Source organism: Geodermatophilus sp. SYSU D00815, assembly GCF_054050035.1.
In genome coordinates this window covers 1-57,671 of sequence record NZ_JBJGYO010000024.1, presented here as the reverse complement: position 1 = coordinate 57,671, position 57,671 = coordinate 1, and the positions used below count along the sequence as shown (strand labels likewise).

The 57,671-nt window shown below is 74.1% G+C and carries 47 protein-coding genes (1 of these 47 running past the window's edge); 29 read left to right on the top strand and 18 right to left on the bottom strand.

Features of this window, described 5'->3' with window-relative positions:
• The 7 genes from atpA to ACI78S_RS20485 all read left to right on the top strand — a co-directional run.
• Positions 1 to 1,413: the 3' portion of a F0F1 ATP synthase subunit alpha gene (gene atpA / locus ACI78S_RS20515; protein WP_456976799.1), read on the top strand. The gene continues 225 nt to the left of window position 1, outside the view; 1,413 of the gene's 1,638 nt are visible here — the last part of the coding sequence; the start codon falls outside the window, past its left edge; the stop codon is at positions 1,411 to 1,413.
• 1 nt (position 1,414) lies between these two features.
• On the top strand, positions 1,415 to 2,386 hold the full coding sequence (locus ACI78S_RS20510; RefSeq protein ID WP_456976797.1) for a F0F1 ATP synthase subunit gamma: 972 nt from the start codon (positions 1,415 to 1,417) through the stop codon (positions 2,384 to 2,386).
• A gap of 48 nt (positions 2,387 to 2,434) precedes the next feature.
• Positions 2,435 to 3,883: a F0F1 ATP synthase subunit beta gene (gene atpD, locus ACI78S_RS20505; protein WP_456976795.1), complete on the top strand. Its 1,449-nt coding sequence runs from the start codon at positions 2,435 to 2,437 to the stop codon at positions 3,881 to 3,883.
• 157 nt (positions 3,884 to 4,040) lie between these two features.
• Positions 4,041 to 4,811: a hypothetical protein gene (locus ACI78S_RS20500; protein ID WP_456976794.1), complete on the top strand. Its 771-nt coding sequence runs from the start codon at positions 4,041 to 4,043 to the stop codon at positions 4,809 to 4,811.
• Between the two features lie 123 nt (positions 4,812 to 4,934).
• Complete coding sequence (locus ACI78S_RS20495) at positions 4,935 to 5,117, top strand: hypothetical protein (protein ID WP_456976792.1); 183 nt, start codon at positions 4,935 to 4,937, stop codon at positions 5,115 to 5,117.
• 136 nt (positions 5,118 to 5,253) lie between these two features.
• The gene (locus ACI78S_RS20490; RefSeq protein ID WP_456976790.1) at positions 5,254 to 5,640 is read left to right on the top strand and encodes a F0F1 ATP synthase subunit epsilon; all 387 of its coding nucleotides are present in this window, start codon (positions 5,254 to 5,256) and stop codon (positions 5,638 to 5,640) included.
• Positions 5,641 to 5,682: 42 nt separating this feature from the next.
• Positions 5,683 to 6,084, top strand: coding sequence for a DUF2550 domain-containing protein (locus ACI78S_RS20485; RefSeq protein ID WP_456976788.1), 402 nt, complete (start codon positions 5,683 to 5,685; stop codon positions 6,082 to 6,084).
• Positions 6,085 to 6,111: 27 nt separating this feature from the next.
• On the opposite strand, the gene ACI78S_RS20480 is transcribed toward ACI78S_RS20485, so the two are convergent.
• The gene (locus ACI78S_RS20480; protein WP_456976786.1) at positions 6,112 to 6,720 is read right to left on the bottom strand and encodes a cob(I)yrinic acid a,c-diamide adenosyltransferase; all 609 of its coding nucleotides are present in this window, start codon (positions 6,718 to 6,720) and stop codon (positions 6,112 to 6,114) included.
• A 44-nt stretch (positions 6,721 to 6,764) separates the two neighbouring features.
• On the opposite strand from ACI78S_RS20480, the gene murA reads away from it, so the two are divergent.
• Entirely contained in the window at positions 6,765 to 8,045 is a 1,281-nt protein-coding gene (murA, locus tag ACI78S_RS20475; RefSeq protein ID WP_456976784.1) for a UDP-N-acetylglucosamine 1-carboxyvinyltransferase, read from the top strand.
• Between the two features lie 57 nt (positions 8,046 to 8,102).
• Here murA and ACI78S_RS20470 read toward each other — a convergent pair whose 3' ends face one another.
• The gene (locus ACI78S_RS20470) at positions 8,103 to 8,423 is read right to left on the bottom strand and encodes a hypothetical protein (RefSeq protein WP_456976782.1); all 321 of its coding nucleotides are present in this window, start codon (positions 8,421 to 8,423) and stop codon (positions 8,103 to 8,105) included.
• 102 nt (positions 8,424 to 8,525) lie between these two features.
• Between ACI78S_RS20470 and ACI78S_RS20465 the strand changes: the two genes are divergently transcribed.
• Positions 8,526 to 10,538 (top strand): protein meaA, encoded by a 2,013-nt coding sequence (locus tag ACI78S_RS20465; RefSeq protein ID WP_456976780.1) that lies wholly within the window; start codon positions 8,526 to 8,528, stop codon positions 10,536 to 10,538.
• A gap of 32 nt (positions 10,539 to 10,570) precedes the next feature.
• Here the strand turns inward: ACI78S_RS20465 and ACI78S_RS20460 are convergent, their stop codons facing one another.
• Both ACI78S_RS20460 and ACI78S_RS20455 read right to left on the bottom strand, forming a co-directional pair.
• The gene (locus ACI78S_RS20460; RefSeq protein WP_456976778.1) at positions 10,571 to 11,233 is read right to left on the bottom strand and encodes a YqjF family protein; all 663 of its coding nucleotides are present in this window, start codon (positions 11,231 to 11,233) and stop codon (positions 10,571 to 10,573) included.
• 53 nt (positions 11,234 to 11,286) lie between these two features.
• Complete coding sequence (locus tag ACI78S_RS20455; protein WP_456976776.1) at positions 11,287 to 12,312, bottom strand: Gfo/Idh/MocA family protein; 1,026 nt, start codon at positions 12,310 to 12,312, stop codon at positions 11,287 to 11,289.
• A 44-nt stretch (positions 12,313 to 12,356) separates the two neighbouring features.
• Between ACI78S_RS20455 and ACI78S_RS20450 the strand changes: the two genes are divergently transcribed.
• A complete protein-coding gene (locus tag ACI78S_RS20450) occupies positions 12,357 to 13,130 on the top strand; it encodes an enoyl-CoA hydratase-related protein (protein ID WP_456976774.1) in 774 nt (257 codons plus the stop codon).
• Positions 13,131 to 13,365: 235 nt separating this feature from the next.
• Positions 13,366 to 14,724, top strand: a complete 1,359-nt coding sequence (locus ACI78S_RS20445) for a dicarboxylate/amino acid:cation symporter (protein ID WP_456976772.1) — start codon at positions 13,366 to 13,368, stop codon at positions 14,722 to 14,724.
• Positions 14,725 to 14,777: 53 nt separating this feature from the next.
• On the opposite strand, the gene ACI78S_RS20440 is transcribed toward ACI78S_RS20445, so the two are convergent.
• A complete protein-coding gene (locus ACI78S_RS20440; RefSeq protein WP_456976770.1) occupies positions 14,778 to 15,611 on the bottom strand; it encodes a hypothetical protein in 834 nt (277 codons plus the stop codon).
• 170 nt (positions 15,612 to 15,781) lie between these two features.
• Between ACI78S_RS20440 and nucS the strand changes: the two genes are divergently transcribed.
• The 3 genes from nucS to ACI78S_RS20425 all read left to right on the top strand — a co-directional run bounded on the left by nucS (position 15,782) and on the right by ACI78S_RS20425 (position 18,689).
• Complete coding sequence (gene nucS, locus ACI78S_RS20435) at positions 15,782 to 16,453, top strand: endonuclease NucS (protein ID WP_456976768.1); 672 nt, start codon at positions 15,782 to 15,784, stop codon at positions 16,451 to 16,453.
• 136 nt (positions 16,454 to 16,589) lie between these two features.
• Positions 16,590 to 18,371: a 3-hydroxyacyl-CoA dehydrogenase family protein gene (locus ACI78S_RS20430; RefSeq protein WP_456976766.1), complete on the top strand. Its 1,782-nt coding sequence runs from the start codon at positions 16,590 to 16,592 to the stop codon at positions 18,369 to 18,371.
• 6 nt (positions 18,372 to 18,377) lie between these two features.
• Positions 18,378 to 18,689: a hypothetical protein gene (locus ACI78S_RS20425; RefSeq protein ID WP_456976764.1), complete on the top strand. Its 312-nt coding sequence runs from the start codon at positions 18,378 to 18,380 to the stop codon at positions 18,687 to 18,689.
• Between the two features lie 31 nt (positions 18,690 to 18,720).
• Here ACI78S_RS20425 and ACI78S_RS20420 read toward each other — a convergent pair whose 3' ends face one another.
• The 4 genes from ACI78S_RS20420 to mce form a co-directional block, all read right to left on the bottom strand.
• Positions 18,721 to 20,001, bottom strand: a complete 1,281-nt coding sequence (locus ACI78S_RS20420) for a class F sortase (protein ID WP_456976762.1) — start codon at positions 19,999 to 20,001, stop codon at positions 18,721 to 18,723.
• A 38-nt stretch (positions 20,002 to 20,039) separates the two neighbouring features.
• Positions 20,040 to 21,251 carry a DivIVA domain-containing protein gene (locus tag ACI78S_RS20415; RefSeq protein ID WP_456976760.1) on the bottom strand — a complete coding sequence of 404 codons (1,212 nt, stop codon included), beginning with the start codon at positions 21,249 to 21,251 and terminating at the stop codon, positions 20,040 to 20,042.
• Between the two features lie 106 nt (positions 21,252 to 21,357).
• Positions 21,358 to 22,689: a crotonyl-CoA carboxylase/reductase gene (ccrA, locus tag ACI78S_RS20410; RefSeq protein WP_456976758.1), complete on the bottom strand. Its 1,332-nt coding sequence runs from the start codon at positions 22,687 to 22,689 to the stop codon at positions 21,358 to 21,360.
• 110 nt (positions 22,690 to 22,799) lie between these two features.
• On the bottom strand, positions 22,800 to 23,255 hold the full coding sequence (gene mce / locus ACI78S_RS20405) for a methylmalonyl-CoA epimerase (protein WP_456976756.1): 456 nt from the start codon (positions 23,253 to 23,255) through the stop codon (positions 22,800 to 22,802).
• A 184-nt stretch (positions 23,256 to 23,439) separates the two neighbouring features.
• On the opposite strand from mce, the gene ACI78S_RS20400 reads away from it, so the two are divergent.
• From ACI78S_RS20400 to ACI78S_RS20390, 3 genes are read left to right on the top strand one after another with little or no spacing between them, the layout of a single operon-like run.
• A complete protein-coding gene (locus ACI78S_RS20400) occupies positions 23,440 to 24,630 on the top strand; it encodes an acetyl-CoA C-acetyltransferase (RefSeq protein ID WP_456976754.1) in 1,191 nt (396 codons plus the stop codon).
• Entirely contained in the window at positions 24,627 to 25,658 is a 1,032-nt protein-coding gene (gene meaB / locus ACI78S_RS20395) for a methylmalonyl Co-A mutase-associated GTPase MeaB (RefSeq protein ID WP_456976752.1), read from the top strand. Before ACI78S_RS20400 ends, meaB begins: the two co-directional genes overlap by 4 nt.
• A 37-nt stretch (positions 25,659 to 25,695) precedes the next feature.
• Complete coding sequence (locus ACI78S_RS20390) at positions 25,696 to 27,165, top strand: phytoene desaturase family protein (protein ID WP_456976750.1); 1,470 nt, start codon at positions 25,696 to 25,698, stop codon at positions 27,163 to 27,165.
• A 47-nt stretch (positions 27,166 to 27,212) separates the two neighbouring features.
• Here the strand turns inward: ACI78S_RS20390 and ACI78S_RS20385 are convergent, their stop codons facing one another.
• Complete coding sequence (locus tag ACI78S_RS20385) at positions 27,213 to 27,557, bottom strand: DUF559 domain-containing protein (RefSeq protein ID WP_456976748.1); 345 nt, start codon at positions 27,555 to 27,557, stop codon at positions 27,213 to 27,215.
• Between the two features lie 694 nt (positions 27,558 to 28,251).
• On the opposite strand from ACI78S_RS20385, the gene ACI78S_RS20380 reads away from it, so the two are divergent.
• Genes ACI78S_RS20380 through ACI78S_RS20370 form a run of 3 tightly spaced genes read left to right on the top strand, consistent with a single transcriptional unit; the run spans position 28,252 to position 31,512 of the window.
• The gene (locus tag ACI78S_RS20380) at positions 28,252 to 28,785 is read left to right on the top strand and encodes a MarR family winged helix-turn-helix transcriptional regulator (RefSeq protein ID WP_456976746.1); all 534 of its coding nucleotides are present in this window, start codon (positions 28,252 to 28,254) and stop codon (positions 28,783 to 28,785) included.
• A gap of 32 nt (positions 28,786 to 28,817) precedes the next feature.
• On the top strand, positions 28,818 to 30,497 hold the full coding sequence (locus tag ACI78S_RS20375; protein WP_456976744.1) for an acyl-CoA mutase large subunit family protein: 1,680 nt from the start codon (positions 28,818 to 28,820) through the stop codon (positions 30,495 to 30,497).
• A gap of 46 nt (positions 30,498 to 30,543) precedes the next feature.
• Complete coding sequence (locus tag ACI78S_RS20370) at positions 30,544 to 31,512, top strand: tetratricopeptide repeat protein (RefSeq protein WP_456976742.1); 969 nt, start codon at positions 30,544 to 30,546, stop codon at positions 31,510 to 31,512.
• Positions 31,513 to 31,539: 27 nt separating this feature from the next.
• Here the strand turns inward: ACI78S_RS20370 and ACI78S_RS20365 are convergent, their stop codons facing one another.
• The 7 genes from ACI78S_RS20365 to ACI78S_RS20335 form a co-directional block, all read right to left on the bottom strand.
• Complete coding sequence (locus ACI78S_RS20365; protein ID WP_456976740.1) at positions 31,540 to 32,928, bottom strand: neutral zinc metallopeptidase; 1,389 nt, start codon at positions 32,926 to 32,928, stop codon at positions 31,540 to 31,542.
• 43 nt (positions 32,929 to 32,971) lie between these two features.
• Positions 32,972 to 34,372: a neutral zinc metallopeptidase gene (locus ACI78S_RS20360; RefSeq protein WP_456976738.1), complete on the bottom strand. Its 1,401-nt coding sequence runs from the start codon at positions 34,370 to 34,372 to the stop codon at positions 32,972 to 32,974.
• 108 nt (positions 34,373 to 34,480) lie between these two features.
• Positions 34,481 to 35,863 (bottom strand): neutral zinc metallopeptidase, encoded by a 1,383-nt coding sequence (locus ACI78S_RS20355; protein ID WP_456976736.1) that lies wholly within the window; start codon positions 35,861 to 35,863, stop codon positions 34,481 to 34,483.
• 171 nt (positions 35,864 to 36,034) lie between these two features.
• Positions 36,035 to 38,908 carry a 1,4-alpha-glucan branching protein GlgB gene (gene glgB / locus ACI78S_RS20350; RefSeq protein ID WP_456976734.1) on the bottom strand — a complete coding sequence of 958 codons (2,874 nt, stop codon included), beginning with the start codon at positions 38,906 to 38,908 and terminating at the stop codon, positions 36,035 to 36,037.
• Between the two features lie 49 nt (positions 38,909 to 38,957).
• Positions 38,958 to 40,328, bottom strand: coding sequence for a maltokinase N-terminal cap-like domain-containing protein (locus ACI78S_RS20345; RefSeq protein WP_456976732.1), 1,371 nt, complete (start codon positions 40,326 to 40,328; stop codon positions 38,958 to 38,960).
• A complete protein-coding gene (gene treS, locus ACI78S_RS20340; protein ID WP_456976730.1) occupies positions 40,325 to 42,130 on the bottom strand; it encodes a maltose alpha-D-glucosyltransferase in 1,806 nt (601 codons plus the stop codon). The genes ACI78S_RS20345 and treS overlap by 4 nt, the downstream gene beginning before the upstream one ends.
• Positions 42,131 to 42,185: 55 nt before the next feature.
• On the bottom strand, positions 42,186 to 44,195 hold the full coding sequence (locus tag ACI78S_RS20335; protein WP_456976728.1) for an alpha-1,4-glucan--maltose-1-phosphate maltosyltransferase: 2,010 nt from the start codon (positions 44,193 to 44,195) through the stop codon (positions 42,186 to 42,188).
• A 125-nt stretch (positions 44,196 to 44,320) separates the two neighbouring features.
• Here ACI78S_RS20335 and glgP point away from each other — a divergent pair, with 125 nt between their 5' ends.
• Entirely contained in the window at positions 44,321 to 46,873 is a 2,553-nt protein-coding gene (gene glgP / locus ACI78S_RS20330) for an alpha-glucan family phosphorylase (protein ID WP_456976726.1), read from the top strand.
• 155 nt (positions 46,874 to 47,028) lie between these two features.
• Positions 47,029 to 48,003, top strand: a complete 975-nt coding sequence (locus ACI78S_RS20325) for an FHA domain-containing protein (protein WP_456976724.1) — start codon at positions 47,029 to 47,031, stop codon at positions 48,001 to 48,003.
• A 174-nt stretch (positions 48,004 to 48,177) separates the two neighbouring features.
• On the opposite strand, the gene glgX is transcribed toward ACI78S_RS20325, so the two are convergent.
• Positions 48,178 to 50,325: a glycogen debranching protein GlgX gene (gene glgX / locus ACI78S_RS20320; RefSeq protein WP_456976722.1), complete on the bottom strand. Its 2,148-nt coding sequence runs from the start codon at positions 50,323 to 50,325 to the stop codon at positions 48,178 to 48,180.
• A 119-nt stretch (positions 50,326 to 50,444) separates the two neighbouring features.
• Between glgX and ACI78S_RS20315 the strand changes: the two genes are divergently transcribed.
• From ACI78S_RS20315 to mnmA, 7 genes are all read left to right on the top strand, one after another.
• Positions 50,445 to 51,209, top strand: coding sequence for an ABC transporter ATP-binding protein (locus ACI78S_RS20315; RefSeq protein WP_456976720.1), 765 nt, complete (start codon positions 50,445 to 50,447; stop codon positions 51,207 to 51,209).
• 69 nt (positions 51,210 to 51,278) lie between these two features.
• Complete coding sequence (locus ACI78S_RS20310; RefSeq protein WP_456976718.1) at positions 51,279 to 52,064, top strand: enoyl-CoA hydratase/isomerase family protein; 786 nt, start codon at positions 51,279 to 51,281, stop codon at positions 52,062 to 52,064.
• Between the two features lie 149 nt (positions 52,065 to 52,213).
• Entirely contained in the window at positions 52,214 to 52,993 is a 780-nt protein-coding gene (locus ACI78S_RS20305; protein WP_456976716.1) for an electron transfer flavoprotein subunit beta/FixA family protein, read from the top strand.
• 38 nt (positions 52,994 to 53,031) lie between these two features.
• Positions 53,032 to 53,994 carry an electron transfer flavoprotein subunit alpha/FixB family protein gene (locus ACI78S_RS20300; RefSeq protein WP_456976714.1) on the top strand — a complete coding sequence of 321 codons (963 nt, stop codon included), beginning with the start codon at positions 53,032 to 53,034 and terminating at the stop codon, positions 53,992 to 53,994.
• 144 nt (positions 53,995 to 54,138) lie between these two features.
• On the top strand, positions 54,139 to 55,551 hold the full coding sequence (locus ACI78S_RS20295; RefSeq protein ID WP_456976712.1) for an MFS transporter: 1,413 nt from the start codon (positions 54,139 to 54,141) through the stop codon (positions 55,549 to 55,551).
• A complete protein-coding gene (locus tag ACI78S_RS20290; protein WP_456976710.1) occupies positions 55,548 to 56,738 on the top strand; it encodes a cysteine desulfurase family protein in 1,191 nt (396 codons plus the stop codon). The genes ACI78S_RS20295 and ACI78S_RS20290 overlap by 4 nt, the downstream gene beginning before the upstream one ends.
• 26 nt (positions 56,739 to 56,764) lie before the next feature.
• On the top strand, positions 56,765 to 57,671 hold a 907-nt coding region (mnmA, locus tag ACI78S_RS20285), incomplete at its 3' end, for a tRNA 2-thiouridine(34) synthase MnmA (protein WP_456976708.1).

Here is a 57,671-nt window from a genome sequence, read left to right as displayed (position 1 = left end):
GTCGTCGTCCTCGGCGACTTCGCCGGCATCGAGGAGGGCCAGCAGGTCCGCCGCACCGGCGAGGTGCTCTCGGTACCGGTCGGCGAGGGGTACCTGGGCCGGGTCGTCGACCCGCTCGGCAACCCGATCGACGGCGGCGGCCCGATCCAGACCAGCGGCCGCCGCGCCCTGGAGCTGCAGGCGCCCACCGTCGTCCAGCGCCAGTCGGTCAAGGAGCCGCTGCAGACCGGCATCAAGGCCATCGACGCCATGACGCCGATCGGCCGCGGCCAGCGCCAGCTGGTCATCGGCGACCGCCAGACCGGCAAGACGGCGATCGTCGTGGACACGATCATCAACCAGAAGGAGGCCTGGGCCACCGGCGACCCGAAGCAGCAGGTCCGCTGCATCTACGTCGCGGTCGGCCAGAAGGGCTCCACGATCGCCGGCATCCGCGCCGCGCTCGAGGACGCCGGGGCGATGGAGTACACGACCATCGTCGCCGCCCCCGCCTCCGAGGCCGCCGGCTTCAAGTACATCGCCCCCTACACCGGCTCGGCCATCGGCCAGCACTGGATGTACGAGGGCAAGCACGTCCTGATCGTCTTCGACGACCTGTCCAAGCAGGCCGAGGCCTACCGCGCGGTGTCGCTGCTGCTGCGCCGCCCGCCGGGCCGCGAGGCCTACCCGGGCGACGTCTTCTACCTCCACTCCCGGCTGCTGGAGCGCTGCGCGAAGCTCTCCGACGAGCTGGGCGCGGGCTCGATGACCGGCCTGCCGCTGATCGAGACCAAGGGCAACGACGTGTCGGCCTACATCCCGACCAACGTCATCTCGATCACCGACGGCCAGATCTTCCTCGAGACCGGTCTGTTCAACTCCGGCGTCCGCCCGGCCATCAACGTCGGCATCTCGGTGTCGCGGGTCGGCGGCTCGGCGCAGATCAAGGCGATGCGCTCGGTCGCCGGCCGCCTGCGGCTGGACCTGGCGCAGTACCGCGAGCTCGAGGCGTTCGCCTCGTTCTCCTCCGACCTCGACGCCGCCAGCCGGGCCACCCTGGAGCGCGGCCAGCGGCTGGTGGAGCTGCTCAAGCAGGGCCAGTACCAGCCGTACCCGGTCGAGCGCGAGGTCGTCTCCATCTGGCTGGGCACGACCGGCAAGCTGGACAAGGTGCCGGTCAGCGAGGTGCGCCGGTTCGAGAACGAGTTCCTCGACTTCGTGGCCCGCAGCCACGCGGGGGTCTACGACGAGATCCGCACCTCCAAGGTGCTCGGCGACGACGCCGTCTCGACCCTGGAGCGCGCCGTCGAGCAGTTTTACGGCCAGTTCCAGACCGCCGAGGGCGGCACGCTGCAGATCAACGAGCCCGAGGCCGAGGCCATGGACGCGTCGCAGCGGGGCCAGGAGACCGTCCAGGTCAAGCGGAGCGCCTGACGTGGCCGGTTCCCTCCGCGCGCTGCGGCGCCGCATCCGCTCCACGCAGTCGACGAAGAAGATCTTCTCGGCGCAGGAGCTGATCGCCGGTGCCCGTATCGTGCGCGCCCAGGCGCGGGTGGAGGCGTCCAAGCCGTACGCCCGGGAGATCACCCGGGTGCTCTCGGCGCTGGCGTCGTCCGCCTCGCTGGACCACCCGCTGCTCACCGAGCGGCAGAACCCGCGCCGCGCGGCGGTCCTGGTGATCACCTCCGACCGCGGGTTCGCCGGCTCGTACAACGTCAACGTCCTGCGCCGCACCGAGGAGCTGCTCTCCCTGCTGCGGCAGGAGGGCAAGGAGCCGGTGCTCTACGTCGTCGGCCGGAAGGGGGAGACCTACTACTCCTTCCGCAACCGGCCGTTCGAGCAGTCGTTCACCGGCTTCTCCGAGCAGCCCGGCTACGTCAACGCCCAGGACGTCGGCCGCGTCCTCATCGACGCCTTCACCGCCGGTGAGGACGACGAGGACGGCGGCCCCGGGGCCGACAACGTGCTCGGCGTCGACGAGCTGCACATCGTCTACACCGAGTTCCGGTCGCTGCTGTCCCAGGTCCCGGTCGCCAAGCGGATGGCCCCGCTGGAGGTCGAGGAGGTCGAGGAGTTCGACTACGAGCGCGAGGACCGGGAGGCCGGGCGCACGGGCGACTCCGGCGTCCCGACGTCCTACGAGTTCGAGCCCTCGGCCGAGGCGCTGCTCGACGCGCTGCTGCCGAAGTACATCACCACCCGGATCTACGCGGCGATGCTCGAGGCGGCCGCCTCGGAGTCCGCGTCGCGGCGCCGGGCGATGAAGTCGGCGTCCGACAACGCCGAGGAGCTGGCGAAGAACCTCTCGCGGCAGGCCAACCAGGCCCGCCAGGCCGAGATCACCCAGGAGATCAGCGAGATCGTCGGCGGTGCCGACGCGCTCGTGTCGGCCGGCGCCGACGACTGACCCCATCCGAACCGCACCACACAGCCGCAGGGCAGGAGAGCAGTACAGATGACCGTCACCGAGGACCGCTCGACCACCTCGCAGACCCGGGGCGCCACCGGCCGGGTCGTGCGGGTCACCGGGCCGGTCGTCGACGTCGAGTTCCCGCGCGACGCGATGCCCGACCTGTTCAACGCCCTGAAGGTCGACGTCACCCTGGCCGACCTGGGCAAGACGCTGACCCTCGAGGTCGCCCAGCACCTGGGCGACAACGTCGTCCGCACCATCTCCATGCAGCCGACCGACGGCCTGGTGCGCGGCGCGCCGGTCAGCGACACCGGCTCGGCGATCTCGGTGCCGGTCGGCGACGTCACCAAGGGGCACGTGTTCAACGCCCTGGGCGACTGCCTCGACCAGCCCGGCTGGGGCACCGACGCCCCGCACTGGGAGATCCACCGGCACGCGCCGCGCTTCGACCAGCTCGAGGGCCGCACCGAGATGCTGGAGACCGGCATCAAGGTCATCGACCTGCTGACGCCGTACGTGGCCGGCGGCAAGATCGGCCTGTTCGGCGGCGCCGGCGTGGGCAAGACCGTGCTGATCCAGGAGATGATCCGCCGGGTCGCCCAGGAGTTCGGTGGCGTGTCGGTGTTCGCCGGCGTCGGTGAGCGCACCCGCGAGGGCAACGACCTCATCACCGAGATGACCGAGTCGGGCGTCATCGAGTCCACCGCGCTGGTGTTCGGCCAGATGGACGAGCCGCCGGGCACCCGCCTGCGGGTGGCGCTGTCGGCGCTGACGATGGCGGAGTACTTCCGCGACGAGCAGAACCAGGACGTGCTGCTCTTCATCGACAACATCTTCCGGTTCACCCAGGCCGGGTCCGAGGTGTCGACGCTGCTCGGCCGCATGCCCTCGGCCGTGGGCTACCAGCCCACCCTCGCCGACGAGATGGGCGAGCTGCAGGAGCGGATCACCTCGACCCGCGGTCACTCCATCACCTCGATGCAGGCGATCTACGTGCCCGCCGACGACATCACCGACCCGGCGCCGCACACCACGTTCGCCCACCTCGACGCGACGACCGTGCTCTCCCGGCCGATCTCGGAGAAGGGCATCTACCCGGCCGTGGACCCGCTGGACTCCTCCAGCCGGATCCTCGACCCGCAGTACATCGGGCAGGAGCACTACAACGTCGCCCGCGAGGTGCAGCGCATCCTGCAGCGCTACGTCGAGCTGCAGGACATCATCGCCATCCTCGGCATCGACGAGCTCGGTGAGGAGGACAAGGTCACCGTCCAGCGGGCGCGGCGCATCGAGCGCTTCCTCTCGCAGAACATGTTCGTGGCCGAGGCCTTCACCGGGCAGCCGGGCTCCTTCGTGCCGCTGTCGGAGACCCTCGAGGCGTTCAAGGCGCTCACCGAGGGCCAGTACGACCACGTGCCGGAGCAGGCCTTCTTCATGTGCGGTGGCCTCGAGGACCTCGAGCGCAACGCGGAGAAGCTCAAGCGCGGCTGAACGCCGACCCCGCCGCCGCGCGCGGCCGGGGCCTCCCGGTGGCCGGACTCCCTCGAAGGGGTCCGGCCACCGGCGTTTCCGGGTCCCGCCCGTCCGTCCGTGCGGCACGATCGCCAGCGCCGGCCGCCGGAGCCGGCCGGGACGACGGGGAGCGGGCGTGGACGGGGTCGTGGGCGACGGGGGAACGCGGTCCGGGCCGGAGCCGCAGGTCGGCGCGATGCCGCCGCAGCACGCGGGTCCGCCCCCCACCGCGTGGGCGGCGCCGGCCGCCGACCCGCGGGTGACGGTCTCCTGGACCGCGCCCGCCGTTCCGGCGGCGCCGTCGCCCGGCGCGCGGCGGACGCGGGCGCGGCTCGTGGCGCTCGTCGCCGCAGCGCTGCTCGCGGGCCTCGTGCTCGGCGCCGCCGGCGGTGTCGTGGGTGCCGACGACCAGGACCGGGTGGACGCGCTCGACGGCCAGGTCGCGGGGCTCGAGCAGCAGGTCGCCGACCTGCGGCAGGAGGTCGACGACACCCGGGACGCCGCGGCGGCGGACGTCGCCGCGGCGCGCGACGAGGCGGAGGCGGAGGTGGCGGCCGACAACGCCGCCCGGCAGGCGGAGCTCGACGCCCGCGCGGCCGAGCTGGACCAGCGCGAGGCGGCGGTGGCCGGGCGGGAGTCGGCGGTGACGGTGCTCGAGCAGCAGGCCGCCGACGGCAGCATCCCCGGCGACGGGCTCTACCTCGTCCCCGACGAGGTCGCTCCGGGGACGTACCGGGCCCGCAACCCCGGCGAGCACTGCTACTGGGAGCGCCTGTCGGGCCTGTCCGGCACCTTCGAGGACCTCATCGTCAACGGCCTCGGCCCGGCCGACGCCACGGTGGCGATCCCCGCGTCGGACGCCGCCTTCTCCACCGAGGGCTGCGGGACCTGGCAGCGCATCGGCTGAGCCGCCACCCGCACGAGTCACCCCGATCGGGTGATTCCCCGCGGCAGGGCTTCTTCCACCGTGGACCTCTGCCGAGCATCCTCAGTGGAGGCGCCCAGCCCGTGGGCGCCGTGGGAGACGATCGTGGAACCGCAGGACACGAGGACCGCCACCGCCGAGCCGGGCTGGAGCTGGCCCGCCTACGCGCCGTGGGAGTCACTCGACGAGGCCCGGTACGCGCTCGACGAGTGGGCTCCGGCCTCCACCGTGCGGCACCCGTGGGTGCGGGTCGGTCGCTGGACCCTGCTCTACCGCCGCGCGGCCTGAAGCCCCCCAGGGTCTCCTCGCGGGCCTGCGGGCAGAGGGCGGCGGGGGCTCCTTATAGAGTGGGCAGGACTCGTCGTCGCGCTCGCCCGAGCCGGCGACCCCGTACCGCCATCGTCGGTGGACCCCGAGGAGTGTCGTGGCGACCCTGCAGGTCGAGTTGGTGGCCGTCGAGCGCAGGCTCTGGTCGGGCGAGGCCCGCATGGTCATCGCCCGCACCACCGAGGGCGAGCTCGGCATCCTGCCCGGGCACGCCCCCCTGCTCGGGCAGCTGGCGGAGGGTGGCGTGGTCACCATCCGCACCGAGAACGGCGACGACGTCGTCGTCGCCGCGCACGGCGGCTTCCTGTCGGTGACCGACAAGGGGGTCTCCATCCTCGCCGAGACCGCGGAGCTCTCCGGCGACATCGACGTCGAGCGCGCCCGCGAGGCGCTGCGGCGGGCCCAGGCCGAGGACGACCCCGAGTCGACCGCCGCCGCCCGGCGGGCGATCGGCCGGCTGCGGGCCGCCGGTCAGGACGTCTGACCCGATCCGACCCGGCTCCCCCCGCCTACCGTCGGACGCGCGATGACGACCGTCCTGCTGGTGCTCCTGGGGGTGCTGCTCGTCGCGGTCGTCGTGGCGTTCCTGCTCCGCCGCCGCTTCCTGCTCACCGGCCTGGGCGCGGTCACCATGTGGCTGCGCCCCGCGCACTCCGCGCGCTGGTCGGTCGGCGTCGCCTGGTTCGGCGACGACAGCCTGCTCTGGTACCGCGCCCTGTCGCTGGCCGTGCGCCCGCAGCGCCGGCTGCCCCGGGCCACGCTCAGCGTCGAGGGCCGCCGGGGGGTGACCGCCGAGGACGTCGCGCTGCCCGGCGACGTCGTGGTGCTCACCTGCCGCAGCGACGACGGGCCGCAGGAGCTGGCCATGGAGCCCTCGACGCTGACCGGCTTCCTCTCCTGGGTGGAGTCCGCCCCCGGGGTCCGCTGACCGGCCCCGCTGCGGGCGGCCGTTCCCTCAGGTGTCCCGACGGGCGGCGCGCTGGGCGTGGACGCCGCTGTGCGCGCCCGGCTCCCACAGCACGTCGCCGCCGGGGTTGGCGACCCGCGCGAGGATGAACAGCAGGTCCGAGAGCCGGTTGAGGTAGCGCGCCGTCTCGGGGTTGGTGCGCACGGCGTCCACGGCCAGCAGCGCCCACACGCTGCGCTCGGCCCGCCGCACCACCACCCGCGCCTGGTGCAGCAGCGCGGCCGCCGGGGTGCCGCCGGGCAGGACGAAGCTGGCGAGCTTGGGCAGGTCGGCGTTCCAGGTGTCGCAGGCCGTCTCGAGCCGCTCGGTGTAGGCGGCGGTGACCCGCAGGGGCGGGTGCTGCGGGTCCGGGGTGATCGGGGTGGAGAGGTCGGCGCCGACGTCGAACAGGTCGTTCTGGATGCTGCGCAGCAGCTCGGCGACCGCCTCGGGCGGAGCGCCGAGCGCCAGCGCGACCCCCAGCACGCTGTTGGCCTCGTCGACGTCGGCGTAGGCGATCAGCCGCGGGTCGGTCTTGGCCACCCGGCTCATGTCGCCCAGGTGGGTCTGGCCGGCGTCGCCGGTCTTCGTGTAGATGCGGGTGAGCCGGACCGTCACGGCCGCGAGCGTAGCCGTGCGTGCGCTCGCCGTAGGGTGGACCGGTGGAGTGCTTCCAGGTGACCGGGGGGACGGCCCTGCGCGGGCGGGTCCGGGTCACGGGCGCGAAGAACAGCGCCCTCAAGCTCATGGCCGCGGCGCTGCTCGCCCCGGGCACGACGACCCTCGACGAGGTCCCCGACATCCTCGACGTCGCGATCATGAGCGAGGTGCTGCGCCGGCTCGGCTGCGGGGTGACCTACGAGCGCACGCCGGGCAGCGGCGGGGGCGGCCGGGTCACCATCGACGTGCCGGAGGCGCCGTCGACCGAGACCGACTACGACCTGGTGCGCCGGATGCGCGCCTCGATCAGCGTCCTGGGCCCGCTGGTGGCCCGGTGCGGCAGCGCGCGGGTGGCCCTGCCCGGCGGCGACGCGATCGGCTCCCGCGGCCTCGACATGCACATCTCCGGCCTGGAGAAGCTCGGCGCCACGATCACCAGCGAGCACGGCTTCCTGGTGGCCAGCGCGCCGTCGCTGACCGGCACGTCGATCTGGCTCGACTTCCCCTCGGTCGGGGCCACCGAGAACCTCGTCATGGCCGCCGTGCTGGCCGAGGGGACGACGGTGATCGACAACGCCGCCCGCGAACCCGAGATCGTCGACCTCTGCTCGATGCTCGCGCTCATGGGCGCCAAGCTCGACGGCGCGGGCACCTCCACGATCACCGTCGAGGGCGTGGCCTCGCTGTCGCCGGTGACGTACTCGACGGTGCCCGACCGGATCGTCGCCGGCACGTGGGCCATCGGCGCGGTCATGAGCCGCGGCGACGTCGTCATCGAGCGGGCGGTGGCCGACCACCTCACCGTCGCGCTGGACAAGCTGCGCGCCGCGGGCGCGGTCGTCGAGCCGCGGCCCGACGGCATCCGGGTGGCCATGGACGAGCGGCCGCGAGGCGTCGACGTCGTCACGCTGCCCTACCCGGGGTTCCCCACCGACCTGCAGCCGATGGCGGTCGCGCTCGCCGCGGTGTCCACCGGCACGGCGCTGATCACCGAGAACGTGTTCGAGGGCCGGTTCATGTTCGTCAACGAGCTGGTCCGGCTGGGGGCCTCGGTGCGCACCGACGGCCACCACGCCGTCGTCCGCGGCCGCGAGCGGCTCTCCAGCGCGCCGGTCGTGGCCACCGACATCCGGGCCGGCGCCGGGCTGGTCCTCGCCGGCCTGGTCTCCGACGGCGTCACCGAGGTGCAGGAGGTGCACCACGTCGACCGCGGCTACCCCGACTTCGTCCAGCAGCTGCGCGGCCTGGGCGCCGAGATCGAGCGCGTGCAGCGGGAGTTCTGAAGAAGAGCTTCCCGCCCCGCCGCTCGCGAGCTCGCGGCGGGGCCCCGCGAGGGGGCCTCAGGTGTCGAACGAGGCCGCCAGCGCGCGGGCGCGCTCGGCGTCCTCGGGGAACACGAGGACCACCGCGCGGTGGGCCTCGGGGAAGCGGATCGTCGAGCGGATGCCGGCGTCGGACAGCACGGCCCGCAGGGCCAGGGCCGACTCCCGCCGCGACAGCGTCGCCACCTTGGTGAGCAGGCCGTCGTCGGTCGGGCTCGGCCGCGAGCGCTGCGGGGCCGAGCCGAAGGCCCAGCGCAGGAACAGGCCGATGGCCAGCACGACCGCGATCGCGATGACCGGGCCCACCAGGAAGTGCAGGCTGCCCGCCTCGATCGGCACGCAGGACCTCCTCCGGTCGCCGTCCTCCCGCCGAGTGTGCCACCCGTCACGGTGCCCCGTCCGGGGCTGCTACTGGCCGGTAACCACCCCTAGACTCCCGCCATGCCGTTCCCTTCAACGCCGAAGGATCGCGACCGCCCCTGGGTGATGCGCACCTACGCGGGCCACTCCTCGCCGGAGGAGTCCAACGCGCTGTACCGGCGCAACCTGGCCAAGGGCCAGACCGGGCTGTCGGTGGCCTTCGACCTGCCCACGCAGACCGGCTACGACCCCGACGACGAGCTCGCCGCCGGCGAGGTGGGCAAGGTCGGCGTCCCGGTCACCTCGCTGGCCGACATGCGGCAGCTCTTCGACGGCATCCCGCTCGACGGGATGAACACGTCGATGACGATCAACGCCACGGCGATGTGGCTGCTCGCGCTCTACCAGGTGGTCGCCGAGGAGCAGGGGTGCGACGTGGCCGCGCTGAGCGGCACGACGCAGAACGACATCATCAAGGAGTACCTGTCGCGCGGGACGTACGTGTTCCCGCCCGGGCCCTCGATGCGGCTGATCACCGACATGGTCGCCTACACGGTGACGGCCATGCCGAGGTGGAACCCCATCAACATCTGCAGCTACCACCTGCAGGAGGCCGGCGCGACGCCGGTCCAGGAGATCGCCTACGCGCTGTCGACGGCGATCGCCGTCCTCGACGCCGTCCGCGACGCCGGGCAGGTGCCCCAGGAGCGCTTCGGCGAGGTGGTCGCGCGCATCTCCTTCTTCGTCAACGCGGGCGTGCGCTTCGTCGAGGAGATGTGCAAGATGCGCGCCTTCACCCGGCTCTGGGACGAGCTGACGAGGGAGCGCTACGGCGTCGAGGACCCCCGGCACCGCCGGTTCCGCTACGGCGTGCAGGTCAACTCGCTCGGCCTGACCGAGGCGCAGCCGGAGAACAACGTCCAGCGGATCGTGCTGGAGATGCTCGCGGTCACGCTGTCGAGGGACGCCCGCGCCCGAGCCGTGCAGCTGCCGGCGTGGAACGAGGCGCTGGGCCTGCCGCGCCCCTGGGACCAGCAGTGGTCGCTGCGGCTGCAGCAGGTGCTGGCGTACGAGACCGACCTGCTCGAGTACGACGACCTGTTCACCGGCTCCGTCGTGGTGGAGCGGAAGGTCGCCGAGCTGGTCGACGGGGCCCGCGCGGAGATCGCCCGGGTGCAGGAGCTGGGCGGCGCGGTCGCCGCGGTCGAGAGCGGCTACATGAAGGGTCGGCTGGTCGCCTCGCTGGCCGAACGGCGGCGGCGCATCGAGAGCGGCGAGGACGTCGTCGTCGGCGTCAACCGGTTCGAGACCACCGAGCCCAACCCGCTGCTGGCCGACCTCGACACCGCCATCCAGACCGTGGACCCGGCCGTGGAGGCCGCGGCCTGCGAGTCGGTGCAGAGGTGGCGCGCCGAGCGCGACCCCGCGCCGGTGCGGGGGGCGCTGGACCGGCTGCGCGAGGCGGCCGGGACGTCGGAGAACCTCATGGCCGCCACCCTCGAGTGCGCCCGCGCCGGCGTGACGACGGGGGAGTGGGCCGGGGTGCTGCGCGAGGCGTTCGGGGAGTACCGGGCGCCCACCGGCGTCGCGGCCGCCACCGGTGGCGGCGAGGCCGACGAGTCGCTGGCGGCGGTGCGCGAGCGGGTGCGGGCCACCGGCGAGGAGCTGGGCGGCCGGCTGCGCTTCCTGGTCGGCAAGCCGGGCCTCGACGGGCACTCCAACGGCGCCGAGCAGATCGCCGTCCGCGCCCGCGACGCCGGCTTCGAGGTGGTCTACCAGGGCATCCGGCTGACCCCGGCGCAGATCGTGTCGGCCGCGGTCGAGGAGGACGTCGACGTCGTCGGGCTGTCGGTGCTCTCGGGCTCGCACCTGCAGGTGGTCCCCGCGGTGCTGCGGGGACTGCGAGAGGCCGGGCTGGACGACGTCCCGGTGGTGGTCGGCGGGATCATCCCCGACAGCGACGCCCGCCGGCTGCGCGAGCAGGGCGTGGCCCGGGTGTTCACGCCCAAGGACTTCGGGCTGACCGACATCATGGGCCAGGTCGTCGACGTGGTCCGCGAGGCCCACGGCCTCGGCGCGCCGGTCCCGGCGTGAGCGGAGGCTGAGCGCCCAGGAATCCTGCGCTCTCAGCCTCCGCTCGGCGGGCCGAAGCGGGCGTCGTCGACGCCGGGGGAGAACAGCACGCTCACCGGCGGCCCCTGCGCCGCGGGGAGGCCGGCGGGCGCCAGCGGATCGCCCTCCACGGTGGTGAGCTCCGCGGCGCGCAGCGGCCAGGGCCGGTGCGCCAGGGGCAGGTGCACCGTCCGCCCCGCGACCCGGGTGTGCAGCCCCCACCGGGCGGTGAGGAACCGCTCCAGCGGGCCGGCGTCCACCGGCTCGCCGATCCGCAGCCCGATCCGCCGCGCACCGGCCACGGCCTCGTAGCGGTCGCCGTCGCGGCGCACCCGGGTGCGCGACCAGACGTAGGGCAGCCGCAGGACCGCCCGGGCGGCGAGGGCGGGCACCAGGCGGCCGGCGTCCATGCGCAGGAAGACGACGGCCCGCCGACCCTCCGCGTCCACCGAGTAGAGCCGCACGTTGACCTCGTCGAACCGGCCCAGGTACGGCACCCGCGGCACCGGCGCCGACCCGGGCGCGGTGCGGGCGATGCGCAGCGCGACCACGCCGGCGTAGGTGGTGCCGTCCAGGACGTCGGGCCGGGTGCCCGGCGGCAGGTGCGGCGCCGCCAGGGCCGGGTCCAGCGGCCAGTGCAGGAACGCCACGTCGCGCAGCGCCTGCCGCAGCAGCACCGGCCGGACCTCCTCCGGCGGCGTCGCTCGCGGCAGCCCGGTGTCCACGCCGGTCAGAGCCCGACGACGACGCCCTCGGTGGCGCTGCGCCGGGCCGCGTCGAGCACCGCGGCGGTGGCGACGGCGTCGCGGGCGGGCACCGGCACGTCGCCGTCCCCGCGGACCGCCGCGGCGAAGGCGGGGTAGAAGGTGTCCCAGGCCCCGTTCGACGTGGGCACCACCTCGCCGCCGTCGCCGCGGCGCAGCCGGCCCCACCGCTCCTCGGGCTCGGCGCCCCAGCCGGCGCCCTCGGTGGCGGGCGTGCGGCCGGCGAGCAGGGCCGCCTCCTGGCCGTCCATCGGCCCGCCCACGGTGTAGGCGCCCTCGGTGCCGCTCACCCGGAACCGGTCGCCGGGCGCGCCCTGGCTCCAGCTGCCCCACAGGTGCGAGCGGGCGCCGTTCTCGTGGCTGAGCGCCACGAAGACGTCGTCGTCCAGGCCGCTGTCGCGCAGCCGCCACTCGGCGTAGACCGAGCGCACCGGGCCGAGCAGCACCAGCGCCTGGTCCACCAGGTGGCTGTGGAAGTCGCGCAGCGTGCCGCCGCCCGCGGCCGGGGGGCCCGGCTCGGGCTCGAAGCGCTCGAACCGCGACTCGAACCGCGTCACGGTGCCCAGCCGGCCGGCGTCGACCAGCGCGCGGACGGTCAGGAAGTCGGAGTCCCAGCGCCGGTTCTGGTACGGCGCCAGCGGGAGGCCGAGCCGTTCGGCGCGCTCGACCGAGCCGCGCGCGGCCTCGGCGTCCAGGGCGAACGGCTTGTCGCAGACGACGGCGAGGCCGAGGTCGAGGGCGCGGTCGGTGAGGGCGGTGTGGGTGTCGGCGGGCGTGGAGATCGCCACCGCCTCCGCGCCGGCCTCGGCCAGCGCCTCGAGCGAGTCGAACGCCCTCGCCCCGGGGTGCTCCCGGCCCACCAGCTCCCGGCGCTGCGGGGAGGTGGTGACCACGCCGAGGAAGTCGCACTCGGGCGCGGCGGCGAGCAGCGGCGCGTGGAAGTACCGGCCGCCGAAGCCGTACCCCACCAGGCCGAACCGGACGGGCTCCATGGGGCGATCTTGCCCGGTCGGCCACGCGGTGGTGGAGTCGGCCCATGACCGAGGACGGCGCCCCGAGGGTCGAGCGCGACGGCGGCACGATCTGCATCACGATGACCCGTGGCGCGCGGCGCAACGCGCTCTCCCGCGACCACCTCGAGCAGCTGCTCGCCGCGTTCACGCGGGCCGGCGGCACCGACGCCACGGGCATCGTCCTGGCGGGGGAGGGGCCGGTGTTCAGCGCCGGGCACGACTTCCGCGACGTCGCCGGCCGCCCGGTGACCGAGGTGCGCAGCCTGCTGGCCCTGTGCACCGAGCTGATGCAGACCATCCAGGAGGTGCCGCAGGTCGTCCTCGCCCGGGTGCACGCGCTGGCGACGGCGGCCGGCTGCCAGCTGGTGGCCTCGTGCGACCTCGCCGTGGCGGCGGAGTCGGCCGGGTTCGCCGCGCCCGGCGGCAAGGCCGGCTGGTTCTGCCACACGCCGATGGTCGCGATCGCCCGCAACGTCGGCCGGAAGCGGGCGATGGAGCTCGCGCTCACCGGCGACGTCATCGACGCCCGGACGGCGCTGGACTGGGGGCTGGTCAACCGGGTCGTGCCCGACGACGGGCTCGACGCCGCCGTCCGCGACCTGCTGGGCCGGGCCACCCGGGGCTCGCGGGCCAGCAAGGCCTGGGGCAAGCAGACGATGTACGCCCAGCTCGACCGGCCGGAGCGGGACGCCTACGCGGTCGCCGTCGAGGTCATGGCCTCGGCCAGCCAGCTGCCGGGCGCCCGCGAGGGCATGGCGTCCTTCCTCGAGAAGCGCCCGCCGGTCTGGCCGGACTGAGCCGGCGCTCCGGCCGCCGCCGCCGGGTCGGGAACCGGCGGGGTGGCAGGGCGGGGCGTGAGCGTGCCCACACCCGGGATGGTTGCGCGGCGGTACGGCATTGACCCTCCCGTGCAGAACCTCTGGGGGCTCACGCGGCGGCGTGCGCTCGACTTCGGCCGGGTGACGACCGCCGGCTGTTGACGCCGAGCGACGTCCCCCTCCCCGAAGCTCCTCCCCGAAAGGCCCTCCTCTCGTGCTCGCACGTCTCCGTCGCGTCCCGTTCGCGGCGCAGGTCCTCCTCGCGCTCGTCGTCGGCGTCGCCCTCGGCCTGGTCGCCCGGGACCTCGGTCCGGTCGCCGACGGCACCCCCAACTGGCTGACCAGCACCCTGCAGACCATGGGCAGCACCTTCGTCACGCTGCTCAAGGCGCTCGTCCCGCCGCTCATCGTCACCGCGGTGATCGTCAGCATCGCCAACCTCAAGCAGGTCTCCAACGCCGCCCGGCTGGCCGGCCAGACCCTGCTCTGGTTCGCGATCACCGCGCTCATCGCCGTCTCGATCGGCATCGGCCTCGGCCTGCTCACCGAGCCCGGCCGCAACAGCTCCGTGGACGCCGCCGCGCAGCAGGCGCCCGAGAGCACCGGCTCGTGGTGGGACTTCCTCACCGGCCTGGTGCCCGGCAACGTCCTCGGCCTGCAGGGCTCGGCGGGCGACGACGGGTCCATCGGCCTGTCGTTCAACGTCCTGCAGCTGATCGTGATCGCCGCCGCGATCGGCGTCGCGGTGCTCAAGGTCGGCGAGCCGGCCGAGCCCTTCCTGGCCGTCGTCCGCTCGGCGCTGGCGATCGTGCAGAAGGTGCTGTGGTGGGTCATCCTGCTGGCGCCCATCGGCACCGTCGGCCTGATCGGCAACGCCGTGGCCAGCTACGGCTGGGAGTCCCTCGGCTCGCTCGGCGTCTTCGCCGGCTCGGTCTACGCCGGCCTGGCGCTGGTGCTCCTCGTGGTCTACCCGGTGCTGCTGCGGCTGCACGGACTGTCGCCGCTGCGGTACTTCGCCGGGGCCTGGCCGGCCATCCAGCTCGCGTTCGTCTCCCGCTCCTCGATCGGCACCCTGCCCGTGACCGAGCGGGTGACCGAGCAGAACCTGGGCGTGCCGCGCTCCTACGCCTCCTTCGCCGTCCCGCTCGGCGCGACGACCAAGATGGACGGCTGCGCCGCGATCTACCCGGCGCTGGCGGCGATCTTCGTGGCCCAGTTCTTCGGCGTCGACCTGTCGGTCACCGACTACCTGCTCATCGCGCTGGTCTCGGTGGTCGGCTCCGCGGCCACGGCCGGCGTCACCGGCGCCGTCGTCATGCTGACGCTGACCCTGTCCACCCTCGGGCTGCCGCTGGCCGGCGTCGGCCTGCTGCTGGCGATCGACCCGATCCTCGACATGGGCCGGACGGCGGTGAACGTCGCGGGCCAGGCCCTCGTGCCCACGATCGTGGCGAAGCGCGAGGGCATCCTCGACGTCGAGCGCTACCGGTCGACCTCCACGGTCGACCCGCTCGCCCGGGTCGAGGAGCGCGGTGGCGTGGACGCCGACCTGCGCGCGCCCGTCCCCGCCTGAGCCGCTGCGGCGACGGGCCCGGTCCTCCCAGGAGGGCCGGGCCCGTCGCCGTGTCAGCCGTCGCGCAGGTCGGCGCAGCCGGCCTCGTGCGGCAGGAGCGGCCGGAACGTCACCGACCACCGTGCCCCGTCGGGCGACAGCCACGGGGTGAGCTGGTCGGCGGCGCGGGCGGCCTCGAGCACCGGCGCCGCCTGATCGCCCTCGGCGACCACGCAGGTCATCTGGAACACCGCCTCGAAGGGCTCGCCCGGCAGCGCCGGGCCCGGCCAGGCGACCTCCGGCCGGGGGAACTCCGGCTCGGCCGCGTACGGGGTGACGAGCGCGGCCACGCCTGCCGGCCGGTACGGCTCGGTGGCGCGCGCCCCCAGCCCGGTCAGCTCGTCGAGGAACGCGCGCAGCTCCGCCCGGGCGGCCACCTGCTCCTCGGTGAGGCCGTCGTCGACGCCCTCCACCAGCGCGTAGACCTCGCGGACGATGGTCTCGAGCCCGGTCGAGACGGTGAAGCGGGTGCTGGGCACGTCCGCGATCGGCGGCATGCCCAGGTCGGTGGTCTCGCCGACGCCGGCGTCGAGCGCGGCGTCGACCAGCTCCTGCACCCGCTCCCGGTCGATGCGCGCCTCCAGCACGTTGGGCAGGGCCGGGCCGGGGTAGATCGCCGGCACGGGGCCGTCGGTGAGCACCCGGCCGTCGCCGTACACGCTGACGAGCGGCAGCCGGCCCGCGGCCGCCTCCGGCGCCACGAACCCGCCGGTCCACGCCACCTGCAGCACGAGGTCGTCCGCGGCGTAGGGGTAGGGGTCGTCCCCGGCGTCGTCGCCGCCCCCGGGCGCGGCGCACGCCGTCAGCGCGAGCAGCAGCGCCGCCGCCGTCGCCGTCCTGGTGGTCACGGACCTACGACGCCCGGCGCCGCGCGCCGGTTCCGACCCGTGCCGGCGACGAGGAAGAAGGTCGCCGGCACGACGGCGGCTGCGCTCCACACCGGCGACCTTGGCCGACGGCCGGCGACACGGGCCCGCGACACGCTGCGACGGAACCTGGAGAGGTAGCGTCGGGCACCGTGCGCCTGGTCATCGCCCGCTGCTCCGTCGACTACATCGGGCGGCTGACCGCCCACCTCCCCATGGCGACCCGGCTGCTGCTGGTCAAGGCCGACGGCTCGGTCTCGATCCACGCCGACGACCGCGCGTACAAGCCGCTCAACTGGATGAGCCCGCCCTGCACCCTCAAGGACGAGCTGGTCGACGGCGCCGGCACGTGGACGGTCACCAACAAGGCCGGCGAGCAGCTGATCATCACCGTCGAGGCCGTCGAGCACGACTCCTCGCACGACCTGGGCGTCGACCCCGGCCTGCAGAAGGACGGCGTCGAGGCGGAGCTGCAGCGGCTGCTCGCCCTGCACGTGGAGACCTTCGGCGCCGGGTGGTCGCTGGTCCGGCGGGAGTACCCCACCGCGATCGGGCCGGTGGACCTCCTCTGCCGCGACGCCGGCGGGACCACGGTGGCCGTCGAGGTGAAGCGGCGCGGCGAGATCGACGGCGTGGAGCAGCTCACCCGCTACTTGGAGCTGCTCAACCGCGACCCGCTGCTGGCGCCGGTCAAGGGCGTGTTCGCCGCGCAGGAGATCAGGCCGCAGGCGCGGGTGCTCGCGCAGGACCGCGGCATCGACTGCGTCACCGTCGACTACGCCGTCCTCAAGGGCACCGACGACCCCACCCAGCGCCTCTTCTGACGCCGGCGGGGCTCGCCCGAGCGCGGGAACCGCGCACGGGGGAGCCCGGTTACCCGCGAGTAGCCCAGGGCGCGGCGCGGTTCGCGCGGGTGAGAGACTTCCCTGCGTTCTTCCGACGGCAGGAGGGGTTGGCAGCGTGGCCAGAGAACTGACCGAGGTCGGCGTCGTCGGGCTGGGCACCATGGGTGCCGGCATCACCGAGGTGCTCGCCCGCGCGGGCCTGCACGTCACCGCCGTCGAGGTGGGCGAGGAGGCGCTGGCCCGCGGCCGCGGACACCTGGAGAACTCCACGGACCGCGCCGTCCGCCGCGGCAAGCTCGACCCGGCCGAGCGCGACGCCATCTTCGAGCGGATCCGGTTCAGCACCTCGCTGGAGGACCTCGCGCAGGCGGAGCTGGTCATCGAGGCCGTGCCGGAGCGCATGGAGCTGAAGACCGAGATCTTCGCCGCGCTGGACAAGATCTGCCCGCCGGACACGATCCTGGCGACCAACACCTCCAGCCTGTCGGTCACCCAGATCTCCGTCGCCACGGGCCGCCCGAGCAAGGTCATCGGGATGCACTTCTTCAACCCGGCGCCGGTCATGAAGCTGGTCGAGGTGGTGCGCACCGTCGTCACCGAACCGTCGGTCGTCGAGGACGTCGAGGCGCTGGCCGAGCGGCTGGGCAAGGTCGACGTGACCATCGGCGACAAGGCGGGCTTCATCGCCAACGCGCTGCTGTTCGGCTACCTCAACCACGCGGTCTCGATGTACGAGAACAGGTACGCCAGCCGCGAGGACATCGACGCGGCGATGCGGCTGGGCTGCGGCCTGCCGATGGGCCCGCTGGCGCTGATGGACCTCATCGGCATCGACACCGCCTACGAGATCCTCGACACGATGTACAAGCAGTCGCGCGACCGGCTGCACGCACCGAGCCCGATCATCAAGCAGATGATGACCGCCGGCCTGCTCGGCCGGAAGTCGGGGCGCGGCTTCTACACCTACGCCGGGCGCGACTCCGCCGAGGTGGTCCCCGACGCCCTGACCCCCGCCGCCGGGGGCGCCGCCGAGGGCGCCCGCCCGGTGGCGGAGGTCGGCGTCGTCGGGTCGGGCACCATGGCCACCGGGATCATCGAGGTCGTCGCCCGGGGCGGCTACGAGGTCACCTACGTCGCCCGCACCCTCGACAAGGTCGAGGCGGTGCACGGCGCGCTGACCAGGTCGCTGGACAAGCAGGTCGCGCGCGGCCGGCTGGCGGAGTCGGAGCGCGACGAGGTGCTCGGCCGGATCCGCGGGACGACGTCGCTGGACGACCTCGCCGACGTCGACCTGGTCATCGAGGCGGTCGTCGAGCACCTGGCCACCAAGCAGGCCCTGTTCGCCAACCTCGGCGAGATCTGCAAGCCCGGCGCGGTGCTGGCCACCACCACCTCCAGCCTGCCGGTCATCGAGTGCGCCAAGGCCAGCGAGCGGCCCGCCGACGTCGTCGGCATGCACTTCTTCAACCCGGCCCAGGTCATGAAGCTCGTCGAGGTGGTCTCGACCATCGCGACCGCCCCCGACGTCGCGGCGACCGCGCACGCGGTCAGCGCGCAGCTGGGCAAGCACGCGGTCTCCTGCACCGACCGCGCCGGGTTCATCGTCAACGCGCTGCTGTTCCCGTACCTCAACGACGCGGTGAAGATGCTCGAGGCCCACTACGCGACCGCCGACGACATCGACGCCGCGATGAAGGTCGGCTGCGGCTACCCGATGGGCCCGTTCGAGCTGCTCGACGTCGTCGGCCTGGACGTCTCCCTGGCCATCGAGCGGGAGCTGTACACCGAGTTCCGCGAGCCGGGCTTCGCGCCGGCGCCGCTGCTCGAGCACCTGGTCACCGCGGGGTACCTCGGTCGCAAGACCGGGCGCGGGTTCCGGGACTACGCGAGCCGCTGAGCTCCCGTGCCGCGGCGCAGGAGGGGCGGGCCGCCGGCGGCGTCCCGGCGGTCGGGACCCCCGCCGCCCCGGCGGGAGACCGTCGAGGAGGCGCCGGACGGCGACTGGGTGGTGCGGGCGCTGACCGGGGCCGCCTCGACCAAGGCCTACCGCTGCCCCGGCTGCGACCAGCAGATCCGGCCGGCGACGCCGCACCTGGTCACCTGGCCGGCCTACGCCCGCGACTCCGACCTCGACCCGTGGGACACCGACTCGGCCGCCGACCGGCGCCGGCACTGGCACACCGCCTGCTGGCGCGCCCGCGACCGGCGGCGGTGACCGCGCAGACATCGGCGCGGGGGCCGGTCGGTCAGGTGGCGCGGGCCGAGACGACCACGTTGTCGAGGTAGCTGCGCGCCTCCCGGTCGAACGCGCCGCCGCAGGTGATCAGCCGCAGCTGCGCGTCGGGCGTCGGCGCGTAGACCTCCGCGGCGGGGAAGGCCGCCTTGGGGTGGCGGGCCACCGCGGTCACGACGAACCGCGCCGTCGTGCCGTCGGCCCGGTCGACCAGCACCTCGTCGCCCGGCGCCAGCTCCCGGAGGCGGAAGAAGACCGCCGGTCCGCGGGAGGAGTCGACGTGGCCGGCGAGCACGGCCGGCCCCGGCTCGCCCGGGGCCGGACCCGACGCGAACCACCCGGCCAGGGCCGGGTCGGCCGACGGCACCAGCGCCCCGGACGGGTCGGTGCCGAGCCTGGCGAGCGGGCTGTCGACGCCGATCGCCGGCACCCGCACCCGGACCGGCGCGGCCGGGGCCGGGACCGCGGTCGCCGGCGGGGCGCCGCCGTGGACCGCCGCCGCGACCAGCGCCAGCAGGCTCCCGAGCGGTGACGGCGCGGCCGTCCCGCCCGCGCCGGCCTCCACCCCGCCGACCGGCACCACCGGCGCCGTCGTGGCGTCGCGCACGGGTCGCACGTCGAGGCCGCCGCCCTCCCGGTCGAGCACGAGCAGGCTGGACACCGTGCCGGCCGCGAGGTCGAGCGGCACCTCGACCGGCGGGCCGCCCGCCGGCGCCACCCGCAGCGTGGTGCGCCCGCCGGGGACGTCGACGTAGCCACCGCCGGCGCCGAACGCCAGGTCGGCGGCGAGCGGCGGCGCACCCGGCACCGCGGCGTCCAGTGCCGGCGCGCCGGCCGCCGCGGCGAGCAGGCGGACCCGTGCGGTGCCGGGAGGCGGCAGCGAGAGGTCGTCGGGCAGGACGGCGAGGTCGAGGTCGGCGAAGGCGCCCACCCCCGCCACGGTGCGCGCCGTGCCGGGCCGCACGTCGACGGTGGTGGAGAGCACCGGCGGTCCGGCGGGGTCGGCCCCGGCGGCCCGCAGGCTCACCGTCCAGGTGCCGGGGGCCACCGGCAGGTGGTCGGTCACCGTGCCGTAGCCGAGGCCGGTCAGGGTCACCGGTGCCGCCGCGCCGCCCGGGGCGTCGAGGGTGACGTCGACCGCGGGCGAGTCCGGCGACAGGTGCGCCACGCGCAGCAGTCCCTCCTCCGCCGCGCCCGCCGGGGCGGCGGGCAGGAGGAGCGCCGCCAGCGCGAGCCCGACGGCGAGCAGCAGGACGAGAAGGGGTCTCGTACCCGGCCCCGTCCCCGGGCCCACCCCGAGCCCGCGAAGGGTGGGGAGGACGGGGTCCTCGTTCAGCGGCGGCCCTGCCCGGACGGCGACTCGATGACCTGCGTGGGCGGGGACTGGGCCGGCGTCGCGCCGGTCGAGGAGCTGCCCGACGGCGCCGGCGCGGGCCGCGGCGGCACCGGCACCCGGGCGCCGGCGGCGGGCTCGGGCTGCACCTGCGGCTGCGGCTTCGTCGCGGGCCGGCGCTCGGTCGGCTGGTCGGCGTTGACCACCGGCTGGACGGCGGTGGGCGGTCCGGCCGGTGCAGGTGCCGGCGCCGGCGCGGGTGCCTCCTGCCGGATGGGCTGGCGGGCGGCCGCCGACTCGCCCTCCGCGGTGCGGACGGTGAGCTGGTTGGTCGTCGGGCCGGTGGGCTGCGGCCGGCGGTCCTCGGCGGCGGGCCGGTCGGCGGGGGCCTGCGCCCGCTCGCCCTGCGGGCGGTCGCCGAGGTCGGGCAGGCTGCTGAGCAGCTGGCGCGCCTGCAGCAGGCGGGAGGTCAGCTCGTCGCGCACCTCGCGGATCGCCGCCGCCCTCGCCTCGGCCTCGGCGACGATCTGCGCGGCGTGCTGCTCGGCGGCCGCGACGCGCTGGCGGGCGGCCTGCGTGGAGACCCGCTCGCGCTCCTCCTCCTGCCGGGCGGCCTCGGCGCGCTTGGTGCGCAGCGCGATCTCGAAGTCCTCCTCGGCCTTGGCGCGGCGGGCCTGCGACTCGGCGTCGAGGCGGGCCACCCGCTCCTGCGCCTTCTGCACCAGCTCGTCGGCGCGGATCTGCGCCTTCGAGGCGATCTGCTCGGCGTTCTGGCGCGCCTCGGCGAGCATCCGCTCGACCTCGGCCTGACCGGCCGCGTGGCGCTCGGCCATGGCGCGCTCCTCGGCCGCGGTCTGCTCCCGCACGGCCAGGGCGTCGCGCTCGGCGGCCGCCCGGATGTCGGCGGCCTCCTCCTCGGCCAGCCGGAGCATGTGCGAGATGCGCTCGCTCATGTTCTCGAAGGTCGGCGCGGCGGCGGTGGCGGCCTTGCGGCGCAGCTGCTCGATCTCCGCGTGCATGGCGGAGAGCTGGCCGGCGAGGTCGGAGGACCGGGCCACCGCGGCGTCCCGGTCGGCGATCGCGATGCGGAAGTCCGCCTCGAGGCGCTCGATCGTCTCCGCGACCTGGTGCCGGTCGTAGCCGCGCAACACCACGTCGAAGGAGTGCTGAGCCTCGTGCATCGGCATCATGTCGCGGTGCGGGTCGCTCATGCGCCCATCCTCTCAGACGACGAGCCGCCGCACGGCGTGTCGGCGGGACGACGTCGCGGTTCGCAGCCGGCAGCCCGGAACCCCTCGCCCCGTGCGGACGTCGTCCTCAGACCCCGCGGAAGCGGTTGATCTGCTGCTCGAAGCGCGCCCGCTTCTCCCGGTCGCGGACGCCCAGGCCCTCCTCGGGGGCCAGGGTGAGCACGCCGACCTTGCCCTGGTGCGCGTTGTTCTTCACGTCGCAGGCCGCCTGGCCGACGTCCTCCATCGCATAGGTCTTCGACAGGGTCGGGTGGACCAGCCCCTTGTCGATGAGCCGGTTGGCCTCCCACGCCTCCTTGTAGTTGGCGAAGTGCGAGCCGATGATCCGCTTGAGGTTCATCCACAGGTACCGGTTGTCGTACTGGTGCAGGTACCCGCTGGTCGAGGCGCAGGTGACGATCGTGCCGCCCTTCCTGGCGACGTAGACGCTCGCGCCGAAGGTCTCCCGGCCGGGGTGCTCGAAGACGATGTCGACGTCGTCGCCGCCGGTCAGCTCGCGGATCCGCTTGCCGAACCGCTGCCACTCCCGGGGGTCCTGGGTGTCCTCGTCCTTCCAGAACCGGTAGCCCTCGGCGGTGCGGTCGATGATCAGCTCCGCGCCCATCGACCGGCAGATCTCGGCCTTCTCCGGGCTGGAGACCACGCACACCGGGATCGCGCCCCCGTTGAGCGCCATCTGGGTGGCGTAGGAGCCCAGCCCGCCCGAGGCGCCCCAGATGAGCACGACGTCGCCCTGCTTCATCTGGGCGCCGTTGCGGCTGACCAGCTGCCGGTAGGCGGTGGAGTTGACGAGCCCCGGGGCGGCCGCCTCCTCCCAGGACAGGTGGGCCGGCTTGGGCATCAGCTGGTTGCTCTTGACCAGGGCCAGCTCGGCCAGGCCGCCGAAGTTGGTCTCGAAGCCCCAGATCCGCTGCTGCGGGTCGAGCATCGTGTCGTCGTGCCCGGCGGCGTCCTCCAGCTCCACCGACAGGCAGTGGGCGACCACCTCGTCGCCGGGCTGCCACCGGGTCACGCCGGGGCCCACCCGCAGGACGACGCCGGCCAGGTCGGAGCCGACCACGTGGTAGGGCAGGTCGTGCCGCTTGGTCAGCTCGTTCTGCCGCCCGTAGCGCTCGAGGAACCCGAAGGTCGACACCGGCTCGAAGATCGACGTCCAGACGGTGTTGTAGTTCACCGACGACGCCATCACCGCGACGATCGCCTCGCCCGGGGCGAGCTCCGGCGTGGCCACCTCCTCGACGTGCAGGGACTTGCGCGGGTCCTTGTCCTTGGTGGCCAGGCCCTCGAACATGTCCTGCTCGTCCTTGCGCACCAGGACGGCGCGGTAGGACTCGGGCACCGGCAGCCCGGCCACGGCGTCCAGCTGGTCGGCGAGGATCGCGTCCCTGATCTCGTTCACGGCGTCTCCCGGTCTTCGTCGGCTGCGGGGGGCGGTGCGGGCGGGGAAGGGGCAGTGGGTGCGACCGGCCGGATGTTACCGATGAGTAACCGGTACCGCGAGTCCTGGGATCAGTGCCCGGTCGCGGCCGGCTGCACCAGCTCGACCAGGACGCCGCCGGCGTCCTTGGGGTGCACGAAGTTGACCCGGCTGCCGGCCGTGCCGCGCTTGGGGACGTCGTAGAGCAGCCGCAGCCCGCGCTCGCGGAGGGTCCGGCCGGCCGCCTCGACGTCGTCCACGCGGAAGGCCAGCTGCTGCAGGCCGGGGCCGCTGCGGCCGATGAACTTCGCGATCGTCGACTCGGGGGTCAGCGGGGCCAGCAGCTGGATCCGCGTCTCGCCGTCCCCGACCGCGAGCATCGCCTCGTGCACGCCCTGCTCCTCGTTGACCTCCTCGTGCACCGAGGTGATGCCGAAGGCGAGCTCGTAGAACGCGATCGCCTCCCGGAGGTCGGGGACCGCGATGCCGACGTGGTCGATGGTCGTGAACAGGTCGGCGGGCAGACCCGGGCGCGCGTCGGAGGTCATGGCGGCATCCTGGCGCAAGACGTCTCAGACGACATCGGGGTGTGGTGGGCATCACCTCCCGGCCGCAGACCTGGGACCGGGGAGGGCCGCCGCCTATCCTGAGCTGCAGCCCGACGCGGCGCGCTCTGCGCGGTCCGCCCACGACACGGCCGCCAACGACGGCGGCCCGGCACTGGAGGTCCCCATGCCCCGATCGGTCATCGTCAGCGGCGCCCGGACCCCGATGGGCCGCCTGCTCGGCTCGCTCAAGGACTTCTCCGCCGCCGACCTCGGCGGCGTCGCGATCAAGGCGGCGCTGGAGCGGGCCGGCCTCTCCGGCGACCAGGTCGACTACGTGATCATGGGCCAGGTCATCCAGGCCGGCGCCGGCCAGAACCCGGCCCGCCCGGCCGCGGTGGCCGCCGGCATCCCGATGTCGGTCCCGTCCTTCACGCTCAACAAGGTGTGCCTCTCGGGCATCGACGCCATCGCCCTGGCCGACCAGCTCATCCGCGCCGGCGAGTTCGAGGTCGTCGTGGCCGGCGGCATGGAGTCGATGACCCAGGCGCCGCACCTGCTGATGAACTCGCGCACCGGCACCAAGTACGGCGACACCGCGCTGGTCGACTCCATGGCCCACGACGGCCTGTCCGACACCTTCGACCAGATCGCCATGGGCGCGCTCACCGAGCGGGCGAACGCCTCCTACCAGCTCACCCGCGAGGAGCAGGACGCCTTCGCCGCCGCCTCGCACCAGCGGGCCGCGGCCGCGCAGAAGAACGGCCTGTTCGACGACGAGATCGCCCCGGTGCTCATCCCGCAGCGCAAGGGCGACCCCATCGAGTTCCGCGAGGACGAGGGCATCCGCGCCGACACGACGGTGGAGACCCTGTCGAGGCTGAAGCCGGCCTTCGCCAAGGACGGCACGATCACCGCCGGCACCGCCTCGCAGATCTCCGACGGCGCCTGCGCGGTCGTGGTCATGAGCGCCGAGAAGGCGGCCGAGCTCGGCCTCACCCCGCTCGCCGAGATCGGCGCCCACGGCGTCGTCGCCGGCCCCGACGCGACCCTGCAGACCCAGCCGTCGCGGGCGATCGCCAAGGCCTGCGCGCGCGAGGGCATCGACCCGGCCGATCTCGACCTGGTCGAGATCAACGAGGCGTTCGCCGCGGTGGGCATCGTCTCCACCCGCGAGCTCGGCCTCGACCCGGAGAAGGTCAACGTCAACGGCGGCGCGATCGCGCTCGGCCACCCGGTCGGCATGAGCGGCGCCCGCATCGTGCTGCACCTGGCCCTCGAGCTCCGCCGGCGCGGCGGCGGCGTGGGCGCGGCGGCGCTGTGCGGTGGCGGCGGGCAGGGCGACGCGCTCGTCCTGCACGTGCCCGCCGGGGCGTGACCGACTTCCCGGAAGCCACCGCGGTCCCGACGCCGGCCCCCGCCGCCCCCCTCGGGCGGCGCGGGCGGCGGAAGGCCGACGTCCCCGAGCTGGTCGCCCGCGCCCGGGAGGGCGACGCGCGCGCCGTGGCCCGGCTGATCTCGCTCGTCGAGGACGCCAGCCCGGCGCTGCGCGAGGTCGCCGCCGCCCTCGCCCCGCACACCGGCCACGCTCAGGTGCTCGGCCTGACCGGCTCGCCGGGGGTGGGCAAGTCGACGACGACGACGGCGCTGGTCCGCGCCTTCCGGCAGGCCGGCAAGCGGGTCGGCGTGCTCGCCGTCGACCCGTCGTCGCCGTTCTCGGGCGGCGCGCTGCTCGGTGACCGCGTGCGGATGCAGGACCACGCCGGCGACAGCGGCGTCTACATCCGCTCGATGGCCTCCCGCGGGCACCTGGGCGGCCTGGCCTGGGCGACCCCGCAGGCGCTGCGGGTGCTGGACGCGGCCGGGTGCGACGTCGTCCTGGTCGAGACCGTCGGGGTCGGGCAGTCGGAGCTGGAGATCGCCTCGCTGGCCGACACCACGCTGGTGCTGGTCGCGCCCGGCATGGGCGACGGCATCCAGGCGGCGAAGGCCGGGATCCTCGAGGTCGCCGACGTCTTCGTCGTCAACAAGGCCGACCGGGACGGCGCCGAGCAGACGGTGCGCGACCTGCGGTACATGCTGTCGCTGGGCGGGCGGCACTCCGAGGCCGGCGCGTGGCGGCCGCCGATCGTGAAGACCGTGGCCGCCCGGGACGAGGACAACGGCATCGACGAGGTGCTGGCGCGCGTCGACGAGCACCGGGCGTGGCTGGAGTCCTCCGGCGAGGGGCACCGGCGGCGCGCCGAGCGCGCGGCCGCCGAGATCGAGGCGATCGCGCTCGCCGCGCTGCGCGAGCGGCTCGGTGACGTGCACGGCTCGGCCGCCCTGGGGGCGCTGGCCGGCAAGGTGGTGGCGGGGGAGACCGACCCCTACACGGCGGCCGACGAGCTGGTCGCCCAGCTGTAGACGTTCGACCCGGCCCCGGCGCGGGAAGGGAGCGGCGGTGAACGGGAAGCCGGACGCCGTCGTCGTCGGTGCGGGACCGAACGGGCTGGCGGCCGCCCTGCGGCTGGCCGCGGCCGGGTTGCGGGTGCAGGTGGTGGAGGCCGCCGAGCGCCCCGGCGGCGGGATGCGCACCGAGGAGCTGATGCGCCCCGGCTACCACCACGACGTCTGCTCGATCGTGCAGCCGATGGCCGCGGCCGCCCCGTTCTTCCGCGAGTTCGACCCCGAGAGCCGCGGCGTCCGGCTGGTGCACCCGGAGCTCAACTACGCCCACCCGCTCGACGGCGGCCGGGCCGCGGTGTCGCACCGGTCGCTGGAGGAGACCGCGGCCGGGCTCGGCCGGGACGGCACTGCCTACCGCCGGCTGTTCGAGCCGCTGGTCGCGCACGGCACCGACGTCGTCGACTTCTTCCTCACCAGCCGGCTGCGGCGGCTGCCAACCCGCAGCCCGGTGCAGATCGCGCAGTTCGGCCTCAACGGCCTGCCGAACGTGCGCTGGCTGGCCCGCCGGTACTTCGAGACCGAGGAGGCGCAGGCGCTGCTGGGCGGGGCGGCGGCCCACGGCATGCTCGACCTGTCCCGGCCGCTGACCTCCGCGCTGGGGATGCTGCTGACGATGCTGGCGCACCACGTCGGCTGGCCGCTGGTCGAGGGCGGGTCGCAGGCGCTGGCCGACGCGATGGTCAGGGCGCTGGAGGAGCAGGGCGGCGAGGTGGTCACCGGCCAGCACGTGACCGACCTGCGCGAGTTCGAGGGCGTCCCGGCGGTGCTGCTGAACACCACGCCCGAGGCGTTCCTGGCGATGGCCGGCGACCGGGTGCACGAGGGGTACCGGCGGTGGGTGTCGCGGTACCGGCACGGCGCCGGGGTGTTCAAGGTGGACTGGATCCTGTCGGAGCCGGTGCCGTGGACCAACCCCGACGTCCGCCGGGCCGGCACGATCCACGTGGCCGGCACCCTGGAGGAGACGATCGCCGGCGAGCGGGCGCCGAACGAGGGCCGGCTCACCGACAGGCCCTACGTGCTGGCCGTGCAGCCGACGGTGCCCGACCCCACCCGCGCGCCCGCCGGCGGGCACATCTTCTGGGCGTACGTGCACGTGCCGCACGGGGCCGACGTCGACGTGACCGAGGCGGTGGAGAACCAGATCGAGCGGTTCGCCCCCGGCTTCCGCGACACGATCGTCGAGCGGGTCACGAAGAACGCCGTCGAGATGGAGCGCTGGAACCCCAGCTACATCGGCGGCGACATCTCCAACGGCCAGGCGACGCTGCGCCAGATGCTCGCCCGGCCGGTGCCGCGGTGGAACACCTACAAGACCCCGGTCGACGGCGTGTACCTGGCCTCGGCCGCCACGCCTCCCGGGCCCGCGGTGCACGGCGCCTGCGGGGACAACGCCGCCCGGGTGGCGCTGCGCGAGGTCTTCGGCGTCCGGGAGGCCCCGCCGCTCAAGCCGCCGCTGCGGTAGGGGCCGCCGCGCCCGGATGCGCCTGCGCGCGGTGTCCGGAGCCGCCGTCACCGCCCGGAGACGTATCCGGACGCAGCCAGGGCCGCGGCGATCCGCGCGATCAGGGGTGCCGGGTCGGCGAGGTCCTCGGCGGTCACGAGGACGACCGTCCACCCGGCCGCGGTGAGCCGGTTCAGCCGGCGCCGGTCCCTCGCCACGTTCTGGCCGTGCCAGCGCCCCTCGTGCTCGACCGCGACCCTCGCCTCCGGCCGCGCGAAGTCGACGCGGGCGACGGATCCGCCGGCATCCCGCACGACGTGCTGCGCGACCGGTCGCGGCAGCGACGAACGGTGCAGCAGCAGCCGCAGCCGCGTCTCCTGCGGCGACTCGGCGAGACCGTCGGCCAGTGCCACCGCCCGGCGCACGAGCCGGCACGCGGGGCCCGGCAAGACGCCGGCGGCGTCGTGGACATCGGCCGGGGCGATCAGCCCGCTGCGCAGGAAACCGGTCGAGATCGACCACCGCGTCGTCGAGCGGCCGGCGTCGCGCCAGATCGAGTGCCGTGCGGACCGGCGTGGTGACCGCGACCCCGCGGCGGCGGGTGACCTCGTCGGGCACCAGGAGGCGGCGGGTGACCTCGACGCCGCGAAACGGCGCCTGCCCGGCAGGACGGCTCGACCACGCACTGGACGTCGTCGTCGGGCGCGGCCAGCTCGACCCCCCACACCACCGCCGCGCTCCGGCCGGTGAGCACGGCACCGCGGAGCAGCACCCCGGCCACGGCGACGGCGCGCAGTCGGTGGTCGAGCGGCAACGAGGCGCAGGCGTAGGTGTCGGGGAACAGCCGCCGCCGGGCCGAGCTGCACAGCTGCGCCTCGGTGAGCAGGCCCGACCGCACCGCCGAGGAGCCTCGGAAGATCTTTCCGCTCAGGCGGTCGGGACGTGGGGGCGGCGGAGGCACGTCCGCACCCTGCCGGGTGCGGCGGGCGACAGGGGGCCTTGTCCACAGGTCGACGTCGACGATGCGCGTGCGGGTGCTGTCCCGAGCGGGTGATGCCGCCCCGATGCGCATCCGGGTGCTCCGTACCGCCCGGTAGCGTTCCCCGCATGGTCCGTGCGCTGGGGCTGCCCTTCGACCCGATCGAGCGCGCCGGGGAGACCTGGGAGCAGCGGTTCGGGCCCGCGGCGGCGATGCGGGCCGCGACCTCGGTGTTCCGGGTCCAGCAGATCCTGCTGGCCCGCTTCGACGAGGTGCTCAAGCCGCACGAGCTGACCTTCGCCCGCTACGAGGTGCTCGTGCTGCTCACGTTCAGCCGCACCGGCGAGCTCCCGCTGAAGGTCATCGGCAGCCGCTTGATGGTGCACCCGACCAGCGTCACCAACGCGATCGACCGGCTCGTCGCGGCCGGCTACGTGGAACGCCGGCCCAACCCCGCCGACGGCCGCGGCGTGCTGGCGCGCATCACCGACGCCGGCCGGGCCGTCGTGGAGGCCGCCACCGGGGAGCTCACGGCGCTCGACTTCGGCCTGGGCGACCTGCCCGACGCCGAACTGGACGCGCTGTTCGACATCCTGCGGCGCGTCCGCCTGGGCGCGGGTGACGTCGCCGGCGTGGGAGCGGCGGATAGTCGGACGTCCTAGCAGATTTTGTTCGGACGTCCTAGCATCTCGTCATGAGCGACGACGCCCGGCAGCGGTGGCAGCAGCGGTACGACGCGGCGCTGGCGGCCGGGAAGGTCCGCGACGCCGACTTCACCACGCTGTCGGGCGCCGAGGTCGACCCCGTCTACGGCCCCGCCGACGAGTCGAGCGTCCCCGGGTTCGAGCGCATCGGCTATCCCGGCGAGTTCCCGTTCACCCGCGGCCTGCACGCCACCGGCTACCGCGGGCGCACGTGGACGATCCGCCAGTTCGCCGGCTTCGGCAACGCCCGGCAGACCAACGAGCGCTACAAGATGATCCTGGCCGAGGGCGGCGGCGGCCTCTCCGTCGCCTTCGACATGCCCACCCTCATGGGCCGCGACTCCGACGACCCGCGCTCGCTCGGCGAGGTCGGCCACTGCGGCGTCGCCATCGACTCCGCCGCCGACATGGACGTCCTGTTCGACGGCATCCCGCTCGGCGACACCACGACGTCGATGACGATCAGCGGCCCGGCCGTCCCGGTGTTCTGCATGTACCTGGTGGCCGCCGAGCGCCAGGGCGTCGACCCCCGCCGGCTCAACGGCACGCTGCAGACCGACATCTTCAAGGAGTACATCGCGCAGAAGGAGTGGCTCTTCGCCCCCGAACCGCACCTGCGCCTCATCGGCGACCTCATGGAGTACTGCGCCGAGCACATCCCGGCCTACAAGCCGATCTCGGTGTCGGGCTACCACATCCGCGAGGCCGGCTCGACCGCCGCGCAGGAGCTGGCCTACACCCTCGCCGACGGCTTCGCATACGTGGAGCTGGGCCTCTCCCGGGGCCTGGACATCGAGACGTTCGCCCCCGGCCTGTCGTTCTTCTTCGACGCGCACGTCGACTTCTTCGAGGAGATCGCCAAGTTCCGCGCCGCCCGCCGGATCTGGGCGCGCTGGCTGCGCGACGTCTACGGCGCGACGACGGAGAAGGCGCAGCAGCTGCGCTTCCACACCCAGACCGCCGGCGTCAGCCTCACCGCGCAGCAGCCGGACAACAACATCGTCCGGACGGCGCTGGAGGCGCTCTCCGCCGTGCTGGGCGGCACCCAGTCGCTGCACACCAACGCCCTCGACGAGGTGCTGGCGCTGCCCAGTGCCAAGGCCGCGCAGATCGCCCTGCGCACCCAGCAGGTGATCATGGAGGAGACCGGGGTCGCGAACGTCGCCGACCCGCTCGGCGGCTCCTGGTACGTCGAGGCGCTCACCGACGACATCGAGCGCCGGGCCGAGGAGATCTTCGCCCGGATCAAGGACATGGGCACCGACGGCACGATGACGTCGGGCATCCTGCGCGGCATCGAGGACGGCTGGTTCACCGGCGAGATCGCCGAGGCCGCCTTCGCCTACCAGCGGGCTCTGGAGAAGGGCGACAAGAAGGTCGTCGGCGTCAACACGCTGACCGGCTCGGTGGACGCCCACGACCAGCTCGACATCCTGCGGGTCGGCCACCAGGTGGAGAAGGACCAGAGGGCCGAGCTCGCCGAGCGGCGCCGCACGCGGGACGACGACGCCGCGCGCACGGCCGTCACCCGCATGGTCGAGGTCGCCCGCACCGGGGCGAACATGCTGCCGGCCATGCTCGACGCCGTCCGCGCGGAGGCCACCCTCGGCGAGATCTGCGACGCGCTGCGGGAGGAGTGGGGCAGCTACACCGAGCCCGCGAGGTTCTGAGAAGGGGCCGCGACACGCCCGATCGCGCGGTGGGATGATCGTCCCCATGCAGCCGAACCGTCCCGGTCGTCCCGATCCGCGGGCGCAGGCGCAGCAGGCGCAGATGGCCGCCTCGCTGGCCGGTGCCGTCGACCTCGCCGCCGTGAAGGCCCGCTCCGAGGCCGCCGCGCGCGCCCAGGCCGCCCCGCCGCCGAGCGCCACCGCCCCCGCCGGCTCGCCCGGCAGCGCCGTCGTCGACGTCACCGAGGCGACCTTCCAGTCCGAGGTGCTCGACCGGTCCTTCCAGGTGCCGGTCGTGCTCGACCTGTGGGCCGAGTGGTGCGGGCCGTGCAAGCAGCTCTCACCGGTCCTCGAGCGGCTGGCCGCCGAGGGCGGCGGCTCCTGGGTGCTCGCCAAGGTCGACGTCGACGCCAACCCGGCGCTGGCCCAGGGCCTGCGGGTGCAGGGCATCCCGGCGGTCAAGGCGGTGTGGCAGGGGCAGCTGGTCGCCGAGTTCACCGGCGCCATCCCCGAGGAGCAGGCCCGCCAGTTCGTGACCGAGCTGGTGCGCGCGACCACCGGGGGAGCGGTCCCCGGCGGGGCGGGAGCGGCGGCGGGGGAGCCGGAGGACCCGCGGCTCGACGCCGCCGAGGCGGCCCTGGAGCGCGGCGACCTGGCCGCGGCGGAGGCCGCGTACCAGGCCATCCTGGCCGAGGACCCGAACCACCCCGACGCCGCGCTCGCGCTGCGCCAGGTGCAGCTGTTCCGGCGGGCCGAGGAGGCCGGCCCGAACGCCCTGGCCGACGCCGACGCCACCCCCGACGACGTGGCCGCGCAGACCCGGGCCGCCGACCTCCTGCTCGGCACCGGCCAGGTCGAGGCCGCGTTCGACCGGCTGCTCGACGTCGTCCGCCGCACGTCGGGCGAGGACCGCGACCAGGCCCGCAAGCACCTGGTGGAGCTGTTCGCGGTCGTCGGCGACCAGGACCCGCGGGTGGGCGAGGCGCGCCGCAAGCTGTCGCTGGCCCTGTTCTAGGCGGCCCCTTCCGGGATCCTGCGGCGGCTACCCCACGTCGCAGGGCTCCGGCCCGCCGACGAAGCCGTTGCGCAGCAGGTCGACCAGCTCGAAGCCGGTCAGGTCGACGTCGGGCAGCACCGCCTCGTCCCGGGCGTGCTGCAGCAGGAACTGCACGCTCTCGTCCAGGTCGCCGGGGGAGACCGACGCGGTCCGCAGCGAGCCGGCCACCAGCTCGGCGCTGAACCAGCCGGTCAGGCACACGGCCGAGCGGTAGGCGTCCTCGCCGTCCGCCGCCAGGCCGAGCTGGTCCCGGGCGGCCAGGGCGTAGCCGATCGACACGGCCGTGATCAGGGCGTAGTCCCCGATGTCGCCGTAGAGCGGCCGGCCGAGGTCGGGGTCGTCGAAGCCCACGAGCGGCTCGTCCGGGCAGACGACGAGGTCCAGCTCGCCGTCGGCGCAGCCCGGTGCGGCGTTCCGGAACGCGGTCAGCTCCGGCGCCTCGAACTCGTCACCGCCGAGGGCCGGGAGCGCCGCCGTCCAGAACTCCGTCAGCGAGTCCTCCATGAGCGTCGGCAGCTGCTCGTAGGGCGCGTTGCCCTGGTTGGCGAAGTCCTCGTCGGTGACGAACTGGCTCTGCGTGAAGACGCGGTCCGGCCCGAAGTCGTCCCGGCAGGCGGTCGGCCCGTCGTCGAAGCCCTCCTGGAAGGCCGAGACCCGGTCGAACCCGGAGCCGTGCGCCGACTGGCCGGCGGGGCTGGTGCCCACGGGGTCGCGGAGCAGCAGGTACCCCTGCAGCAGCTGGTCGAGCTCCGCGGTGCGCAGCTGCGTGTGCGCGGCCTCGCCGTCGGCCACCCAGGCGGTCCAGGCGCCGGCCAGGCAGTCGGCCTGGGTCTCGGCGGCGATCGAGGACGGCGGGGAGCCCACCCGGGCCTGGATCGCGTGGCCGAACTCGTGCGCGGTGACCAGGTCGGGCAGGAACCGCCCGTACTGGTCGGCCAGCTCGCCCAGGAACGCCCGGTCGTAGCTGATCGAGTCGGAGTTGGGCGTGTCCGGCGCCGCGCAGTAGAAGGCGTTGCCCTCCACCTCGCGCGGATCGCTGCCGCAGCCGATGCCCTGGGGGTACGCGGCGGGGTCGACGTCGTCGGGGTCGACGCTGAAGAACCCGCCCTGCAGCGGCTGGAACTGCGTGCCGAAGACCTCGGGGAACCGGCTGCCCCAGAAGTCCTGGAGGTCGGCGAGCGCGTTGCGGACCCGGAGGTCGACGGGGTCGTCCACCGCCCCGACGACGGTGATCTCGTCCGTGCCGACGTCGGACGTCGGCCGGGTCAGGGATCCGGGCCGGCCGACGACCACGAAGGAGCACCCTGCGAGGGTCAGGACGGCGAGCAGCAGGGCCGGCAGCGCCGTCCCCGCGCGGGTGCGAGTGGGGTCCACACCTCCGCAGTGCCCGGCCGGGCGGCGGGCGACACCGGGCGGGTCAGCCGTCGATCCCCACCTCGCAGGGGCCGCCGCCGTCCAGGAAGCCCGACCGGAAGGAGCGCAGCAGCTCGAAGCCCGTGACGTCGGAGTTCGGGAAGACGTTGCCCCGCAGCCCGTGGGCGAGGAGGAACTCCACCGCCTCGTCGACGTCGCCGGGGCTGAGCACCACCTGCTCGAACGCGCCGCTGAAGAGCTGGGCGGTGTACCAGCCGGTCAGGCACACCGAGGAGCGGGTCGCCTCGGCGTCGTCGGTGGACAGCCCCGCTTCCGACCGGACGGCCAGCGAGTACGCCGTCGAGATGGCGGTGGCGACGGCGTAGTCGCCGAGCTCCTCGTACGCGGGGAGGGTGAGGTCCCGCTCGTCGTAGTAGACGGTCGAGTCGGACTCGCAGTAGCCGAGGTCCCGGTCGCCGTCGACGCACTCGGGCGCGGTGCCCTCGAACGGCTCGAGGGCCGGCTCCTCGAACTCCCGGCCGAACGCCACGGGGAAGACGTCGGCCCAGAACGGCGGCAGCGTCTGCTCGATGAAGTCCAGGGTCTGGTCGTAAGGGGCGTCGCCCTCGTTGGGATCGCGGGGATCGGCCGCCGCCGCGGTGAAGATGCGCCCCTCGCCGTAGTTGTCCCGGCAGGCGGCGACGCCCTGGTCGAAGCCCTCGGCGATCGCCGACACCCGGTCGAAGTACGAGCCGTGCGCCCCTTCCTGGGACGGGTCGGTGCCCACCGGATCGGCCACCTGCAGGTACCCGCGCAGCACCTGGTCGAGCTCCGGCGCGCGGAGCGAGGTGTGCCGGCCGTTGCCCGCGGCGACCCACCCGGTCCAGGCGCCGGCCAGGCAGTCGGCCTGCGTCTCCTGGTTGATGCTCGCCCCGCGGAAGCCGAAGCGGTCCTGGATCGCGTGGCCGAACTCGTGCGCCATCACGACCGCCACCAGGGACAGGTCGAAGCTCGCCGAGAGCTCGGCGAGGAACACCCGGTCGTAGGTGATGGAGTCGGCGTTGTCCCGGCCCGGCGCGTTGCAGTACAGCGCGTTGTTCTCGACGCGTTCGGGCTGCAGGCCGCAGCTCACGCCGTCGGGGTAGGCCGCGGGGTCGACGTCGTCGGGGTCGACGCTGAACACCCCGCCGGCCAGCGGCTCGAACGGGGCCCCGAACGCCTCGGGGTAGGCCTCCTCCCAGAACGCGTAGAGGTCGGCCAGGGCGTTGCGCGCCTCCTGGTCGACCTCGTCGCCGTCCGCGGCCCCCGCGATCGGGAACTCCTCGGGGGTGGCGTCGCGCAGGGCGTTCCCGGCGGGCGCGGCGATGCCGACCACGGTGCTCGTGCAGCCGGTGAGCAGCAGGCCACCGGTGGCCGTCGCGGCGAGCGCGACCCGCAGGCGGCTCGGGATCCGGACCCGCGTCATGGGCTGAGTTCCCTCGTCCGTGTCGGGCAGGTGCCTGCATGGTGGCACGGCCCGCCGGACGGCGGCGGTGCGCCGCGGGACCGGCCGGGGTCCCGCGGCGCACGGTCGTCAGACGCCCACGTCGCAGGCGCCGGCCCCCTCCAGGAAGCCCGCGCGGAACGAGCGGACCAGCTCGAAGCCGGAGGCGTCGACGTTCGGGAAGACGGCGTCGTCGACCCCGTAGGCGAGGAGGAACTGGATCGCCTCGTCGATGTCGCCGGGGCTGATCGCCACGCCCGGGAGCCGGCCGCTGAACACCTGGGCCTCCCACCAGCCGGTGAGGCAGACCGCCGAGCGGGTGGCGGCGCCGTCGTCGGTGGACAGGCCCAGCTGCGAGCGGACGGCGAGGGAGTAGGGCATCGAGATGGCGGTCGCGACCGCGAAGTGGCCCAGCTCCTCGTAGGCCGGCTGGGTGAGGTCCTGCTGGTCGTAGTAGACGGTCGAGTCGGACTCGCAGTAGCCGAGGTCGCGGTGGTTCTCGACGCAGTCGGGCGGGGTGCCGTCGAACGACGTGACGGTCGGCGTCTCGAACTGCTGCCCGAAGGCGGTCGGGAACACGTCCTGCCAGAACGGGGGCAGGCTGGTGTCGATGAGGTCGAGCGTCACGTCGTAGGGCGAGTTGCCCTGGTTGGCCTGGTCCTCGTCGCTGAACTCGGCGGCGGTGAACAGCCGCTCGGTGGTGAAGTTGTCGCGGCAGGCCGTCACGCCCTGGTCGTAGCCCTCGGCGATGGCCGACACGCGGTCGAAGTACGAGCCGTGCGCGCCGCGGCGGTTGGGGTCGCTGCCCACCTGGTCGGCGGTCTGCAGGTACCCCCGGATCACGTCGTCGAGCTCCGGCAGCCGGATCGAGGTGTGCTCGGCGTTGCCTTCGACCACCCAGGCGGTCCAGGCGCCGGCGAGGCAGTCGGCCTGGGTCTCCTTGACGATCGAGGGTTCCTCGGACTCGAAGCGGTACTGCAGCGCGTGGCCGAACTCGTGGGCCATGACGAACGGCACGAGGGAGCGGCCGAACTCGTCGGCCAGGTCCTGCAGGAAGACCCGGTCGTAGGTGATCGAGTCGGAGTTGGGCTCACCGGGGAAGGCGCAGAAGAACGCGTTGTTCTCGACCTCGAGCGGGTCCAGGCCGCAGCTGACGCCGTCGGGGAAGGCCGCGGGGTCGATGTTGTCGACGTCGACGCTGAAGACCGGGCTCTCCAGGACGGGCAGCTCCTCCCCGTACGCCTCCGGGTAGGCCTCGTTCCAGAAGGTGTACAGGTCGACGAAGGCGTTGCGCGCCGCCTGGTCGACGACGTTGCCGTCCTCGGCGTTCACGATCGGGAACTCCTCCGCCGTCACGTCCCGGGGGACGCCGTCGCCGGGGGACGCCACCCCCGTCACGGTGCTGGAGCAGCCGGTGAGCAGCACGCTGCCCACTGCTGCCGCGGTGATCGTGCGGCGCAGGCCATGCCTCATTGGAGCGCTGTTCCTCTATTTCGGGGCCGGTGCGTGCCGGCGTCGTCTCGCGAGCCGGCACATGATGCCTGGTCGCGGCCCCGAGCGGGGTGCAGGAACGCCCGGTGTCGGACGCCGGGTGTCGGAATCGGTGCCGACGCCGGAGCGCTCCTGCGACCCGGTGGGAGGTGCTCAGCCCTCGTGCAGGAACCAGACGGTGCCCAGCGGGGGCGCCTCGACGACCGCCGAGTACGGCTGGCCGTGCCACGGTTCCTCGACCGCCTCCACGCCGCCCCAGTTGCCGACGCCGGAGCCGCCGTAGCCCTCCGCGTCGCTGTTGAGGACCTCCCGCCAGCGCCCGCCGCGCGGCAGGCCGATGCGGTAGCCGCTGTGCGGCGTCCCGGCGAAGTTGGCCACGCACGCCAGCGCCTGACCCGCCGCCGGCGCGCCGTCCTCGCCGGCGGGCGCGCCCGGCCGCCCGTAGCGGAGGAAGGAGAGCACGTTGCCCGAGGAGTCGTTCGCGTCGATCCACTGGAAGCCCGCGGGGTCGACGTCGAGGCTCCACAGCGCGTCGAGCTCGCGGTAGCGGGCGTTGAGGTCGGTCACCAGCTGGCGGACGCCGCGGTGCGCCGGGTCGTCCAGGTGCCACCAGTCCAGCGAGCGGCTCTCGGCCCACTCGGAGTCCTGGGCGAACTCCGAGCCCATGAACAGCAGCTGCTTGCCCGGGTGGGCCCACATGTAGGCCAGGTAGGCGCGCAGGTTGGCCAGCTGCTGCCACCGGTCGCCGGGCATCTTCCGCAGCAGCGAGCCCTTGCCGTACACGACCTCGTCGTGGCTGATCGGCAGGACGTAGTTCTCGGAGTAGGCGTAGATCATCGAGAACGTCAGCTGGCCGTGGTGGTAGCTGCGGTAGACCGGCGGCTTCTCCACGTAGGCCAGCGAGTCGTGCATCCAGCCCATGTTCCACTTGAAGCCGAAGCCCAGGCCGCCGAGGTGGGTGGGCCGGGTGACCCCCGGCCAGGCGGTCGACTCCTCGGCGATGGTGACCACCCCCGGCACCTCGCGGTAGACGGTGGCGTTCATCTCCTGCAGGAAGGCCACCGCCTCGAGGTTCTCCCGGCCGCCGTGGACGTTGGGCAGCCACTCGGAGCGCGAGTAGTCCAGGTAGAGCATCGAGGCGACCGCGTCGACGCGCAGGCCGTCGACGTGGAACTCCTTGCACCAGTAGAGCGCGTTGGCCACCAGGAAGTTGCGGACCTCGGTGCGGCCGAAGTCGAAGACGAACGTCCCCCAGTCCAGCTGCTCGCCGCGGCGGGGGTCGGCGTGCTCGTACAGCGCGGTGCCGTCGAAGCGCCCGAGCGCCCAGGCGTCCTTGGGGAAGTGCGCCGGGACCCAGTCGACGATGACGCCGATGCCGGCCTGGTGCGCCTTGTCGATCAGGTACCGCAGGTCGTCGGGGCTGCCGTAGCGGGAGGTGGGCGCGTAGTAGGAGGTGACCTGGTAGCCCCACGAGCCGCCGAACGGGTGCTCGGCCAGCGGCATGAACTCGATGTGCGTGAACCCGGACTCGACCACGTACTCGACGAGCTCGTCGGCCAGCTCGCGGTAGCCCAGCCCCTGCCGCCACGAGCCGGCGTGCACCTCGTAGACGCTCATCGGCCGCTCGTGCCAGCCGCCGCGGGCGCGGTCGGCCAGCCACTCGTCGTCGTGCCACTCGTAGGTCGACTCGGTGACCACCGATGCGTTGGCCGGCGGCACCTCGGTGGCGAAGGCCAGCGGGTCGGACTTCTCCCGCCACTCGCCGTCGGCACCGAGCACGTGGTAGCGGTACCGGCTGCCGGCTTGCACCCCGGGGATGAAGACCTCCCAGACGCCGGAGGCGCCGAGGGACCGCATCGGGTAGGCCCGCGCCTCCCAGTAGTCGAAGTCGCCGGTGACCTTGACGCCGCGCGCGTTCGGCGCCCAGACGGCGAAGGAGACGCCCTCGGTCAGCCCGCCGGGGGTGTCGTAGCGGCGCACGTGCGCGCCGAGCACCTCCCACAGCCGCTCGTGCCGGCCCTCGCCGATCAGGTACTGGTCGAGCTCGCCGACCGTCGGCATCCACCGGTAGGGGTCGTCGACGACGTACGTGTTGGTGCCGCCCGCCCCGTCGCCGTAGGTGACGTCGATGCGGTAGTCGCCGGGCTGCTGCGGCAGGGTCGCCTCGTAGATGCCGCCGCCGTGCAGCTGCCGGGCCTCGTACCGCGAGCCGTCCTGGTCGACGACGGTGACGCTGACCGCGTCCGGCCGGAGGGTGCGCACCACCCACCGGCCGTCGCCCACGGGGTGGAAGCCGAGGACGGAGTGCGGGTCGTGCGACCAGCCCTCGACGATGGCGCGCAGCTGGTCGCCGCTGACCTCGGCGCCGACGCCGACCGCCGGCGCGGCCGGCTCCGCGGCACCCGGGGCGGTCGTCGCCTCGGTGCTCGTGCCGGGTGCCGGGTTCTCGGGCGCCGGGTCCTCGGGCGTCGGGTCCTCGGGCGTGGGGGTCCCGGGCGCCGGGGTCTCCGGCGCCGGCTCGGCGGGTGTGGGCTCGGCGGGTGCCGGCTCGGCCGGTGCCGCGGGGGCGCCCGTGCCGTCGCCCGGCTCGGCGACCGGGGCCGGCGGCACCACCGGCGGCGTCGTGGCCTCGGCCGTCTTCTTCGCGGTGGTGCGCTTGGCGGTGGTCTTCGCGGCCGCCTTCTTCGCCGGCGCCGTCCCGGCCGGCGCCTTCTTGGCCGGGGCGCGCTTCGCCGGCGCCTTCTTGGCCGGCGCGGCCGCCTCGGCCGTGGTCCCCTCGGTGGCCCCCGCGGTCGCCTCGGCCGTGCTCGACGTCGCCGCGGCCGTCTTCTTGGCGGTCGTCTTCTTCGCGGTGGTCTTCGTCGCCGTCGCCTTCGCGGTCTTCGCCGGGGCCTTGCGCGCCGGGCGGGCCCGGCTCACGTTCTCGTCGGCCTCGGCCTGCTGCCGGACGCGGGCGGTCTTCTCCTCGACGGCGGCCTGGAGCTCGTCCTTGTCCGCCACGTGGTCCTGTGCGTCGTCCGTCGTCATCGTGCCCTCGCCGTCCTCGGTGGTGCGTCGTCGTGAAGTCGTGCCGCTGTCAGTTGCCGGACGAGATCCGGGACAACGAGTTCAGCGGGATCATCAGCCAGTGCGGCCGGTTGCGCGCCTCGTAGACGCACTCGTAGACCGCCTTGTCGGCCTCGAACGCCCGCAGGAGAGGGGAGTCCCCGCACGGGTCCAGCCCGCTCGCGGCCGAGTAGCCGGAGCAGTACGCGGTCCGGTTGCGCTCTGCCCACTCCTGGGCCCGGTATGCGCGCTGGGGGTCGTCGGGTTGCTCGACGAGCATGTGACGCGCGGCGTAGTCGAAGCTCCGCAGCATCCCGGCCACGTCGCGCAGCGGGCTGTCGAGCTGCCGGCGGTCCTCGAGCGAGCGGGCCGGCTCCCCCTCGAAGTCCAGGAGGATCCAGCCGGTCGCCGTCCGCAGCACCTGGCCCAGGTGCAGGTCGCCGTGCACCCGCTGGCGGACCACCTGCTCCTGGCTCCCGGCGACCGCGGCGTAGAGGGCGCGCAGCCCCTCGGCGTGCTCGGCGAGCTGCGGCACGACCTCGATCGCGGCGTCGAGCCGGGCGTTCATCTGCTCGGCCAGCCCGGCGAACCACGCCTGGTCGGCCGGCTCGGTGGGCAGCACCTTCGCCATGTCGGCGTGCACCGACGCCGTCGCCGCGCCCAGCCGCTCGCTGTCGGCGGCGAAGTCGCCGCCGACCTCGTCGGCGTGCAGGTCGCCCTCGGCGTAGAGGTCGCGCACGCTCGCCGTGGCCAGCCGCCAGCCGTCGCTGGCGTTGGGCACGAAGGTCTGCAGCATCGCGGCCGTGGCCGCCGGCTTCGCCGGGTCGGGGTCGTCGATCTCCACGTGCCCCAGCAGCGGGGCGATGTGCTCGTTCTCCGTCCGCCGCAGCGCGTCGTGCACCTCGACGTCGGGGTTGAGGCCGGGCTCGAGCCGCCGGAACAGCTTGAGGATCGCCTCCGAGCCGTAGATCAGCGACGTGTTGCTCTGCTCGCCGGAGACGACGTCGCCGGGGAGCCCCTCGGGGATGGCGGCCACGCCCGCGGGGTGGAAGTGCATCGGGCCCACCGTCGAGGCGTTCACCAGGTGCTTCAGCCACGGCGTCGTCGCGTCGCGGTCGCGCATGGCGTCGTAGCCGTAGAGCTCCCGGCCCTCGTAGGTGACCGCGCCGATGAAGGCGTGGGTCAGCTCCTCCGTCGGGTGCTCGTGCCAGGAGACCGGGATCAGGTAGGTCTCGCGCCCGCCGTCGGCGTAGGTGACGTCCACCCGGTGCACCGAGAGCACGGGGTGCTCCCGCTCGAGGAAGAAGCCGCTCTCGGCGACGTCCGCCCACTCCCGGCCCTTGCCGCCGAACCAGCGCTGGGCGGGCATCCAGTCCTTGAGCAGGTCGCTCGCCACGGTCATCGCGCACCTCCGGCGGAGTGCTCGTCGTCCCCGACGACCCCGGCCGCCAGCAGCGACTCGGCCAGCCCGGTCTCGTGCTCCGGTTCGGGTTCCGGCTCGGGCTCGACCGGCTTGGCCAGCTCGAACCAGTAGAAGCCGTGCCCGGCCAGGGTGAGCATGTACGGCAGGACGCCGATCTGCGGGAACTCCACCCGGCCGGTGAGCTCGATCGGGGTGTAGCCCTCGAACTGCCGCAGGTCCAGCTCCACCGGCTGGGGGAACCGCGACAGGTTGTTGACGCACAGCACGATGTCGTCGCCGAACCGGCGGACGAAGGAGAGCACCGTCGGGTTGCGCGAGCCGACCTCCTCGAAGCTGCCCAGCCCGAACGTCGGGTGCTCCTTGCGGACGGCGATCATCCGCCGGATCCAGTGCAGCAGCGAGTTCGTGTTGCGCAGCTGCGCCTCGACGTTGGTGGTCTGGTAGCCGTAGACCGGGTCCATGTTCAGCGGCAGGTACATCCGCTGCGGGTCGGCGGTGGAGAAGCCGCCGTTGCGGTCCGGCGTCCACTGCATGGGGGTCCGGACGCCGTCGCGGTCACCGAGCCAGATGTTGTCGCCCATGCCGATCTCGTCGCCGTAGTAGAGGACCGGCGAGCCGGGCAGGCTGAACAGCAGGGCGTTGAACAGCTCGAGGGTGTTGATGTCGTTCTCGAGCAGCGGGGCCAGCCGGCGGCGGATGCCGATGTTGGCCTTCATGCGGGGGTCCTTGGCGTACTCCGCCCACATGTAGTCGCGCTCCTCGTCGGTGACCATCTCGAGGGTCAGCTCGTCGTGGTTGCGCAGGAAGATGCCCCACTGGCAGTTCTTCGGGATGTCCGGCGTCTGCGCCATGATCTCCGAGATCGGGAAGCGCTGCTCCCGGCGCGCGGCCATGAACAGGCGCGGCATGACCGGGAAGTGGAAGGCCATCTGGCACTCGTCGCCGTCGGCCCCGAAGTACTCCACGACGTCGGCCGGCCACTGGTTGGCCTCGCACAGCAGCACCCGGTCGGGGTAGCCGGCGTCGACGACCTTGCGCACCCGCTTGAGGAACTCGTGGGTCTTCGGCAGGTTCTCGCAGTTGGTCCCCTCCTCCTCGAAGAGGTAGGGGACGGCGTCCAGGCGGAACCCGTCGATGCCGAGGTCGAGCCAGAACCGCAGGGCGTCCAGGATCGCCTCCTGCACCCGGGGGTTCTCGAAGTTGAGGTCGGGCTGGTGCGAGAAGAAGCGGTGCCAGAAGTACTGCTTGCGGACCGGGTCGAACGTCCAGTTGGAGCTCTCGGTGTCGACGAAGATGATCCGCGCGTCGGGGTAGCCGGTGTCGTCGTCGGCCCACACGTAGAAGTCGCCGTACGGGCCGTCGGGGTCGCTGCGGCTGGCCTGGAACCAGGGGTGCTGGTCCGAGGTGTGGTTCATGACGAAGTCGATGATCACGCGCATGCCCCGCGCGTGGGCCGCGTCGAGGAACTCCTTGAAGTCGTCGATGTCGCCGAACTCGGGCAGCACCGCCGTGTAGTCGCTGACGTCGTAGCCGCCGTCGCGCAGCGGGGAGGCGAAGAACGGCGGCAGCCAGAGGCAGTCGACGCCCAGCCACTGCAGGTAGTCGAGCTTGTCGGCCATGCCGCGCAGGTCGCCGACGCCGTCGGCGTTGCTGTCGGCGAAGCCGCGCACCAGGACCTCGTAGAAGACGGCGCGCTTGAACCAGTCGGGGTCGGTGCCGGGGGCCGGCAGCGCCGACGGCCTGGTGTCGGAGGTGCTCGCGTCGGGGACGGGAACGGTCATCGGGAGGGGTCGTCCTCGATCTTCTGGGTGGGACGGGTCTGCGCCGGAGGTGGGCTCAACCGGCCACGGGCGGGAACTGGACCGGCCGCGGGAAGGCGACGGAGAAGACGTGCGCCGGTTCCCGGTACGGGTCGAGCTCCACGTAGTTGAACTGGCCCCAGTCGTAGGAGGCGCCGGTCAGCTCGTCGGTCACCGAGAAGCGCTCGTGCCAGTCGAGCCCGAGCGCGGGCATGTCCAGCGCCGTCGTCCCGATCTGCGTGTGCCGGCTGGAGAGGTTCACCACGACCAGGACGGCGTCGGCGGAGCCGGGGTCGGTCTTGGAGAAGCACATCAGGTTCGGGTTGTCGACCGGGTGGAAGCGCAGGGTGCGCAGCTGCTGCAGCGCCGGGTGGGCCCGCCGGACCTCGTTGAGCCGGCGCAGGTAGGGCGCCAGGCTGCGCCCGGAGGCCTCGGCGCCGGCCCAGTCGCGCGGCCGCAGCTGGTACTTCTCGCTGTCGAGGTACTCCTCGCTGCCCGGGCGGACGGCGACGTGCTCGAACAGCTCGAACCCGGAGTACACGCCCCAGGTCGGGCTCATCATCGACGCGAGCACCGCGCGGATCTTGAACATCGGCGGCCCGCCGTACTGCAGCGTCTCGTGCAGGATGTCCGGGGTGTTCACGAAGAAGTTCGGCCGCATGTAGTGGGCCGTGCCGGCCAGTGACCGCCCGTACTCCTCGAGCTCCCAGCGCTCGGTGCGCCAGGTGAAGTACGTGTAGGACTGCGTGAACCCCAGCCGGGCCAGCTGGTGCATCATCGCCGGCTTGGTGAACGCCTCGGCGAGGAAGAGCACGTCGGGGTCGGTCTTCTTGACCTCCCAGATCAGCCAGTGCCAGAAGTTCAGCGGCTTGGTGTGCGGGTTGTCGACGCGGAAGATCTTCACGCCGCAGGACACCCAGTGCCGCACCACCCGCAGCACCTCGGCGTAGATGCCCTCGGGGTCGTTGTCGAAGTTGATCGGGTAGATGTCCTGGTACTTCTTCGGCGGGTTCTCGGCGTAGGCGATCGTGCCGTCGGGCTTGGTGGTGAACCACTCCGGGTGCTCCTTGACCCAGGGGTGGTCCGGCGCCGCCTGCAGCGCCAGGTCCAGCGCCACCTCCAGGCCCAGCTCGCCGGCGCGCCACACGAAGTCGCGGAAGTCGTCGAGCGTGCCCAGCTGCGGGTGGACGGCGTCGTGGCCACCGTCCTCGCTGCCGATCGCCCACGGCGAGCCGACGTCGTCCGGCTCGGGGGTGAGCGTGTTGTTGCGGCCCTTGCGGTTGATCCGGCCGATCGGGTGGATCGGCGGGAGGTAGACGACGTCGAAGCCCATGTCGGCGACCGCCGGGAGCCGCTCCTGGGCGGTCTTGAACGTGCCGTGGGTGGGCTTGCCGCCGACCACCGGGCCCTCGGAGCGCGGGAAGAACTCGTACCAGGAGCCGTAGAGGGCGCGCGGCCGGTCGACCCAGACCTCGTACGTGGGGGAGGGGGTGATCAGCTCCCGCACCGGGTGGTCGTGCAGCACCTGCTGCAGCGCCGGGGTGAAGGAGGGGGCCACCCGGGCGGTCAGCTCCCGGGACTCGTCGCGCAGCGCGGCCGCGGCGGCGCTGACGGCGTCGCGGTGCTCGGCGGGGCAGTCGGCGGCCACCCGGTCGAGCAGCCGCGCGCCCTCCTCCAGGTCGTTGGCGAGCTCGGCGGCGCCCTGGCCGGCGGCGATCTTCACCTCGACCGCGTGGTGCCAGGTGGCCAGCGGGTCGCTCCACGCCTCGACGGTGTAGGTCCACCGACCCTCGCGGTCGGGGACCACGGTGGTCAGCCAGCGGTCGGGCTCCTCGCCGTAGCGGGCCATCCGGCGCAGCGGCGGCTGCGCGGCCTCGCCCGGCGGTCGCCAGACGACGTTGGCCGCGACGGCGTCGTGGCCCTCGCGGAACACGGTGGCGGTGATCGGCAGGTGCTCGCCGACCACGGCGCGGGCCGAGAAGGACCCGCAGGACACGACGGGGGCGACATCGGTGATGCCGAGGCGGAGGTCAGGGCGGCCAGTCATCGGCACAGACGCTAGCGAGATCACCGGGCGGCCACACCTCGGCGGTGGGGGACCACCCGGAGGGGTGGGCGCCGCCCCGGCCGCGCGCGGCTGAAGGCGACGTCGTCCCTGGTTAGGCTCGCCGCGTGCGCGCTCTCCGCCGGTTCACCGTCCGTGCCACCCTCCCGGAGCCCCTGCAGGCGCTGGCCCAGCTGGTGATGAACCTGCGCTGGTCGTGGCACCCCGAGACCCGGGACCTCTTCGAGGCCCTCGACCCGGCGCTGTGGCAGGACTGCGGCGGCGACCCGGTCAAGATGATGGGCGAGATCTCGGCCGAGCGGCTGGCCACCCTGGCCAAGGACCGGCGCTTCCTGCGCCGGCTCCAGGACGTCGTCGACGACCTCGACGACTACATGGGCGCCGAGCTCTGGTACCAGTCGCTGGGCGCCGACGCCCCCAAGGCGATCGCGTACTTCTCCGCCGAGTTCGGCATCACCGAGGTGCTGCCCCAGTACTCCGGCGGCCTGGGCATCCTCGCCGGCGACCACCTCAAGGCCGCCTCCGACCTCGGCGTCCCGCTCATCGGCGTGGGCCTGCTCTACCGGGCGGGCTACTTCGACCAGGGCCTGTCGGCCGACGGCTGGCAGCTCGAGCACTACCCGTCGCTGGACCCGCACGGCCTGCCGGTCAAGCTGCTGCGGCAGGCCGACGGCGCCGCCGTCGTCATCACCGTGCCGCTGCCCGAGGGCCGCACGCTGCACGCGCACGTGTGGCGCGCCCAGGTGGGCCGGGTCCCGCTGCTCCTGCTCGACAGCGACATCGAGGAGAACGCCCCGGCCGAGCGGCACGTCACCGACCGGCTCTACGGCGGCGACGAGGACCACCGGCTGCGGCAGGAGATGCTGCTCGGCATCGGCGGCGTCCGCGCGCTGCGGGCGTTCTGCTCGCTCACCGGCACCCCGCAGCCCGAGGTGTTCCACGCCAACGAGGGCCACGCCGGCTTCCAGGGGATCGAGCGGATCCGGGAGCTGACCGAGTCGCACGGGCTGTCGTTCCCCGAGGCGCTGCAGGCGGTGCGGGGCGGCACGGTGTTCACCACGCACACGCCGGTGCCGGCCGGCATCGACCGCTTCCCGCGCGCGCTCATCGAGCGCTACTTCGCCGGGTTCGGCGTGCCGCTGGGGGAGCTGCTGGCGCTGGGGGCCGAGGAGGACCCGGCGAAGTTCAACATGGCGCACATGGGGCTGCGCCTCGGGCAGCGGGCCAACGGCGTCAGCCGGCTGCACGGGCACGTCAGCCGGCACATGTTCAGCGGCCTGTGGCCGGGCTTCGACGAGGACGACGTCCCGATCTCCTCCATCACCAACGGTGTGCACGCCGCCACCTGGACCGCCCGGGAGCTGGTGGAGCTGGGCACCCAGACCACCACCCAGGGCGACCCGGTCGAGGTCGACGGGCCGGTGCACTTCGACGGCGTCGACCGGATCCCGGCCGGCGAGCTGTGGCAGACCAGGCGGATGCTGCGCGGGCGGCTGGTCGACGAGGTGCGCCGCCGGCTGCGCGAGACGGCGCTGTCCCGCGGCGCCGTCGAGGCCGAGGTCGGCTGGACCGACACCGCCTTCGACCCCGACGTGCTCACCATCGGCTTCGCCCGCCGGGTGCCGTCCTACAAGCGGCTCACGCTCATGCTCAAGGACCCGGAGCGGCTCAAGGCCCTGCTCCTCGACGACGAGCGGCCGATCCAGCTGGTCATCGCGGGCAAGAGCCACCCGGCCGACGACGGCGGCAAGCAGCTGATCCAGCAGATGGTGCGCTTCGCCGACGACCCGGAGATCCGGCACCGGATCGCGTTCCTGCCCGGCTACGACATCGGCATGGCCCGCTACCTCTACTGGGGCTGCGACGTCTGGCTGAACAACCCGCTGCGCCCGCTGGAGGCCTGCGGCACGTCGGGCATGAAGGCCGCCCTCAACGGCGGGCTGAACCTCTCCATCCGCGACGGGTGGTGGGACGAGTGGTTCGACGGCCAGAACGGCTGGGCCATCCCCACCGCCGACGGCGTCGCCGACCCCGACCGCCGCGACGAGGTCGAGGCCCGGGCCATCTACGAGCTGATCGGCACCCAGGTGCTGCCCCGGTTCTACGAGCGCGACCGCGACGGCGTCCCGGCCCGCTGGGTCGAGATGGTCCGGCACACCCTGCGCGAGACCGGCCCGAAGGTGCTCGCCTCGCGGATGGTGCGCGACTACGTGCAGCAGCTCTACCGGCCGGCGGCGCTCTCGGCGCGGGCCATGTCCGACGGCGGCACCTACTCGCCGGCGCGCCAGGAGGCGGCGCTGCGGGCGCACCTGCACGAGAACTGGAGCACCGTGCGGGTGGCGCACGTGGAGGCCACCGGCGCCGGCGACACCCCGGAGATCGGCTCGACGCTGGCGCTGCGCGCCGAGGTGGAGCTGCCGGGGCTGGCCCCGTCCGACGTCCAGGTGCAGGCGGCCTACGGCCGGGTGGACGACGCCGACGGGCTGCACGACGTCACCTGCATCCCCATGGAGCACGAGCAGGCCGACGGGTCGCGGCACTGGTTCACGGCCACGGTCCCGCTGGAGCGCACCGGCGCCTTCGGGTACACGGTGCGGGTGCTGCCGAAGTCGGCGCACCTCGCCGACCCGGCGGAGCTGGGCCTGGTGACGAGCGCCTGACGACGGCCGCCCCGTCGGGCTCCGGGGCGCCCGTACTCTCGCTTGAGACCCTCAGGTCACGGGTATCCCATGCACCACGGGTGACACCGCCCTCGCTCGGCGTGGCGGTGCTCCGCGACCGCCCACACCTGCAGCGCAACACTAGGCTGGAGCCCATGCCCGACCGCTGTGAAGTCCTCCCCGGAGACTCGGTCGTCGCCCGTCGCGGCGGCGGTCTGCTGTGGGTCGACGCGCCCGGCTCGCCCGCCCTGGTGGCGGCCCTGCACGCCTGCCTGGGCGTCTCGGGCCCCGGCGCCGACCGCGTCCTGGCCGCCGTGGCCGGCCAGGTCTCCACCCTCGCCCACGGCGGGGCCTCCTTCGCCCTCGTGCTCGCCGACACCGCGGAGGGCGCCGGCACCGGTGTCGCGCTGTGGTCGGGGAAGGGCCAGCCCGCCGTCGACGGCGTGCCGGTCTCGGGCTCGTCGGTCGACGGCGGCTGCACGCTGGCGGCCGGCTTCTCGCTCGGCCAGACCCTCTACGTCGGCCCCGGCCAGGCGGCCCCGCAGATGCCGCCGGGCGTCGCCCTCGACCTCGTCGAGGGGACGGTCCCCGGCTCCGGCGCGATGCTGCAGCTGGCCGCCGCCGCTCCGGCCGCCTCGGCGCCCCAGCCGGTGGCGGCGCCCGCGCAGTCCTACTCCGCCCCCTCCGACGCCGGCTTCGGCGCCGCGCCGTCCGCCCCGGTGTCCTCCGGCGCCAGCCGGGCCGACTCGGGTGAGCAGACCGCGTTCTGGCGTCCCGACGCCCCCGTGGCGCCGATCCTGCGGTTCGACGACGGCATGGTCGTCACCGTCGACGAGGACCTGGTGCTGGGCCGTCGTCCCGACAACCACGAGCTGGTGACCGGCGGCTCGGCCCGCCCGGTGCCGATCGCGGACACCCAGAACGTGCTCTCCTCGGCGCACGCGGCGATCCAGCGGGCCGGCCGGGAGGTCTCCCTCGTCGACCTGGGTTCGCTCAACGGCACCCACGTCGCCGGTCCCGAGGCCACCGAGTGGACCCAGCTGGAGCCCGGCGTCGCCCACCCGCTCTCCGACGGCGACCGGCTGCTGCTCGGCTGGACCGTCATCACCTTCGAGCAGCCCCAGGACTGACTCCCGACGCACGCGGAAGGGCCCCGCCGGTTCGCCGGCGGGGCCCTTCCGCGTTCGGGTGACGCCGTCCGCGAGGCCGACGCCGTCCTCCCGCACCGCGGCACGTCCTCCCTCGTGCCGCAGCACGGGGGAGGAGCTGCCGGGATCAGGTGAGCTGATCGTGGCCGCGAGGCCTCAGGGGCGGCGGAGGATCCGCATCAGCCAGACGCTGCGGCCCGGCAGCCGCACCGGGCCCGGACCGACCACGGCCGGCCGGGGCGGGGCGCCGGTGGGGTACTCGGTGGAGAGCACCAGCTCGTAGCCGTCGCCCCAGGGCGGACCGGGCAGGGTGACCGTCGTCGGCTCGGCGCCGGCGTGCAGCCACACCAGGTAGGACTCGTCCACGACCCGCCGGCCGAACTCGTCGCGGTGCCGCAGCGCCCGCCCGTCGAGGTACATGCCGACCGTCTTGAGGTTCGTGTCGAACCAGTCGGCGGTGGTCAGCTGGGCGCCGGCGGGGTTGAACCAGGCCAGGTCGCGGGTGCCGCCGGTGGCCGGCAGCTCGTGCCCCTCGAAGAACGCCTCCTGCCGCAGCGCCGGCGCGGCGTGCCGCAGCTGCACCAGCCGGCGGACGAAGGCGAGCAGGTCCTCGTCGACGTCCTTCCAGTCGATCCAGGAGACCTCGTTGTCCTGGCAGTAGGCGTTGTTGTTGCCCTGCTGGGTGCGGCCCAGCTCGTCGCCGGCGGTGAGCATCGGCACCCCGGTCGACAGCAGCAGCGTCGCCAGGTGGTTGCGCACCTGGCGGGCCCGCAGCGCCAGGACGTCGGGGTCGCCGGTCGGCCCCTCGACCCCGCAGTTCCAGTTCCGGTTGTGGCTCTCGCCGTCGCGGTTGTCCTCGCCGTTGGCCTCGTTGCGCTTGCGCTCGTAGGCGACGAGGTCGGCGAGGGTGAACCCGTCGTGGGCGGTGACGAAGTTGATGCTCGCGAACGGCCGGCGCCCGTCGGAGCGGTACAGGTCCGAGGAGCCGGTCAGCCGGTAGGCGAGGTCCCGCACCCCCACCGGGGCGCCGGACCACACGTCGCGCACGGTGTCGCGGTACTTGCCGTTCCACTCCGTCCACGGCGGCGGGAAGTTGCCCACCTGGTAGCCGCCCTCGCCGACGTCCCACGGCTCGGCGATCAGCTTCACCTGGCTGACGACCGGGTCCTGGTGGACGACGTCGAAGAACGCCGACAGCCGGTCGACGTCGTGCATGGAGCGGGCCAGCGCGGAGGCGAGGTCGAAGCGGAAGCCGTCGACGTGCATCTCGGTCACCCAGTACCGCAGCGAGTCCATGAGCAGCGCCAGGACGGCGGGCCGGCGGACGTCGAGGGTGTTCCCGCAGCCGGTGTAGTCGGTGTACCGGGCCGCGTCGCCGCCGCGCACGCGGTAGTAGGCGCGGTTGTCGATCCCCTTGAACGACAGCGTCGGGCCGGTGTGGTCGCCCTCGGCGGTGTGGTTGTAGACGACGTCGAGGATCACCTCGATGCCGGCCGCGTGCAGCGCCTTCACCATCGCCTTGAACTCGGTGACCTGCTGCCCGCCGCTGCCGGCGGAGCTGTAGTCGGCGTGCGGGGCGAAGTAGCCCAGGGTGTTGTAGCCCCAGTAGTTGGTCAGGCCGCGCCGGAGCAGGTGCGGCTCGCTGACGAAGTGGTGCACCGGCAGCAGCTCGACGGCGGTGACGCCGAGCCCGGTCAGGTGCTCGACGAACGCCGGGTGCGCCAGGCCCGCGTAGGTGCCGCGCAATGCGGGCGGGACCTCGGGGTGGCGCATCGTCGCGCCCTTGACGTGCACCTCGTAGATGACCGTGTCCGACCACGAGGTCGCCGGGGGCCGGTCGCCCTCCCACGGGAACGAGTCGTGGATGACCACGCCGCGCGGCACGAACGGGGCCGAGTCGCGGTCGTCGGGCGCCTGCGAGTCGGGGTTGTCGCCGCGGTAGCCGAACAGCGCGCCGTCGAGCGCGAGCCGGCCGTCGACGGCCCGCGTGTAGGGGTCGAGCAGCAGCTTGGCGGGGTTGTAGCGCTGCCCGCTGCCGGGGTCGTAGGGCCCGTGCACCCGGTAGCCGTAGCGCTGGCCGGGACCCACACCGGGCAGCCGCGCGTGCCACACCTGGTGGGTGTTCTCCTGCAGCCGCTGGCGGTGCTCGGTGCCGTCGGCGTCGAACAGGCACAGGTCCACCGCCGAGGCCCCGCCGGCCCACAGCGCGAAGTTGGTGCCGGTGCCGTCCCAGTGCGCGCCCAGCGGGCTCGGCGATCCGGGCCAGGTGACGGGACCGAGCGGTCCGACCTCGGGGAGTGCCACTCCGCGATCCTGCCCCCTCCGCGGCCGTGGCGCGTCGCAGGAGGCGCGGCGGGAGTTGGTTGGATGGACGCGTGTCGAGCAGTGTGTCTGGTGGGGGCCCGTCCGAGCCGGTCGTCCGCATGCGGGGGGTCGACGTCGTGCGGGGGGACACCTACCTGCTGCGCGGCGTCGACTGGACCGTCGAGGCGCACCACCGGTGGGTGGTCCTCGGCCCCAACGGCGCCGGGAAGACCACCCTGCTGCAGCTGGCCGCCGCGCACATGCACCCCACCCGCGGGGAGGTGCAGCTGCTGGGCGAGACCCTCGGCGCGGTCGACGTCTTCGAGCTGCGTCCGCGGATCGGCCTGACCAGCGCCGCGCTCGCGCAGCGCATCGGGGCGGGGGAGAAGACCGGCGACGTCGTCATCTCCGCGGGTTACGCCGTCGTCGGCCGGTGGCGCGAGCGCTACGACGTCCACGACCTGACCCGCGCGGCGATGCTGATGGACCAGTGGGGCGTCGCCCAGTTCGCGCACCGGCCGTTCGGCACCCTGTCGGAGGGCGAGCGCAAGCGCACCCAGATCGCCCGCGCGCTCATGCCCGACCCCGAGCTGCTGCTGCTCGACGAGCCGGGCGCCGGCCTCGACCTCGGCGGCCGCGAGGACCTCGTCTCCCGGCTGTCCGACCTGGCCCGGTACCTGTTCGCCCCGGCGCAGGTGCTGGTCACCCATCACGTCGAGGAGATCCCGCCCGGGTACTCGCACGCCCTGCTGCTGCGCGACGGCGAGGTGGTGGCCGCCGGGGCGGCGGACGACGTGCTGACCTCCGCGCACCTGTCCGACACCTTCGGGCTGGAGCTGACGCTGTCGCGCCAGGACGGGCGGTTCACCGCCCGCCGCGCGTAGCCGGACCCCCTGCCTCCATCCGCTCGCAGGCTCGCGGCGGGGCCCTGCGGGGGGCCGTATGGTGCGGCCATGGCGGAGCCGGAGTTCGTGACCCTGCAGGTCGAGGGCGGCGTGGGCACCATGCGCCTGGACCGGCCGAAGATGAACGCGATCGACGAGCAGCTGCACCGGGAGGTCCGCGCCGCGGCGCTGCAGGCCGCCGAGCGCGACGACGTGCGCGCGGTGGTGATCTACGGCGGGGAGCGGGTCTTCGCCGCCGGCGCCGACATCAAGGCGATGTCGCGCCTCGACGGCACCGCGATGGTCGCCTGGGGCCGGGAGCTCACCGACTCGTTCACGCAGGTCACCCGGATCCCCAAGCCGGTCATCGCGGCCGTCACCGGGTACGCGCTCGGCGGCGGCTACGAGCTCGCGCTGTGCGCCGACTTCCGCGTGCTCGGGCGCAACGCGAAGATCGGCCAGCCCGAGATCCTGCTCGGCGTCATCCCGGGCGCCGGCGGCACCCAGCGGCTGGCCCGCCTGGTCGGTCCCGCGAAGGCGAAGGACCTCGTGTTCACCGGCCGGCACGTCGGCGCCGAGGAGGCGCTGGAGATCGGCCTGGCCGACGCCGTCGTCCCCGACGACGAGGTGTACGCCACCGCCGTGGCCATGGCGCGCAAGTTCGCCGCCGGCCCGCCGCTGGCGCTGGCTGCGGCCAAGCGGGCGATCGACGAGGGGCTCGACCTGCCGCTGCCGCAGGGGCTGGCCCTCGAGAGCCGGCTGTTCGCCGAGCTGTTCGACACCGAGGACCAGAAGGTCGGCATGCGCTCGTTCCTCGAGAACGGGCCCGGCAAGGCCACCTTCTCGGGTCGGTGACGCCTCCGGCGTCCGCTGCCCGACGGGGCGTGATACGGGTCACCCACCTCCCCCGGCACGCGTCCGTTACCGGCCAGTAACCTCCATGATCGGAGCTAGGCGGGCGGCAGGGCCCGCGCCCTGACCCCATCGCGGAGGTAGGTCTGGCGATGAACATCGTCGTTCTGGTCAAGCAGGTCCCCGACTCCGGCAGCGAGCGCAGGCTCGACGCGGCCGACAACACGGTCGCGCGGGCGAGCGCGGACAACGTGATCAACGAGATGGACGAGTACGCCATCGAGGAGGCGCTGCAGGTCCGCGACCGCGAGGGCGGCGAGGTCACCGTGCTCACCGTCGGCCCCGACTCGGCCACCGACGCGATCCGAAAGGCGCTGTCGATGGGCGCGGACAGGGCGGTGCACGTCTCCGACGAGGCGATCCACGGCTCCGACGCGATCCAGACGTCGGCGGTGATCGCCGCGGCGCTGGGCCAGCTGGAGTACGACCTGGTGCTGTGCGGCGCCGAGGCCACCGACTCGCAGATGAGCGTGATGCCGGCGCTGCTCTCCGAGCGGCTGGGCATCCCGCAGCTGTCCGGCGCGCGCAAGCTCACGATCGAGGGCGGCGTGGCCCGGGTGGAGCGGCAGACCGACACCGGCTACTGGGCGCTGGAGGCGCCGCTGCCGGCGATCGTGTCCACCTGGGACTCGATCAACGAGCCGCGCTACCCCTCCTTCAAGGGGATCATGGCCGCCAAGAAGAAGCCCGTGGAGTCCAAGTCGCTGGCCGACCTGGGGATCGACGCCGGGCAGGTCGGCCTGGCGAACGCGACCACGCAGGTCGTCGACTTCGCCGGCCGCCCGCCGAAGGGCGCCGGGGTCAAGGTGACCGACGAGGGCGACGGCGCCGAGAAGCTGGTCGGCTTCCTCGCCGAGCAGAAGATCGTCTGACCGCGGACCCGAGCGCAACAGAAGGAGATCGAGCAGTCATGGCAGAGGTCCTGGTCCTCGTCGAGCTCAACCCCGCCGGCGGCGGCGTCCGCAAGACCACGCTGGAGGCGCTGACTGCCGCCCGCGCCCTGGGCGAGCCGTCGGCCGTCGTGGCCGGCGCCCCCGGCTCGGCCGCCGCCGCCAAGGACGCGCTGGCCGAGCACGGCGCGCAGAAGGTCTACGTCGCCGAGTCGCCGGAGATCGACGACTACCTCGTGGCGCCCAAGGCGGAGGTGCTGGCGTCCCTGGTCGAGCGGGTGTCGCCCGCGGCCGTCGTCATCCCCTCCTCGCCGGAGGGCAAGGAGGTCGCCGCCCGGCTGGCGGTCAAGACCGGCTCCGGCCTGCTGACCGACGTCACCGAGATCGCCGCCGACGGCACGGCCACCCAGGTGGCCTTCGCCGGGGCGACGATCGTGCACTCGAAGGTCACCACCGGCACCCCGATCTACACCCTGCGCGGCAACTCCGTCGCACCCGAGCCCGCCCCCGGCGCGGCCGCCGAGGAGACCGTCGAGGTCGCGCTCTCCGACGCCGCCAAGCAGGTGAAGGTCGTCGACCGGGTGGTGGAGCAGAAGAGCAGCCGGCCGGAGCTGACCGAGGCGGCGATCGTCGTCTCCGGTGGCCGCGGCGTCGCCTCCGCCGACAACTTCAAGATCATCGAGGACCTGGCCGACTCCCTGGGTGCGGCCGTCGGCGCCTCGCGGGCGGCGGTGGACTCCGGCTTCTACCCGCACACCTTCCAGGTGGGCCAGACCGGCAAGACCGTGTCCCCGCAGCTCTACATCGCCGTCGGCATCTCCGGTGCCATCCAGCACCGCGCCGGGATGCAGACCAGCAAGACGATCGTCGCCATCAACAAGGACCCCGAGGCGCCGATCTTCGAGCTGGCCGACTTCGGCGTGGTCGGCGACCTGTTCCAGGTCGCCCCGCAGGCCACCGAGCTGATCAGGTCCCGCAAGTAGGAAGACCACCCTTCCCCCGTGCCCCGCGGGCTCGGCACGGGGTCCTGCAGGAGGGCCGCACCTCGGGCGCCGGTCCCCGTTCCGGGGGCCGGCGCCCGGCGTGTGCGCGGAAAGGGTTCGCGGCGCAGGACGGTTGAGCGGAAGGTGGACCGCGGGGTGGTGGACGAGGTGGCGGCGGCGCGACTGCTCGATCGCGAGCACCGCCTGACCACCGCGGGGCTGGTCATGCTGGTGACCTTCATCGCCTTCGAGGCGATGGCGGTGGGGACGGCCATGCCGACCGCGGTGGCCGAGCTCGACGGGCTGGCCTGGTACGCGTGGCCGTTCAGCGCCTTCCTGGTCGCCTCCGTCGTCGGGATGGTGGTCGGGGGAGACGTCGGCGACCGTCGGGGTGCCCGGGTGGCGCTGCCCTGGGGGGTCGCCGCGTTCGCCGCGGGGCTGCTGGTGGCCGGCGTCGCCGGGGACATGGCCGTCTTCGTCGCCGGCCGGGCGGTCCAGGGCTTCGGCGCGGGCACCATCGCGGTCTCGCTGTACGTGATCGCCGGGCTGGCCTACGAGCCGGCGCTGCGCCCGCGGCTGTTCGGCGCCATCAGCTCCGCGTGGGTGCTGCCGGCGCTCGTCGGGCCGCTGCTGGCCGGCCTGCTCACCACCCACGCCAGCTGGCGGCTGGTCTTCCTCGGCCTGCTCCCGCTCATCGCGCTCGGGACGGCGCTGGTGCTGCCCGCCGTCCGGGCGCTGCCGCGCCACGAGCCCGCCGGCTCCCCGTCGCGGTCCCGCTGGGGCTGGGCGCTGCTCGCCGGCGCGGGCATCGCGGTGCTCCAGTACGCCGGTCAGCGCCGTGACCTGCCGGCCCTGGCGCTCGCCGTCGTCGGGGTCGCCGCGCTGCTCGCGGGGCTGCGACCGCTGCTGCCGCCCGGCACCGGCCGCGCCGGGCGGGGGCTGCCGGCGGTGGTCGCCTCGCGCGGGCTGCTCGCCGGTGCCTTCTTCGGCATGGACGCGCTGCTGCCGCTGGCGCTCACCGAGGTGCACGGCTTCGGCGCCACCGCCGCCGGCATCCCGCTGACCGCCGGCGCCGTCGGGTGGGCCGCGGCGTCGCAGGTGCAGGGCCGGTTCCCGCACGTGCCGCGCGAGCGGGTGCTGCGGGTGGGCTTCGCGCTGCTCGCCGCCGGGCTGGCCGGGACGGCGCTCACCGCCGTCCCCGCCCTGGGCGGGTGGCCCGCGTACGCCACCTGGGCGGTCGCGGGGCTGGGCATGGGGCTGGGCATGCCCAGCGTCGGCGTCCTGCTGCTCGACCAGTCCCCGGAGCACCGCCGCGGCGCCGACTCCGCGGCGCTGCAGATCTCCGACGTCACCGCCTCGGCGCTGTGCATCGGGCTGGCCGGCGTGCTCGTCGCGGCGGCCACCACCGGGGCGCTGTCGATGCCGGTCGCGATCGCCGGCACGGTCGCCGTGCTGACCGCGCTCGCGCTCGTCGGTGTCCGGGTCGCCGGCCGGGCGGCCGCCCCCGTTCCGGGGCGTGGTGTCGCGGAGGGCGCGACTACATTGGGTGCGCCATGACGTACCTGGACCACGCGGCCACGACGCCGGTGCTCCCCGAGGTGCTGGCCGCGATGACCGAGCAGCTCGGCCGCGTGGGCAACGCCTCGTCGCTGCACGCCAGCGGCCGGGCCGCCCGCCGCGCGGCGGAGCAGTCCCGGGAGCGGATCGCCGAGGCGCTCGGCGCGCGGCCGTCGGAGGTCCTGTTCACCAGCGGCGGCACCGAGAGCGACAACCTCGCCGTCAAGGGCTTGTTCTGGGCCCGGCGCACCGCCGACTCCCGCCGCCGGCGGCTCGTGGTGAGCCCGGCGGAGCACCACGCCGTCCTCGACAGCGTCGAGTGGCTGGTCAAGCACGACGGCGCCGACGTCACCTGGCTGTCGGTCGAACCGAGCGGGCGCGTGTCGCCCGCGGCCCTGCGCGAGGCGCTCGGCGACGGCACCGACGTCGCGGTGGCCAGCGTCATGTGGGCCAACAACGAGATCGGCACCGTGAGCGACGTGGCCGCGCTGGCCGGGGTCGCGCACGCCGTCGGCGTCCCGCTGCACACCGACGCGGTGCAGGCGGTCGGCCAGGTGCCCGTCGACTTCGCCGCCAGCGGCGCCGACGCGCTCACCATGACCGGGCACAAGCTCGGCGGCCCGATGGGCGCCGGCGTGCTGCTGCTGCGCCGCGACGCCGAGTGCACGCCGCTGCTGCACGGCGGCGGTCAGGAGCGCGACGTGCGCTCCGGGACCCTCGACGTCGCGGCCATCGTCGGCCTGCAGGTGGCGACGACGACGGCGGTGCGGTCCCGCCCCGAGCGCGTCGCCCGGCTGGCGCGGCTGCGCGACCGGCTGGTCGCCGGCGTCGTCGCCCAGGTGCCCGACGCCCAGCTCAACGGGGCGCCCCTGGACGACGTCGTCGCCGGCGGGCCCGGCCGGCTGCCCGGCAACGCGCACCTGTCCTTCCCCGGCGCGGAGGGCGACGCGCTGCTCATGCTGCTCGACGCGCGCGGGGTCGAGTGCTCCACGGGCTCTGCCTGCAGCGCCGGCGTGGCCCGGCCCAGCCACGTGCTGCTGGCCGTCGGCGCCGAGGCCGGCCGCGCGCGCAGCTCGCTGCGGTTCAGCCTCGGGCACACCTCCACCGACGCCGACGTCGACGCGCTGCTCGGGGTGATCGGGCCGGTGGTCGAGCGGGCCCGGCGGGCCGGGCTGGGCTCGCGATGAGGGTTCTCGCGGCGATGAGCGGGGGCGTGGACTCCGCCGTCGCGGCCGCGCTGGCGGTCGACGCGGGCCACGACGTGACCGGCGTCCACCTGGCCCTCTCGCCCGACCGGCAGACGCTGCGTAGCGGCGCCCGCGGGTGCTGCAGCGTGGAGGACGCGCACGACGCCCGCCGGGTCGCCGACGAGCTGGGCATCCCGTTCTACGTCTGGGACCTCGCCGAGCGGTTCGCGCACGACGTCGTCGAGGACTTCGTCGCCGAGTACGCCGCGGGCCGCACGCCCAACCCGTGCCTGCGCTGCAACGAGAAGATCAAGTTCACCGCGGTGCTGGACCGGGCCCGGGCGCTCGGCTTCGACGCCGTCGTCACCGGGCACCACGCCCGGCTCGCCGGCGGCGAGCTGCGCCGCTCGGTCGACCCCGCCAAGGACCAGTCCTACGTGCTCGCCGTGCTCACCGCCGAGCAGCTGGCCGGGGCGGTGTTCCCGCTGGGCGGGATGACCAAGGCGCGGGTGCGCGAGATCGCCGCCGAGCGCGGCTTCGCGGTCGCCGCCAAGCCCGACTCGCACGACATCTGCTTCATCCCCGACGGCGACACCCGCGGCTTCCTCGCCCGGCGCCTCGGCAGCCGGCCGGGCCCGCTGGTCGACGCGGCCACGGGCGCGACGGTCGGCGAGCACGACGGCACCTACGGGTTCACCGTCGGCCAGCGGCGCGGGCTGGGGGTGAGCGCGGGTGACTCCCGGCCGCGGTACGTGCTGGGCATCGAGCCGGTGAGCCGGACCGTCACCATCGGCACCGCCGACCTCGCCGGTGTCCGCGAGGTCCGCACCGGCCCGCCGACGTGGACCGGCCCCGGGGGGGGGGGGGGGGGGGGGGGGGGGGGGGGGGGGGGGGGGGGGGGGGGGGGGGGGGGGGGGGGGGGGGCGGGGGGGG

Excerpts from the sequence above, each read along its gene's own strand:
- atpD (WP_456976795.1), top strand. The coding sequence starts at position 2,435 with ATGACCGTCACCGAGGACCGCTCGACCACCTCGCAGACCCGGGGCGCC.
- ACI78S_RS20485 (WP_456976788.1), top strand. The coding sequence starts at position 5,683 with ATGACGACCGTCCTGCTGGTGCTCCTGGGGGTGCTGCTCGTCGCGGTC.
- ACI78S_RS20465 (WP_456976780.1), top strand. The coding sequence starts at position 8,526 with ATGCCGTTCCCTTCAACGCCGAAGGATCGCGACCGCCCCTGGGTGATG.
- ACI78S_RS20455 (WP_456976776.1), bottom strand. The coding sequence starts at position 12,312 with ATGGAGCCCGTCCGGTTCGGCCTGGTGGGGTACGGCTTCGGCGGCCGG.
- ACI78S_RS20450 (WP_456976774.1), top strand. The coding sequence starts at position 12,357 with ATGACCGAGGACGGCGCCCCGAGGGTCGAGCGCGACGGCGGCACGATC.
- ACI78S_RS20415 (WP_456976760.1), bottom strand. The coding sequence starts at position 21,251 with ATGAGCGACCCGCACCGCGACATGATGCCGATGCACGAGGCTCAGCAC.
- mce (WP_456976756.1), bottom strand. The coding sequence starts at position 23,255 with ATGACCTCCGACGCGCGCCCGGGTCTGCCCGCCGACCTGTTCACGACC.
- ACI78S_RS20400 (WP_456976754.1), top strand. The coding sequence starts at position 23,440 with ATGCCCCGATCGGTCATCGTCAGCGGCGCCCGGACCCCGATGGGCCGC.
- ACI78S_RS20380 (WP_456976746.1), top strand. The coding sequence starts at position 28,252 with ATGGTCCGTGCGCTGGGGCTGCCCTTCGACCCGATCGAGCGCGCCGGG.
- ACI78S_RS20375 (WP_456976744.1), top strand. The coding sequence starts at position 28,818 with ATGAGCGACGACGCCCGGCAGCGGTGGCAGCAGCGGTACGACGCGGCG.
- ACI78S_RS20370 (WP_456976742.1), top strand. The coding sequence starts at position 30,544 with ATGCAGCCGAACCGTCCCGGTCGTCCCGATCCGCGGGCGCAGGCGCAG.
- ACI78S_RS20360 (WP_456976738.1), bottom strand. The coding sequence starts at position 34,372 with ATGACGCGGGTCCGGATCCCGAGCCGCCTGCGGGTCGCGCTCGCCGCG.
- ACI78S_RS20355 (WP_456976736.1), bottom strand. The coding sequence starts at position 35,863 with ATGAGGCATGGCCTGCGCCGCACGATCACCGCGGCAGCAGTGGGCAGC.
- glgB (WP_456976734.1), bottom strand. The coding sequence starts at position 38,908 with ATGACGACGGACGACGCACAGGACCACGTGGCGGACAAGGACGAGCTC.
- ACI78S_RS20345 (WP_456976732.1), bottom strand. The coding sequence starts at position 40,328 with ATGACCGTGGCGAGCGACCTGCTCAAGGACTGGATGCCCGCCCAGCGC.
- treS (WP_456976730.1), bottom strand. The coding sequence starts at position 42,130 with ATGACCGTTCCCGTCCCCGACGCGAGCACCTCCGACACCAGGCCGTCG.
- ACI78S_RS20335 (WP_456976728.1), bottom strand. The coding sequence starts at position 44,195 with ATGACTGGCCGCCCTGACCTCCGCCTCGGCATCACCGATGTCGCCCCC.
- ACI78S_RS20325 (WP_456976724.1), top strand. The coding sequence starts at position 47,029 with ATGCCCGACCGCTGTGAAGTCCTCCCCGGAGACTCGGTCGTCGCCCGT.
- ACI78S_RS20315 (WP_456976720.1), top strand. The coding sequence starts at position 50,445 with ATGCGGGGGGTCGACGTCGTGCGGGGGGACACCTACCTGCTGCGCGGC.
- ACI78S_RS20310 (WP_456976718.1), top strand. The coding sequence starts at position 51,279 with ATGGCGGAGCCGGAGTTCGTGACCCTGCAGGTCGAGGGCGGCGTGGGC.
- ACI78S_RS20305 (WP_456976716.1), top strand. The coding sequence starts at position 52,214 with ATGAACATCGTCGTTCTGGTCAAGCAGGTCCCCGACTCCGGCAGCGAG.
- ACI78S_RS20300 (WP_456976714.1), top strand. The coding sequence starts at position 53,032 with ATGGCAGAGGTCCTGGTCCTCGTCGAGCTCAACCCCGCCGGCGGCGGC.
- ACI78S_RS20290 (WP_456976710.1), top strand. The coding sequence starts at position 55,548 with ATGACGTACCTGGACCACGCGGCCACGACGCCGGTGCTCCCCGAGGTG.